Annotated in this window: 49 protein-coding genes and 1 riboswitch (2 of these 50 only partly in view); of the genes, 26 read left to right on the top strand and 23 right to left on the bottom strand. The window is 72.6% G+C overall.

Translation table 11 applies throughout. The annotated features are described in order from the left end of the window. A protein-coding gene (locus tag PYR72_RS16280; RefSeq protein ID WP_275456016.1) for an ABC transporter ATP-binding protein crosses the window boundary here: on the bottom strand, positions 1 to 2,048 show its 5' portion. It extends 112 nt beyond the left edge of the window; 2,048 of the gene's 2,160 nt are visible here — the first part of the coding sequence; the start codon lies at positions 2,046 to 2,048; the stop codon falls past the left edge of the window. 205 nt (positions 2,049 to 2,253) lie between these two features. Between PYR72_RS16280 and PYR72_RS16275 the strand changes: the two genes are divergently transcribed. Genes PYR72_RS16275 through PYR72_RS16260 form a run of 4 tightly spaced genes read left to right on the top strand, consistent with a single transcriptional unit; the run spans position 2,254 to position 5,986 of the window. Then, positions 2,254 to 3,249: an ABC transporter ATP-binding protein gene (locus tag PYR72_RS16275; protein ID WP_275456015.1), complete on the top strand. Its 996-nt coding sequence runs from the start codon at positions 2,254 to 2,256 to the stop codon at positions 3,247 to 3,249. After that, on the top strand, positions 3,246 to 3,995 hold the full coding sequence (locus PYR72_RS16270) for an ABC transporter permease (RefSeq protein WP_275456014.1): 750 nt from the start codon (positions 3,246 to 3,248) through the stop codon (positions 3,993 to 3,995). Before PYR72_RS16275 ends, PYR72_RS16270 begins: the two co-directional genes overlap by 4 nt. Before the next feature lie 25 nt (positions 3,996 to 4,020). Next, positions 4,021 to 5,283, top strand: a complete 1,263-nt coding sequence (locus PYR72_RS16265) for a sensor histidine kinase (protein ID WP_275456013.1) — start codon at positions 4,021 to 4,023, stop codon at positions 5,281 to 5,283. Next, entirely contained in the window at positions 5,276 to 5,986 is a 711-nt protein-coding gene (locus tag PYR72_RS16260) for a response regulator transcription factor (protein WP_275456012.1), read from the top strand. Before PYR72_RS16265 ends, PYR72_RS16260 begins: the two co-directional genes overlap by 8 nt. A gap of 18 nt (positions 5,987 to 6,004) precedes the next feature. On the opposite strand, the gene glgX is transcribed toward PYR72_RS16260, so the two are convergent. Next, positions 6,005 to 8,269: a glycogen debranching protein GlgX gene (gene glgX / locus PYR72_RS16255; protein WP_275456011.1), complete on the bottom strand. Its 2,265-nt coding sequence runs from the start codon at positions 8,267 to 8,269 to the stop codon at positions 6,005 to 6,007. A 149-nt stretch (positions 8,270 to 8,418) separates the two neighbouring features. Here glgX and PYR72_RS16250 point away from each other — a divergent pair, with 149 nt between their 5' ends. The 6 genes from PYR72_RS16250 to PYR72_RS16225 all read left to right on the top strand — a co-directional run bounded on the left by PYR72_RS16250 (position 8,419) and on the right by PYR72_RS16225 (position 14,877). Next, positions 8,419 to 9,645: an Ig-like domain-containing protein gene (locus PYR72_RS16250; protein ID WP_275456010.1), complete on the top strand. Its 1,227-nt coding sequence runs from the start codon at positions 8,419 to 8,421 to the stop codon at positions 9,643 to 9,645. Between the two features lie 172 nt (positions 9,646 to 9,817). Continuing rightward, positions 9,818 to 11,077, top strand: a complete 1,260-nt coding sequence (locus PYR72_RS16245; RefSeq protein WP_275456009.1) for an Ig-like domain-containing protein — start codon at positions 9,818 to 9,820, stop codon at positions 11,075 to 11,077. Between the two features lie 92 nt (positions 11,078 to 11,169). Then, positions 11,170 to 11,937 (top strand): enoyl-CoA hydratase-related protein, encoded by a 768-nt coding sequence (locus PYR72_RS16240; RefSeq protein ID WP_275456008.1) that lies wholly within the window; start codon positions 11,170 to 11,172, stop codon positions 11,935 to 11,937. 402 nt (positions 11,938 to 12,339) lie between these two features. Then, complete coding sequence (locus PYR72_RS16235; RefSeq protein WP_275456007.1) at positions 12,340 to 12,843, top strand: ATP-binding protein; 504 nt, start codon at positions 12,340 to 12,342, stop codon at positions 12,841 to 12,843. A gap of 129 nt (positions 12,844 to 12,972) precedes the next feature. Further along, positions 12,973 to 14,181, top strand: coding sequence for a YncE family protein (locus PYR72_RS16230; protein WP_275460426.1), 1,209 nt, complete (start codon positions 12,973 to 12,975; stop codon positions 14,179 to 14,181). A 75-nt stretch (positions 14,182 to 14,256) separates the two neighbouring features. Next, entirely contained in the window at positions 14,257 to 14,877 is a 621-nt protein-coding gene (locus PYR72_RS16225) for a DNA-targeting ADP-ribosyltransferase toxin scabin (RefSeq protein WP_275456006.1), read from the top strand. A gap of 12 nt (positions 14,878 to 14,889) precedes the next feature. Here the strand turns inward: PYR72_RS16225 and PYR72_RS16220 are convergent, their stop codons facing one another. Then, complete coding sequence (locus PYR72_RS16220; RefSeq protein WP_275456005.1) at positions 14,890 to 15,522, bottom strand: GNAT family N-acetyltransferase; 633 nt, start codon at positions 15,520 to 15,522, stop codon at positions 14,890 to 14,892. A gap of 52 nt (positions 15,523 to 15,574) precedes the next feature. Between PYR72_RS16220 and PYR72_RS16215 the strand changes: the two genes are divergently transcribed. The 3 genes from PYR72_RS16215 (at position 15,575) to PYR72_RS16205 (ending at position 17,625) form a co-directional block, all read left to right on the top strand. After that, on the top strand, positions 15,575 to 16,489 hold the full coding sequence (locus tag PYR72_RS16215; RefSeq protein ID WP_275456004.1) for a MerR family transcriptional regulator: 915 nt from the start codon (positions 15,575 to 15,577) through the stop codon (positions 16,487 to 16,489). Between the two features lie 71 nt (positions 16,490 to 16,560). Beyond that, positions 16,561 to 16,773: an EF-hand domain-containing protein gene (locus PYR72_RS16210; protein WP_013000557.1), complete on the top strand. Its 213-nt coding sequence runs from the start codon at positions 16,561 to 16,563 to the stop codon at positions 16,771 to 16,773. 189 nt (positions 16,774 to 16,962) lie between these two features. Next, on the top strand, positions 16,963 to 17,625 hold the full coding sequence (locus PYR72_RS16205; protein ID WP_275456003.1) for an NAD(P)-binding domain-containing protein: 663 nt from the start codon (positions 16,963 to 16,965) through the stop codon (positions 17,623 to 17,625). 28 nt (positions 17,626 to 17,653) lie between these two features. Here the strand turns inward: PYR72_RS16205 and PYR72_RS16200 are convergent, their stop codons facing one another. The 13 genes from PYR72_RS16200 to PYR72_RS16140 form a co-directional block, all read right to left on the bottom strand. Next, positions 17,654 to 18,208, bottom strand: coding sequence for a glycoside hydrolase family 25 protein (locus PYR72_RS16200; RefSeq protein WP_275460425.1), 555 nt, complete (start codon positions 18,206 to 18,208; stop codon positions 17,654 to 17,656). A 152-nt stretch (positions 18,209 to 18,360) separates the two neighbouring features. Further along, on the bottom strand, positions 18,361 to 19,839 hold the full coding sequence (locus PYR72_RS16195) for a zinc ribbon domain-containing protein (protein ID WP_275456002.1): 1,479 nt from the start codon (positions 19,837 to 19,839) through the stop codon (positions 18,361 to 18,363). Continuing rightward, positions 19,836 to 20,393: a phage tail protein gene (locus PYR72_RS16190; RefSeq protein ID WP_275456001.1), complete on the bottom strand. Its 558-nt coding sequence runs from the start codon at positions 20,391 to 20,393 to the stop codon at positions 19,836 to 19,838. Before PYR72_RS16190 ends, PYR72_RS16195 begins: the two co-directional genes overlap by 4 nt. A 34-nt stretch (positions 20,394 to 20,427) precedes the next feature. Next, complete coding sequence (locus tag PYR72_RS16185; RefSeq protein WP_275456000.1) at positions 20,428 to 22,386, bottom strand: putative baseplate assembly protein; 1,959 nt, start codon at positions 22,384 to 22,386, stop codon at positions 20,428 to 20,430. Beyond that, positions 22,386 to 22,829 (bottom strand): GPW/gp25 family protein, encoded by a 444-nt coding sequence (locus PYR72_RS16180; protein WP_275455999.1) that lies wholly within the window; start codon positions 22,827 to 22,829, stop codon positions 22,386 to 22,388. Before PYR72_RS16180 ends, PYR72_RS16185 begins: the two co-directional genes overlap by 1 nt. A 121-nt stretch (positions 22,830 to 22,950) precedes the next feature. After that, complete coding sequence (locus PYR72_RS16175; RefSeq protein ID WP_275455998.1) at positions 22,951 to 24,852, bottom strand: VgrG-related protein; 1,902 nt, start codon at positions 24,850 to 24,852, stop codon at positions 22,951 to 22,953. After that, entirely contained in the window at positions 24,852 to 25,580 is a 729-nt protein-coding gene (locus PYR72_RS16170) for a LysM peptidoglycan-binding domain-containing protein (protein ID WP_275455997.1), read from the bottom strand. The genes PYR72_RS16175 and PYR72_RS16170 overlap by 1 nt, the downstream gene beginning before the upstream one ends. A 15-nt stretch (positions 25,581 to 25,595) precedes the next feature. Continuing rightward, positions 25,596 to 26,021, bottom strand: a complete 426-nt coding sequence (locus PYR72_RS16165; RefSeq protein ID WP_013000548.1) for a phage tail protein — start codon at positions 26,019 to 26,021, stop codon at positions 25,596 to 25,598. Positions 26,022 to 26,075: 54 nt separating this feature from the next. Then, positions 26,076 to 29,348 carry a hypothetical protein gene (locus PYR72_RS16160; RefSeq protein ID WP_275455996.1) on the bottom strand — a complete coding sequence of 1,091 codons (3,273 nt, stop codon included), beginning with the start codon at positions 29,346 to 29,348 and terminating at the stop codon, positions 26,076 to 26,078. A 270-nt stretch (positions 29,349 to 29,618) separates the two neighbouring features. After that, a complete protein-coding gene (locus PYR72_RS16155; RefSeq protein WP_013000546.1) occupies positions 29,619 to 29,777 on the bottom strand; it encodes a DUF6760 family protein in 159 nt (52 codons plus the stop codon). Further along, positions 29,774 to 30,349 carry a hypothetical protein gene (locus PYR72_RS16150; RefSeq protein WP_275455995.1) on the bottom strand — a complete coding sequence of 192 codons (576 nt, stop codon included), beginning with the start codon at positions 30,347 to 30,349 and terminating at the stop codon, positions 29,774 to 29,776. The genes PYR72_RS16155 and PYR72_RS16150 overlap by 4 nt, the downstream gene beginning before the upstream one ends. After that, positions 30,349 to 30,792, bottom strand: a complete 444-nt coding sequence (locus tag PYR72_RS16145) for a phage tail protein (protein WP_005480063.1) — start codon at positions 30,790 to 30,792, stop codon at positions 30,349 to 30,351. Before PYR72_RS16145 ends, PYR72_RS16150 begins: the two co-directional genes overlap by 1 nt. Before the next feature lie 91 nt (positions 30,793 to 30,883). Next, complete coding sequence (locus tag PYR72_RS16140; RefSeq protein ID WP_275455994.1) at positions 30,884 to 32,461, bottom strand: phage tail sheath subtilisin-like domain-containing protein; 1,578 nt, start codon at positions 32,459 to 32,461, stop codon at positions 30,884 to 30,886. Positions 32,462 to 32,741: 280 nt separating this feature from the next. Between PYR72_RS16140 and PYR72_RS16135 the strand changes: the two genes are divergently transcribed. The 3 genes from PYR72_RS16135 to PYR72_RS16125 all read left to right on the top strand — a co-directional run bounded on the left by PYR72_RS16135 (position 32,742) and on the right by PYR72_RS16125 (position 37,145). Continuing rightward, entirely contained in the window at positions 32,742 to 34,202 is a 1,461-nt protein-coding gene (locus PYR72_RS16135) for a hydrolase (protein ID WP_275455993.1), read from the top strand. 95 nt (positions 34,203 to 34,297) lie between these two features. Continuing rightward, on the top strand, positions 34,298 to 35,737 hold the full coding sequence (locus tag PYR72_RS16130) for an RICIN domain-containing protein (RefSeq protein WP_275455992.1): 1,440 nt from the start codon (positions 34,298 to 34,300) through the stop codon (positions 35,735 to 35,737). A 1-nt stretch (position 35,738) separates the two neighbouring features. Continuing rightward, positions 35,739 to 37,145, top strand: a complete 1,407-nt coding sequence (locus PYR72_RS16125) for an RICIN domain-containing protein (protein WP_275455991.1) — start codon at positions 35,739 to 35,741, stop codon at positions 37,143 to 37,145. A 49-nt stretch (positions 37,146 to 37,194) separates the two neighbouring features. Here PYR72_RS16125 and PYR72_RS16120 read toward each other — a convergent pair whose 3' ends face one another. The 3 genes from PYR72_RS16120 to PYR72_RS16110 form a co-directional block, all read right to left on the bottom strand. Continuing rightward, positions 37,195 to 39,345, bottom strand: a complete 2,151-nt coding sequence (locus tag PYR72_RS16120) for an ATP-binding protein (protein WP_275455990.1) — start codon at positions 39,343 to 39,345, stop codon at positions 37,195 to 37,197. Next, positions 39,342 to 39,998 (bottom strand): DUF4255 domain-containing protein, encoded by a 657-nt coding sequence (locus tag PYR72_RS16115; RefSeq protein WP_013000540.1) that lies wholly within the window; start codon positions 39,996 to 39,998, stop codon positions 39,342 to 39,344. The genes PYR72_RS16120 and PYR72_RS16115 overlap by 4 nt, the downstream gene beginning before the upstream one ends. Before the next feature lie 134 nt (positions 39,999 to 40,132). Beyond that, positions 40,133 to 40,858 (bottom strand): response regulator transcription factor, encoded by a 726-nt coding sequence (locus tag PYR72_RS16110; RefSeq protein ID WP_275455989.1) that lies wholly within the window; start codon positions 40,856 to 40,858, stop codon positions 40,133 to 40,135. 293 nt (positions 40,859 to 41,151) lie between these two features. Here PYR72_RS16110 and PYR72_RS16105 point away from each other — a divergent pair, with 293 nt between their 5' ends. The 3 genes from PYR72_RS16105 to PYR72_RS16095 all read left to right on the top strand — a co-directional run bounded on the left by PYR72_RS16105 (position 41,152) and on the right by PYR72_RS16095 (position 45,506). Continuing rightward, positions 41,152 to 44,223, top strand: coding sequence for an AAA family ATPase (locus PYR72_RS16105; protein ID WP_275455988.1), 3,072 nt, complete (start codon positions 41,152 to 41,154; stop codon positions 44,221 to 44,223). A gap of 100 nt (positions 44,224 to 44,323) precedes the next feature. Next, the gene (locus PYR72_RS16100; protein WP_275455987.1) at positions 44,324 to 44,776 is read left to right on the top strand and encodes a DoxX family protein; all 453 of its coding nucleotides are present in this window, start codon (positions 44,324 to 44,326) and stop codon (positions 44,774 to 44,776) included. 22 nt (positions 44,777 to 44,798) lie between these two features. Next, positions 44,799 to 45,506 carry a hypothetical protein gene (locus tag PYR72_RS16095; RefSeq protein ID WP_275455986.1) on the top strand — a complete coding sequence of 236 codons (708 nt, stop codon included), beginning with the start codon at positions 44,799 to 44,801 and terminating at the stop codon, positions 45,504 to 45,506. A gap of 22 nt (positions 45,507 to 45,528) precedes the next feature. Here the strand turns inward: PYR72_RS16095 and PYR72_RS16090 are convergent, their stop codons facing one another. From PYR72_RS16090 to gcvT, 4 genes are all read right to left on the bottom strand, one after another. Then, positions 45,529 to 46,896 carry an L-serine ammonia-lyase gene (locus tag PYR72_RS16090; protein ID WP_275455985.1) on the bottom strand — a complete coding sequence of 456 codons (1,368 nt, stop codon included), beginning with the start codon at positions 46,894 to 46,896 and terminating at the stop codon, positions 45,529 to 45,531. Between the two features lie 111 nt (positions 46,897 to 47,007). Next, positions 47,008 to 48,273: a serine hydroxymethyltransferase gene (glyA, locus tag PYR72_RS16085; RefSeq protein ID WP_275455984.1), complete on the bottom strand. Its 1,266-nt coding sequence runs from the start codon at positions 48,271 to 48,273 to the stop codon at positions 47,008 to 47,010. 18 nt (positions 48,274 to 48,291) lie between these two features. Further along, complete coding sequence (gene gcvH / locus PYR72_RS16080; protein ID WP_013000532.1) at positions 48,292 to 48,669, bottom strand: glycine cleavage system protein GcvH; 378 nt, start codon at positions 48,667 to 48,669, stop codon at positions 48,292 to 48,294. Positions 48,670 to 48,854: 185 nt separating this feature from the next. Then, the gene (gcvT, locus tag PYR72_RS16075; RefSeq protein ID WP_275455983.1) at positions 48,855 to 49,982 is read right to left on the bottom strand and encodes a glycine cleavage system aminomethyltransferase GcvT; all 1,128 of its coding nucleotides are present in this window, start codon (positions 49,980 to 49,982) and stop codon (positions 48,855 to 48,857) included. 175 nt (positions 49,983 to 50,157) lie between these two features. After that, positions 50,158 to 50,254: riboswitch (glycine riboswitch) on the bottom strand. 214 nt (positions 50,255 to 50,468) lie between these two features. Here gcvT and PYR72_RS16070 point away from each other — a divergent pair. The 7 genes from PYR72_RS16070 to PYR72_RS16040 all read left to right on the top strand — a co-directional run. Next, positions 50,469 to 51,140, top strand: coding sequence for an AAA family ATPase (locus PYR72_RS16070; RefSeq protein WP_275455982.1), 672 nt, complete (start codon positions 50,469 to 50,471; stop codon positions 51,138 to 51,140). Between the two features lie 88 nt (positions 51,141 to 51,228). Continuing rightward, on the top strand, positions 51,229 to 52,005 hold the full coding sequence (locus PYR72_RS16065) for an enhanced serine sensitivity protein SseB (RefSeq protein WP_275455981.1): 777 nt from the start codon (positions 51,229 to 51,231) through the stop codon (positions 52,003 to 52,005). Between the two features lie 215 nt (positions 52,006 to 52,220). Further along, positions 52,221 to 52,970, top strand: coding sequence for an enhanced serine sensitivity protein SseB C-terminal domain-containing protein (locus PYR72_RS16060; RefSeq protein WP_275460424.1), 750 nt, complete (start codon positions 52,221 to 52,223; stop codon positions 52,968 to 52,970). A 326-nt stretch (positions 52,971 to 53,296) separates the two neighbouring features. After that, positions 53,297 to 54,295 carry an ABC transporter permease gene (locus PYR72_RS16055; protein ID WP_275455980.1) on the top strand — a complete coding sequence of 333 codons (999 nt, stop codon included), beginning with the start codon at positions 53,297 to 53,299 and terminating at the stop codon, positions 54,293 to 54,295. A 74-nt stretch (positions 54,296 to 54,369) separates the two neighbouring features. After that, positions 54,370 to 56,127 (top strand): ABC transporter substrate-binding protein, encoded by a 1,758-nt coding sequence (locus PYR72_RS16050; protein ID WP_275455979.1) that lies wholly within the window; start codon positions 54,370 to 54,372, stop codon positions 56,125 to 56,127. Positions 56,128 to 56,196: 69 nt separating this feature from the next. Then, positions 56,197 to 57,204 carry an ABC transporter permease gene (locus PYR72_RS16045; protein WP_275455978.1) on the top strand — a complete coding sequence of 336 codons (1,008 nt, stop codon included), beginning with the start codon at positions 56,197 to 56,199 and terminating at the stop codon, positions 57,202 to 57,204. Further along, positions 57,201 to 57,671, top strand: partial view of an ABC transporter ATP-binding protein gene (locus PYR72_RS16040; protein ID WP_275455977.1) — the beginning only. The gene runs 624 nt beyond the window's last position; only the first 471 of its 1,095 coding nucleotides appear in the window; the start codon lies at positions 57,201 to 57,203; its stop codon lies beyond the right edge, outside the window. The genes PYR72_RS16045 and PYR72_RS16040 overlap by 4 nt, the downstream gene beginning before the upstream one ends.

The following is a 57,671-nucleotide window of genomic DNA, read 5'->3' as shown; positions in this document are numbered from 1 at the left end:
ACGCGGTCGGCGAGCAGCACCGTCGACGGGCGGTGCGCCACGATCAGGGCGGTCGTCTCCGCGAGCACGCGGCGCAGCGCGGCCTCCACCGCGGCCTCCGTGTGCACGTCGAGCGCCGACAGCGGGTCGTCCAGCACCAGGAAGCGGGGGCGGCCGACCACGGCCCGCGCCAGCGCGAGGCGCTGCCGCTGGCCGCCCGAGAGGCTCAGGCCCTGCTCGCCGACCTGGGTGGCGGTGCCCTGGGGGAGCGCGTGCGCGAACTCCGCCTGGGCGATGGCCAGGGCGCGGTCCAGCTCGGCCTCGCCCGCGCCCGGGCGGGCGCCCATCAGGACGTTCTCACCGACGGTCGCCGAGAAGAGGGTGGGCTCCTCGAAGGCGACGGCCACCTTCGCGCGCAGTTCCTCGCGGGACATCGCGGTGATGTCCTCGCCGTCCAGCGTGATGCGGCCGGAGGTGACCTCGTGGAGGCGGGGGACGAGCGCGGTCAGGGTGGTCTTCCCGGAGCCGGTGGCCCCGACCAGGGCCATCGACTCGCCGGGGCGGATGTGGAGGTCGACACGGTCGAGGGTCGGCGCGGTGCCGGGACCGGCGTCGGGGTACCGGAAGGTGACGCGGTGGAACCGCAGCCCGCCGCCCGGGGCCCCGGCGGACCCGTCCGCCGAAGTCGCCGAACGCACCCGCCCGTCGGACCGTGCGGACCGCCGGCCATCGGAAGCGGAAGCGGAAGCGGGAGCGGGGTCGGGGACGGAGGCGGGGGCGGCCGAGGCGGCCGCCGCGCCGACGGTGGCAGCGGCGTCCGCTGGGGCGGGGGCGCCCGCCGTGGTGCCGGTGCCGGAAGCGGCGGTCGGCCTCGCGACGTCGGCAGTACCGCGGCCGGTAGTCGCGACGTCGGCCGCCCCGACACCCGCAGCCGCGCCCGCCATGACAGCGATGTCGGCGTCCGTGGAAGCCGGGGGCCCCGACTCCGCCGTCGACTCCGGCTTCTCGTCCATCACCTCGAAATACCGTTCCGTCGCCGTCGCCGCCTCCTGGCTCATCGCCAGCAGGAAGCCGATCGAGTCGACGGGCCAGCGCAGCGCGAGGGCCGTGGACAGGAACGCCACCAGCGTGCCCGCCGACAGGACGCCGTCCGCGACCTGGACGACACCGAGGACGAGGGCCGCCCCGATCGCCAACTCGGGAAGCGTGATGATGACGCCCCAGATCACCGACAGCAGACGGGCCTTGCGCAGCTCGGTGCCGCGCAGGGTCCGGGACAGCTCCCGGAAGGCGCGGGCCTGGCTGCGATGACGCCCGAACCCCTTGATGATGCGGATCCCGAGGACGCTCTCCTCGACGACCGTGGTGAGGTCGCCCACCTGGTCCTGGGCCAGACGCGCGACCTCGGAGTACTTCCGCTCGAAGATCACGCAGGTGACCATCACGGGAATCGCCGGACCCAGGATGACCAGCCCGAGCGTCCAGTCCTGAACCAGCATGATGATCACGCCGACCACGATGGTCACCGCGTTGACCAGCAGGAACGTCAGCGGGAAGGCGAGGAACATCCGCAGCAGCATCAGGTCCGTCGTGCCGCGCGAGAGCAGCTGCCCGGAGGCCCAGCGGTCGTGGAAGGCGACCGGCAGGCGCTGCAGATGACGGTAGAGGTCCGCCCGCATCGACGCCTCGACCCCGGCGAGGGGCCGCGCCACCAGCCAGCGCCGCAACCCGAACAGCAGCGCCTCGGCCAGACCGAGCAGCAGCAGGTACAGCGCCCCGAGCCACACACCCGCCGGGTCCCGGTCCGCGACCGGCCCGTCGACCATCCACTTCAGCACCAGCGGGATGACCAGGCCCACGCAGGAGGCGACTATCGCGACGAGCGCGGCCACCGACAGCCGCGCCCGCACCGGCCGCACGTACGGCCACAGCCGCAGCAGCGTGCGTACGACGGACCGGCCCTCGGCCTTCTCGGGCGCCTTCGCCCTCTCGAAGTCCTCGGGTTCGGGAACCGTCTCGGGTTCCAGGGGCTGGTCGGGTTCCTCGGCGGTTGCACGTGTCGTGGCCATCAGCAGCGAGCCTACGGATCGCCACTGACAACGCCCACCGAGTTTTGGCCGGACCGCCCTCGGCCGTGCGACCTACGACCCACGCGGTCCCGGAGGCGAAAGGCGGGACCAGCGGGGTCGTAGCGGCCCATCGACCGATCGGTTGATGCCCGTTCGAGCGCGATGGCCGATGCGCGCACCCGCGCGCGGCCGGGATTCTCGACACATGCCACACACGTCGTCCACATCCGTCATCGAGGTCACCGGCCTGCGCAAGGCATACGGCGGCCGCAACGTCGTCGACGGGGTCTCCTTCAGCGTCGCGGAGGGCGAGATCTTCGGGATCCTCGGCCCCAACGGCGCCGGCAAGACCACCACCGTCGAGTGTGTCGAGGGCCTGCGGGTGCCCGACGCGGGCCGGGTCCGGATCGCCGGCCTCGACCCCGTCGCCGAGCACGAGGCCACCCGCCGGGTGCTCGGCGCGCAGCTCCAGGAGAGCGAGCTGCAGGCCAAGCTCACCGTCCGCGAGGCGCTGGAGCTGTACGCCTCCTTCTATCCCGACCCGGCGGACTGGCGGACCCTGGCCGAACGCCTCGGCCTGACCGCCCGGCTCGGCACCCGGTTCGCCAAGCTCTCCGGCGGGCAGAAGCAGCGGCTGTTCATCGCGCTCGCGCTCATCGGCAACCCCCGGATCGTCGTCCTGGACGAGCTGACCACCGGCCTGGACCCGCGCGCCCGCCGGGACACCTGGGAGCTGATCGAGGACATCCGCGCGGGCGGGATGACGGTCCTGCTCGTCACCCACTTCATGGAGGAGGCACAGCGGCTGTGCGACCGGATCGCCGTGATCGACCAGGGGCGGATCGCCGCCCTGGACACCCCGGCCGGACTCGTCCGGCGCTCGGCGGGCGCCACCGTCATCAGCTTCACGCCCTCCGCCCCGCTGGACGACCGTGACCTGAACGCGCTCCCCGCGCTCTCGGCGATCGCGCACAAGGACGGCCGGCTCACCCTCTCCGGCACCGACGAGACGGTGAACGCCGTGCTCACCCTCCTCGCCCGCACGCACATCACCGCCCACCAGCTCCGGGTCGCCGACGCCACCCTGGACGACGCCTTCCTCGACCTGACGACGGCGGACACGAAGGGCGCCCCGCCTCCCGCCCCGACGACCGGCGCCGAGGCCGACACGGGCACCGGCACCCAGGAGGCCGCCGTATGAGCACCACCCTCGTCAACACCGCCGTCCTGCGGAGCGAGACCCGCCTCCTGCGCCGGGAACCCGGCAGCCTCTTCTGGATGCTGGGATTCCCCACCCTCCTGCTGGTGATCCTCGGCTCGATCCCGTCCCTGCGCGAGGCCGACCCGGACTTCGGCGGACTGCGCCCGGTCGACGGCTACGTCCCCGTGGCCGTGCTGCTCGGCCTGATCGTCGGCGGGCTGCAGGCCATGCCGCAGACCCTGACCGGCTACCGCGAACGCGGTGTGCTGCGCCGGATGTCCACGACCCCGGTCCGGCCCGCCTCCCTGCTGTCCGCCCAGATGCTCCTGTACGGGGGCGGAGCGCTGCTCTCGGCGCTGCTCGTCCTCGCCGTCGGCAGGCTCGCCTTCGACGTGCGGCTGCCCGAACAGCCCCTCGGCTACGCGCTCGCCCTGCTCCTGGCCGTCCTCGCGGCCCTCGCGCTGGGCGCCGTGATCTCCGCGCTGTCCCGCACCGCGAAGATCTCGGCGGCGATCGGCTCCGCCGTGTTCTTCCCGGCGATGTTCTGCGCGGGCGTGTGGATGCCGGTGCAGACCATGCCCGACGTCCTGGCCCGGTGCGTCGGCTACACCCCGTTCGGCGCCGCCGCGCAGGCCCTGAACGAGGCGGCGGCCGGTCACTGGCCCGGCTGGGACCACCTCGGCGTCCTCGCCCTGTGGACGGCGCTGCTCACCTTCGCCGCCTCGCGCTGGTTCCGGTGGGAGTAGGCGCGCGGCCGTGCAGACTGGGCGGATGAACGCGGCGGACCGGCAGATCGAGCGGCGATGGGACCAGTTCCACACCTGGGGGCCCTACGGGCTGCTCGGCGTCGGCACCGTCCTCGCTGCCGCCACCGGCGAACTCATCACCGGCGCCACCGAGTGGTACGCCGCCGGGGCCCTGGTCGTGGCCGCCGTGGCGCTCCAGCTGTGGTGGCACGGCACTCCCCCTCGCCAGACCGCCCGCGGACGGCGGACCCCGTCCCCGGCCGGGACGGTCTACTACGTCGTCCGCTGGGCCCTCGCCTTCGCCCTGACCTGGATCAACCCGTTCTTCGCGTTCTACGCCGCCACCGGCTACATGGACGCCGACGAGCTGATCCCGGCCAGGTGGCGACGGCTCGGGCTGTTCGCCAGCGCGGTCACCGTGGCGGGCGCGCAGTCCAGCGGGCTGCCGGCCGGCCCCGTCCACTGGATCGCCTTCGCCGCTCTCCTGGCCGCCAACTCCGTCCTGCAGATGGTCGTCGCCCATCTCACCGAACAGGAGGACGAGCGGGCCCGCGAGCGCACCGCGACCATCGCCGAACTCGAACGCACCAACACCGCCCTGCAGCAGGCCCTCGACGAGAACGCCGCCCTGCACGCCCAGCTCCTCGTCCAGGCACGGGAGGCCGGGGTCGCCGACGAGCGCCGGCGGCTGGCCGCCGAGATCCACGACACCATCGCCCAGGGCCTGACCGGCATCATCGCCCAGCTCCAGGTCGTCGCGAACGCCCCCGACCCGGAGACCGCCCGCGTCCACCTCGCCCGCGCCGGCGACCTGGCCCGCCACAGCCTCGGCGAGGCCCGCCGCTCCGTGCACAACCTCGCCCCCGTCGCCCTGGAGCACGACGGCCTGCCCGAGGCCCTGAAGAAGACGGTCGCCGAGTGGGCCGAACGGACAGGCACCCGCGCCGAGTTCACGGCCACCGGGCGGGTCGAGCCCCTCCACGAGGAGGTCTCGGCGACCCTCCTGCGCATCGCCCAGGAAGCCCTGTCGAACACGGCCCGGCACGCCCGCGCCCGTCGCGTCGGCGTCACCCTCACCTTCCTCGGCGAGGAGGTCATCCTCGACATCCGCGACGACGGCCGCGGCTTCGACCCGCTCGCCGTCCCCGCCCGCACCCGGGCCGGCGGCTTCGGTCTCGACGGCATGCGGATCCGCGCCGAACGCATCGCCGGCACCCTCACCGTCGAGTCCGAACCGGGTCACGGCACGGCCCTGTCGGCTCGCGTACCGTTGGTCCGCCATGACTGACGAGGCGTATCCGCACCCGCACCCGCATCCACAGCCGCACCCGCACCCGCACCCGCACCCGCATCCACAGCAGCCCATCTCCCTGCTGATCGTCGACGACCATCCCGTCGTACGGGACGGTCTGCGCGGCATGTTCGAGTCCGCGCCCGGCTTCCGCGTCCTCGGCGAGGCGGCGAACGGGACGGAGGCGGTCGACCTGACCGCCGCCCTGGACCCGGACGTCGTCCTGATGGACCTGCGGATGCCGGGCGGCGGGGGAGTGGACGCCATCCGCGAACTGACCCGCCGCGCCGCCCGTGCGAAGATCCTCGTCCTCACCACCTACGACACCGACTCCGACACCCTCCCGGCCATCGAGGCGGGCGCGACGGGCTATCTGCTGAAGGACGCCCCGCGCGAGGAGCTGTTCACCGCGGTCCGCGCGGCGGCCGAGGGCCGCACCGTGCTCTCCCCGGCCGTCGCCTCCCGGCTGGTGACGGCGGTCCGCACCCCGCGCACCCCCGGCAGCGAACCCCTCTCCGCCCGCGAGCGCGAGGTGCTGGCCCTGGTGGCCAGGGGCACCGCCAACCGGGAGATCGCCCGTGAACTCTTCATCAGCGAGGCGACCGTCAAGACCCATCTCACCCATCTCTACGCCAAGCTGGGCGTCAAGGACCGGGCCGCCGCGGTGGCCACGGCCTACGAACGGGGCATCCTCGGCTGACGCCGGGCACCGGACCACTCACCCCAGCACCCGCAGCAGCAGCACGCACCGCCCCGGCACGGCCACCTCCGCCCCCGCCTCGTGCACCTCGCCCACCGGCTCCCCCTGTTCCTCCCGCGAGGTGTCGACCACCACCTCGTACCGCTGCGCCCAGGGCGCGCCCGGCAGGACGAAGCCGGCCGGGCGGTCGCCGGCGTGCAGGACGATGAGGAAACTGTCGTCGAGGATCGGGGTGCCCCGGGCGTCGCGGCCGGGGATGTCCCGGCCGGAGAGGTACATCCCGAGGGTCGCGGCCGGCGCGTACCAGTCCCGTTCGGTCATCTCGTTGCCGCGTGCCGTGAACCAGGCCAGGTCCCGCAGTCCGTCCGCCGAGTGGGCCCGGCCGGAGAAGAACGCCCGGCGGCGCAGCACCGGATGCGCCTGGCGCAGCGCGATCAGGCGGGAGGTGAGGTCGAAGAGGGCCTTCCAGGCGGGGTCCTCCAGCAGGCTCCAGTCGATCCAGCTGATCTCGTTGTCCTGGCAGTAGGCGTTGTTGTTGCCCCCCTGCGTGCGGCCCAGCTCGTCGCCGGCGACCAGCATCGGCACGCCCGTGGACAGCAGCAGCGTCGTCAGCAGGTTCCGCAACTGCCGTCGCCGCAGGGCCCGTACGCCCTCGTCGTCCGTCTCGCCCTCGGCTCCGCAGTTCCAGGACCGGTTGTCGTCCGAGCCGTCCCGGTTCCCCTCCCCGTTCGCCTCGTTGTGCTTGCGCTCGTACGACACCAGGTCGCGGAGCGTGAAACCGTCGTGCGCGGTGATGAAGTTGACCGAGGCGTACGGCCGGCGGCCGCCCCAGGCGTACAGGTCGCTCGACCCCGACAGCCGGTAGCCGAGGTCCCGTACGTCCGGCAGGGCGCCCCGCCAGAAGTCCCGGACCGCGCCCCGGTAGCGGTCGTTCCACTCCGTCCACAGGGGCGGGAAGGCACCCACCTGGTAGCCGCCCGAGCCCACGTCCCACGGCTCGGCGATCAGCTTCACCCGCCGCAGCACCGGGTCCTGGGCGATGACGGCGAGGAACGGGGAGAGCATGTCGACGTCGTGCATGGAACGGGCGAGGGCCGCCGCCAGATCGAAACGGAAGCCGTCCACCCCCATCTCCGTCACCCAGTACCGCAGCGAGTCGGTGATCAGCCGCAGCACGTGCGGCTGGACCACGTGCAGCGTGTTCCCGCAGCCCGTGTAGTCCGCGTAGCGCCGCGCGTCGCTCTGCAGGCGGTAGTAGCCCCGGTTGTCGATGCCGCGCAGCGACAGGCTCGGACCGCGTTCGTCGGCCTCGGCCGTGTGGTTGTAGACCACGTCGAGGACGACCTCGATGCCGGCCGCGTGCAGCGCCCGCACCATCCGCCGGAACTCTCCGACCTGCTGCCCGGCCGTGCCCGAGGAGGAGTACGCCGCGTGCGGGGCGAAGTAGCCCACCGAGTTGTAGCCCCAGTAGTTGCGCATGCCCCGGCGCAGCAGATGGTCCTCGTGGGCGAACTGGTGGACGGGCAGCAGCTCCACCGCCGTCACCCCCAGCTTCACCAGGTGCTCGATCGCGGCGGGGTGCGCGAGACCGGCGTACGTGCCGCGCAGCTCCTCGGGGACGCCGGGATGGGTCATGGTGAAGCCGCGTACGTGCAGTTCGTAGATGACCGAGTCCGCCCAGGGCGTCTTCGGGCGGCGGTCGTCGCTCCATTCGTCGTCGGGGGTGTCGTCGTGCACGACCACGCCCTTCGGGACGTGCGGCGCCGAGTCCCGCTCGTCGCGCACGGTGTCGGCGACATGCTGCTCGGGCCAGTCCCGCACGTGCGCGTACACCTCCGGCGGCAGACCGAACTCCCCGTCCACGGCACGCGCGTACGGGTCCAGGAGGAGCTTCGCCGGGTTCCAGCGGGCGCCGGTCCACGGGTCCCAGCGGCCGTGCACGCGGTAGCCGTACCGCTGACCGGGCAGGACACCGGGCACGAAGCCGTGCCAGATCTCGTGCGTCAGCTCCGTCAGCCGCAGGCGGGTCTCCTCGCCCGCCGCGGAGAACAGACACAGCTCGACGGCCTCCGCCCCGCCGGCCCACAGCGCGAAGTTGGTGCCCGCGACCCCGTCGGGGCCCACCCGGAACCGCGCGCCGAGCGGCGTCGGCGCCCCCGGCCACACGGGCCTGGTCCCCGGTGACGGCTCCTCGCGACGGCCCCCGTTCAGCACGACGGCACCCCGCGCGGCCGGCACCCCGCGCGTCCCCGTCACTTCCTCCTGCTCGGCTGCGCTCGACACCTCTGGCCTCCCGCGGCTCGGTGGGCGACGGGCAGGGGGAGCCGGCCGTCCCCGCGCCGCTCCCCGTCTCGTCGTCCTCCCAAGTGTTCTGCCCAGAGCACGCCTCGCACTCACGTTTCCCGGGGGCGTGCGCCGTCGTTGGGCCGCACGTGAACCACGCACAGACGCACGCGCGCCGCGCCGTGGCCGCCCTGGCCGCCGCGCTCACCTGGGCGGCCCTGCTGGCCGGGGCCGCCGGATGCACCACCGGGCCGCCGCTGACCAGCGGAAAGGCGCCCGGCGACACGATCAGGGTCACTCCGGAGGACGGCAGCAAGGGCGTGCGCCCGGAGCAACGTCTCGAAGTGCGGGTGCCCAGCGGGCGCCTGGAGTCCGTCAAGGTGGTGAAGTCGCAGGACGCGCAGGAGTCGCCCGTGCCGGGCCGGATGTCCGCCGACGGGCTGACCTGGCGCCCCACCGGCTCACCGAAGCTCGCGCTGGCCGCCCGGTACACCGTCGACGCGGTCGCCCTCGACGGCCACGGCCGCCGCTCGGCCCGGCACGTCACCTTCACGACCCACGTCCCCGACGAGCGCTTCATCGCCTACGTCACGCCCGAGAACCGGGCCACCGTCGGCACCGGGATGATCGTCTCCCTGGAGTTCAACCGGGAGATCGAGGACCGCGCGGCCGTCGAACGCGCCGTGGACGTGACCGCCGAACCCGCCGTCGAGGTCCGCCCGCACTGGTTCGGCCGGGGGCGCCTGGACTTCCGTCCCGAGACGTACTGGAGGCCCGGCACCCGCGTCACCGTCGGCCTGCGGCTGCGGGACGTCGAGGGCGCGCCCGGCGTCTACGGCCAGCAGGACCGGACGTTCTCCTTCACCGTCGGCCGGCACCAGGTCAGCGTGGTCGACGCGGCACGGCACACCATGCGCGTGGAACGCGCCGACGGTGTGCTCGCCACGCTGCCCGTCACGGCCGGGGCGCCGAGGACGACGACGTACAACGGGAAGATGGTCGTCACCGAGATGCTGGAGGTGACCCGGATGAACGGCGCCACCGTCGGCTTCCGCAAGGCCGACGGCAAGGGCGAGTACGACATCCCGGACGTCCCGCACGCCATGCGCCTCACCACCTCGGGCACCTTCCTGCACGGCAACTACTGGGCCCCGGACGCCTTCGGCCGGGCCAACGTCAGCCACGGCTGCGTCGGCCTGCGCGATGTGAAGGGCGGCGATTCCGGCACGCCCGCGGGCTGGTTCTTCGACCGCAGTCTCGTCGGGGACGTCGTCGAGGTCGTCAACAGTACGGACAAACAGGTCGCTCCGGACAATGGTCTCGGAGGGTGGAACATGGGGTGGAAGGAATGGAAAGCGGGTGCCGCGGTGAAGTAGACGGACAAAGCCCGGACTTGGGGGGTGCGCGCGTGATCATTGAAGTTGGGACTGAACGGTGACATACACCGAGGCCAAATCGTCCCGATCATCTGGTTAATGTACGAGCGTACGCGCGCTCTGCGCGTAGGGGTGCGGGCCTGATCAGGCCGTGCGAGGGGAGAACAGAGAGTTGAACGGGCGACCGATATCGGGGGCGTCGGTTGGCGCGCGGACGCGGCGGCGCAAGGGGGCCCTGGCGGTGCTGCCGGTCCTGATGCTGCTCGCGGTCACCGCGTGCGGCGGGGGCGGGGGTTCGGACACCGGCTCCGACGGCGACAAGGGGAAGGGCTCCGACAGGACCGCCTCCGACAAGGCGGCGGCCACCGGCGCCTCGGAGGCCGTGGTCTCCATCGCGCCGAAGAACGGCGCCGACTCCGTGGCCACCAGCGGTGCCCTCAAGGTGAGCGCCACCAAGGGCAAGCTGTCCGAGGTCACGGTCGAGAACGACAAGGGCGAGAAGATCGCCGGCGAGATATCCGGCGACGGCGCCAGCTGGACGCCGTCGATCCACCTCAACTCGGCCACCGAGTACAAGGTGCACGCCGTCGCGAAGGACTCCGAGGGGCGCGAGGCGGCCGAGGACTCGTCCTTCACCACGCTGACCCCGAAGAACACCTTCGTGGGCATCTTCACCCCCGAGGACGGCTCGAAGGTCGGCGTCGGCATGCCGTTCTCGATCCGCTTCACCCGGGGCATCACGGCCCCCGAGGACGTCGAGAAGGCCATCACCATCAAGACCGAGCCGCCCGTCGACGTCGAGGGCCACTGGTTCGGCAACGACCGCCTCGACTTCCGCCCGGAGAAGTACTGGAAGGCCGGCACGAAGGTAACCGTCGACCTCAACCTCGACGGCGTCGAGGGCCGTGACGGCGTCTACGGCGAGCAGAGCAAGAAGGTCTCCTTCACCATCGGCCGCAGCCAGGTCTCCGTGGTCGACGTCAAGAAGCTCACCATGAAGGTGAAGCGCGACGGCAAGGTCATCAAGACCATCCCGGTCACCACCGGCAAGCCCGGCATGGAGACCTGGAACGGTCAGATGGTCATCAGCGAGCGCCTGCGCGTGACCCGGATGAACGGTGAGACGGTCGGCTACGGCGGCGAGTACGACATCAAGGACGTGCCGGACGCGATGCGCCTGACCAACTCGGGCACCTTCATCCACGGCAACTACTGGGGCGGCGACGCCTTCGGCAACTACAACGCCAGCCACGGCTGCATCGGTCTGCGCGACACCCGCGGCGGCTACGACCGCAAGGCGCCCGGCGGCTGGTTCTTCGACCACTCCATGGTCGGCGACGTCGTGGTCGTGAAGAACTCCAACGACCGGACCGTGGACCCCGACAACGGCTACAACGGCTGGAACATGGCCTGGGACAAGTGGAAGGCGTAGGCGCCCGCGCCTGACGGCCCCTCCCGACGCACGGCCCCGGTGTGATGTACGGCACCGGGGCCGTTGCCGTTAGTCGCCGTTAACCTGCCCTCATGACTGTGCATCTCGAAGTCGCCGAGGGCGTCGGCACCATCCGCCTCGACCGGCCGCCCATGAACGCCCTGGACATCGCCACCCAGGACCGCCTCAAGGAACTCGCCGAGGAGGCCACGCGCCGCGACGACGTCCGCGCGGTGGTGATCTACGGCGGCGAGAAGGTCTTCGCGGCCGGCGCCGACATCAAGGAGATGCAGGACATGGACCACGCGGCGATGGTCGCGAGGTCCCGCGCCCTGCAGGACTCCTTCAGCGCCGTGGCCCGGATCCCCAAGCCGGTCGTCGCGGCCGTCACCGGCTACGCCCTGGGCGGCGGCTGCGAGCTGGCGCTGTGCGCGGACTACCGGATCGCCGGGGAGAACGCGAAGCTCGGCCAGCCGGAGATCCTGCTCGGCGTGATCCCGGGCGCGGGCGGCACCCAGCGGCTGGCCCGCCTCGTCGGCCCCTCCAAGGCCAAGGACCTCATCTTCACCGGCCGGATGGTCAAGGCGGACGAGGCCCTCACCCTCGGCCTGGTCGACCGGGTCGTCCCGGCGGACGAGGTGTACACCGCCGCGCACGCGTGGGCCGCCCGGCTGGCGAAGGGGCCGGCCATCGCGCTGCGGGCCGCCAAGGAGTCGATCGACGCGGGTCTGGAGACCGACCTGGAGACCGGACTCGCCATCGAGCGGAACTGGTTCGCGGGGCTGTTCGCCACGGAGGACCGCGAGCGCGGGATGCGCAGCTTCGTGGAGGAGGGCCCGGGCAAGGCCAAGTTCGTCTGATCACGAGAGCGAAGGCGAGGGCGAAGGCGAGGGCGAAAGCCAGGGCGAAGGCCAGCGCGAAAGCGAGGGCGAAAGCCAGGGTGAGGGCGAGCGGGCCGGGGTCCGGGGCTTCCGGAATTCGGCCCGCGCATTCCGTCGACGGGCTTGCAGGTGACGCCATGTCCGACCCGTGTCCCCCGAAGGGGCGGTGTCTCCGAGCCTTAAGGCAGCCTTAAGAGAACCTTGCCCAACGCTCGCGCCGTTGACCGAAGTTCAGGGTGTTCACGCAGGTCGGACAGGCTTTCTCGGGCAGTTGACTGCCTCTGGCATATGTCATCCGAAAGTCCCGGAATGGTTGGTTCCGGGGGTTGTATTCCTGTGGAACGGCCCCGAAAGGGGCCCGGGACGGCCATGATGGAGGGCATGGCGGGGCTGGAGGGTATCGAACAGCCGCGGCGGCACGGGAGTGCGACCGCGGCGCGTTGGTCACCTGCGATCGAGGACGAACGGGCGCAGAAGGCACTGGAGTTGTTCGGCAACCCGACCGAGGCGGAGGTCCCGCTGCCGTCCCGTCCCGAGTCCGCCGCCACGGCCCGGCGGCTCGCCCAGGTCGTCGTGCTCCGCCAGTGGCGGCTGTCGCCGAAGATGACCGAGGACGCGGTCCTGCTCGTCTCCGAACTCGTCGGCAACGCCGTACGGCACACCGGCGCCCGTGTCTTCGGACTCCGCATGCGCCGCCGCCCCGGCTGGATCCGGATCGAGGTCCGCGACCCCTCGCGCGGACTGCCCTGTCTGATGCCGGTGCAGGAGCTGGACACCAGCGGGCGCGGCCTGTTCCTGGTGGACAAGCTCGCCGACCGCTGGGGGGTCGACCTGCTGCCGCGGGGCAAGACGACCTGGTTCGAGATGCGGGTCGCCGACCGCTGACACCTGTCGCCGGCCGGTGACGGGGCCCGACGGCCGTCGCCACGCGCACCTCCGTCGATCGGGCCAATCGCCGGAATTCATGGTGAAACTCCCTATAAAGGTCGCGTGACCACGCCCCGCAGCTCCCTCATGCAGCGCACCCTCGTGCAGCGCGCCCTTCTCGCGGCCACCGTGCTCGCCGCCGTCGCCGCGTGCGGCGCCGGGGCCGGGGCCGGGACCACGGAGCACGAGCAGCGGATCCGGGCCGACCGGGCCGCCGCCGAGGCCGAGGCCGCCGAGCGGAAGAAGAGACAGCGGACGGCCGTGCGGGGTCTGCACGGCATGCCGCCCCTGCTGGACCCCGAGGACGTCTACGCCGCCGACCGCCCGGGCCGGCTCTCCCCGGTCGTCAAGGACTTCCCGTCCCGGGTGTACGTCCCCAACAGCGAGTCCGACACCGTCTCCGTGATCGACCCGGAGACGTACGAGGTCGTCGAGACGATCCCGGTGGGCCGCCAGCCCCAGCACGTGGTGCCCTCCTGGGACCTGAAGACCCTGTGGGTCAACAACAACCGGGGCCACACCCTCACCCCCATCGACCCGGCGACGGGGAAGGCGGGCGAGCCGGTCGAGGTGCACGACCCCTACAACCTGTACTTCACCCCGAACGGCGAGTACGCCGTCGTCATGGCCTCGCTCGACCGCGAACTCGTCTTCCGCGACCCGCACACCATGAAGCGGGTCAAGACCGAACCGGTGAGCTGCTACGGCGTCAACCACGCCGACTTCTCCGCCGACGGCACGTACTTCATCGTCTCGTGCGAGTTCAGCGGCGAACTGCTCAAGGTCGACACCGCGAGGATGAAGGTGATCGGACAGCGCAAACTGCCGTTCGAGGGGGCCATGCCGCAGGACGTGAAGATCTCCCCGGACGGCGAGCGGTTCTACATCGCCGACATGATGGCCGACGGCATGTGGGTCCTCGACGGCGACACCTTCGACGAACCGAAGCTGCTGCCCACCGGCAAGGGCACCCACGGGCTGTACGTCGGCCGCGACTCCCGCGAGATGTACGTCTCCAACCGGGGCGAGGGCACGGTCTCCGTCTTCGACTTCAGCGAGAACAGGCTCACGAGGAAATGGCACCTGCCCGACGGAGGCAGCCCCGACATGGGCGGCGTCTCCGCCGACGGCAAGGTCCTGTGGCTCTCTGGCCGCTACGACGCCGAGGTGTACGCCCTCGACACCCGCACCGGGAAGCAGCTCGCCCGCATCCTCGTCGGCAGCGGCCCGCACGGCCTCGCGGTGTACCCGCAGCCGGGCCGCTACTCCCTCGGACACACGGGCATCTTCCGGTGACCCCGGACAACCGGGCGGACTGACACGCCTCCGTACGAGTGACGGTCCCCGGCCCGGTGCCCTACAGCCGAGATCGTGCTGAGCATGATCACTTCTCGTGCGCGGCGCCGGGCCGCCGCCGTCGTCCTGTCCCTCTCCGCCGTCCTCGCGACCTCCGCCGCGACCGCTCCGGCCCAGACCCCCACCGCGACGCCCGCCCAGGCCGCCGCCCCCGCCTGTCCCCGGTTCGACGACCCCGTGCACGCCGCCGCCGACCCCCGCGTGGACGTCGAGCGCATCACCCCCGACCCGGTCTGGCGCACGACCTGCGGCACGCTGTACCGCAGCGACAGCCGGGGCCCGGCGGTCGTCTTCGAGCAGGGCTTCCTCCCCCGGGACGTCATCGACGGGCAGTACGACATCGAGAGCTACGTCCTGGTCAACCAGCCCTCGCCGTACGTCTCCACGACCTACGACCACGACCTGTACAAGACCTGGTACAAGTCCGGCTACAACTACTACATCGACGCGCCCGGCGGGGTGGACGTCAACAAGACCATCGGTGATCAGCACAAGTGGGCCGACCAGGTCGAGGTCGCCTTCCCCGGCGGCATCAGGACGGAGTTCGTCATCGGTGTCTGCCCGGTCGACAAGAAGACCAGGACGGAGAAGATGAGCGAGTGCGTGAGCAATCCGCACTACGAGCCCTGGCACTGACGCCCGACGCGCTCACCGGGCCGTGAGCAGGATCTCCGAGCCCACCGGCCGGTAGCCCGCCGACTGGAACGCCCGCACACTGCGGGCGTTCCCCGGCGCGACCTGCGCCCACAGCGGCTCGTCGGCGAGATGCCGTGCGGCGGTCACCAGCGCCCGGCCCAGCCCTCGGTGCCGGGCGTCCTCGTCCACCTCCACCGACACCTCCAGCCGGCCGGCGATCCCGCGGCCCGTCGTCAGCACACCGCCGTCCGCCGTGAAGACCCGGACACCGTCCCGGCGCCGCCGCGCGTACGCGACGCGGGGGTGGCCGGGGTCCTCGATCTCCTCCAGCGCCAGCGGCGGCCGGCCCGGCAGGGGCGAGGCGACCAGCATCGCGTCGACGGTCTCGCACACGCGGCCCGTCCGCGCCATGAGGGCCGCCAGGAACCCCGGGTTCATGCTCGCGGACAGCGGATCGCACTCCGCGGCCGCCAGCGTCTCGTACACCCACCGGGGGTCCTCGTCCGTGAAGACGACGGAGTGGGCCGTGAAGCACAGCACACCCGCGTCGCGGTGCGCGTGCTGGGCGACGACGGTCGTCCGGCCGTCCGCAGGCGGGAAGACTCCCCCGGCAGCCGCGTCCACCACGTCCCGCAAGCTCGCCATCGCCGCCGTGCTCCTTGAGTCTCCACCCGCTGGAAGGCCCACACTCGCAGACATGACCGAGAACGGCACCGGCCTTTTCACCATCGGGCAGCTCGCCCGCCGCTCCGGCCTGTCCGTCCGTACGATCCGCTACTGGTCGGACGAGGGCGTCCTGCACCCGGTCACCCGCAGCGCGGGAGGGTACCGGCTGTACGACGCCGCGTCCGTGGCCCGGCTCGAACTCGTCCGCACGCTGCGGGAGCTGGGCCTCGGCCTGGACGATGTACGGCGGGTGCTCACGGGCGAGGCGACCGTCGCGGAGGTGGCGGCCACGCATGTGGTCGCGCTGGACGCGCAGATCAGGGCCCTGAAGATGACCCGGGCGGTGCTGTCGACCGTGGCGCGGCGCGGCTCGACCGCGGAGGAGATGACCCTGATGAACAGACTGGCCCGGCTGTCCGCCGCCGAACGCGGGCGGATCATCGACGACTTCATGGAGGAGACCTTCGGCGGACTCGACACCGCCGACCCCGACATCCGTACGCGGCTGCGGTTCAGCCTTGCCGACCTGCCGGAGGATCCGACGCCCGAGCAGGTCGACGCCTGGGTGGAGCTGGCCGAGATGCTGCGGGATCCGGGGTTCCGGGCGCGGATGCGGCAGACGGTCGTGTTCAACGCGGCCGACCGGGGGCCGGAGGTGCCGCCCGGCACCTCCCTGTGGTTCATGAGCCGCCTGGTGCAGCTCGCGGGGGAGGCGCTGCGTGACGGCGTCGCCCCCGCCTCGCCCGCCGCCGACGAGGTGCTGGCCGGGCTCGTCGGCGACACCGACCGGGCCGGACTGCTGGCGCGGATCACGTCGGCCGCCCATGCCGACCTGGCCCGGTTCCGGGAGCTGGCGGCGCTGGTACGGGGCGTCGAGCCGCTGTCGGCGCACACGGAGGAGTTCGCGTGGGTGGTCGCCGCACTCCGGGCTCGTACGGCCGGTTAATCTGACCTGCGTCAGTAGGACCGTAGGCAGGACTGTCCGGAACGGGCAGGGCACCAAGAAGGGGCGGATCGGTGGCGGACATCGAGGCAGCGCGCAAGGAGTTCCAGCGGATCGACGCGGACGGGGACGGGTTCATCACCGCCGCCGAGTTCAAGACCGCCCTGGCCCAGGAGGGCGACTGGAACGTCACCGAGTCCGTGGCGGAGGTCATCATCCGCACCCGTGACCTCAACGGCGACAAGCTCCTGTCGTTCGACGAGTTCTGGGCCCACCTGGACAAGTGAGACCAGGGGCAGAGGGGCGCCTTCCGTCGTGCACGACGGGGGCGCCCTTCGTCGTGAGGGGACCGGAATAGCTCGGGGCACTCCGGGGTTGTCGCGTACTGCATGCGCGTGCATGTATATGTGGGACTCCCCGGGACCACTCGGATCTCCCGACCCCCGGAACACCCCGAACACGAAGGGCGGCCTGACATGAAGATCGGCATCATCGGCGCGGGCAACATCGGCGGCAACCTCACCCGGCGGCTCACCGCCCTCGGCCACGAGGTCTCCGTCGCCAACTCCCGCGGCCCGCAGACCCTCACCGCACTGGCCGAGGAGACGGGCGCGACCGCGGTCCCGGTGGGGGAAGCGGCCCACGGCGCCGAGATCGTGGTGGTCACGATCCCGCTGAAGGCGGTGCCCGATCTGCCCGCCGGCCTCCTCGACGGCGCGGCGGACGGCGTCGCCGTCGTCGACACCGGCAACTACTATCCCCGGCAGCGCGACGGCAGGATCGCCGCGATCGAGGACGACGGCCTCACCGAGAGCCGCTGGACCGAACAGCACATCGGCCACCCCGTGATCAAGGCATTCAACGGCACCTACGCCCAGGACATCCTCGACCGCCCCCGCCCCGCCGGTGACCCCGACCGCATCGCCCTCCCCGTCGCCGGCGACGACGGGGCGGCCAAGGCGAAGGTCCGCGCCCTCATCGACGAACTCGGCTTCGACACCGTCGACGCCGGCGGCCTCGACGACTCCTGGCGCCAGCAGCCCGACACCCCCGTCTACGGCCTCCGGGGCGACACCGAGGCCGTCACCAAGGCACTGGCCGAGGCGTCACCGGAACGCAAGCCGGAGTTCCGGGGCTGATCCCGGCGACCTGCCGCGCCCGCGACGCTCAGCCGCCGGCCCACTCGCGCAGCGCGGCCTTGCTCGGGAAGTCGGCCACGTTCTTGTCGACCGGGTGGTCCGTGTACTGGTGGAAGCGCCACCGGGCCTTGACGCGCGGTCTGCCGGCGGTGACGTAGTCGGCGATCCAGAGGCCGTCGCCGGCGTAGGACGTCGTGTCGACGGTCAGCCAGTAGTCGCGATTGCAGTAGAGGACCACCCGGTGCTCCGGGCGGAGTTCCTTCACCTTCCGAAGGAAGCGGTCCTTCTCGGCGTTGCTCGCGCGAGTACCCTCGCCCGTCGTCTCCCAGTCGACGGCGAGGATGTCGCCCGTCCGCTCCGGGGCCCTGCCGACGAAGTACTCGGCCTGGGCAGTCAGGTTGCCCGGCCACAGGAAGTGGTAGAAGCCGACGACCAGGCCCGCCTCGCGAGCGGTTCTGGTCTGGGCGGCGAGTCTGGGGTTGGTGTAGGTGCGTCCCTCGGTGGCCTTGACGAAGACGAAGGACAGGCCGGTGGTGTCGTACTCGGAGGGCTGGTGGGAGCTGACGTCGATACCGCGCAGCATGAGGTCTCCGGAGGTGGGGGGGCCGGGCCGGTGACCGGCCTGTGGGGGGCCGGTCACCGAACCAGGCTCGCAGATCCGGAGCGGCGTCGTCCGCCTTTCCCGGAACCAGCCCCCGGCGCTCTGTCCCGGCCCCCGTGGGTGCCCTTCCCGCGCTAGCTGTTGCTGTTCGAGCGGCCGAAGAACTCGATCTCCGCGATGGCCACCTGCTTCTTGTCGTCCGCGCCGTAGGAGGAGCGGATGGTGAAGCGGACGGACTTGGCGTCCCCGACGCGGAACTTGCGGCTCTGGCCGCCGGCGGCCTGGTCCAGGGTGAGCATCCTGGTGGACTTGGAGCCGTCGGCGGCGGTGACGGTCGCCTCGATGCGGTGCGGGCGGGCCGACTCCGAGCGCTGGTCCGCCTGCTTGGAGACGCCCGGTGTGATGACCACGTCCAGCAGCCGGATCGGCTCCTCGAAGTGGGCCTCCAGCCATTCGCCCTCGCCGGACTGCGTGACACCCGGACCCCACCACGTGTTGCTGTACGTGTCGAAGGCCAGGTCCGGCTTGTGGCCGGGGAAGGAGCGGGACGCCTTGAAGCTGTCCGGGACGACCGACGCGCGCTTGGCGAAGTGGTCGCGGGCCGCCTGGTAGCCGTCGTCCGCCTTGAAGACGAGGGTGACGACCAGGGTGAGGACGACGGCGGCGACCACCCAGGTGAGGATCGCGCCGAAGCCCCGCCGCAGCCGTGGGCGGTCGCCCGCCCACGGGGTCTGCGTGTCGCGGCCGATCAGCAGCCTGCGCCACCACGGCAGCCGTCCCGGTGTCTCCGCACGGCCGGCCATCGGCATCGCGCAGCGGGCGCAGAAGTGACGGTCCGGCCGGGTGGGGGTCCCGCACCACGGGCAGGGCACACCGCCGTCCGTGCCGAACTCCGGGCCGGGGGTGCGCACCTGGGGCCGCTGCACGTCCGGGCGGCCCGGCAGCACGGGCGCGACGGCCGGCTCCGCCGGGGCACGGGGTTCGGGGTCGGCGACCGGGACGAGCAGGGACCTGGCCCGGTCGGCGTCGGAGGGCGAGGGCGCGGCGGGTGTCGGGAGGGGGGTGGTGGGGGCCTCGTCGTCGTCCCGGGGGCGGGGCGCGGGGGCCGGCTCGGGGGAGGCCGCCGGGGACGGGGTCCGGGGCTCGGCCGGGGGAGCCGTAGCCGCCGTAGGAGTCGCCCCCGCTGCCGCCGTCGTCGTCACGCCGGCGGCGGCGGGTTCGGCGGCGGGGGGTGCGTCCGTGCGGACCGCCGGGGCGGTCTCGGGGGCGCGGGCGGGGGCCGCCACCGTGCCCGGCCGGCCGGTGTCCTGGGCGCCGTCGTGGCCGGTACGGGCCGTACCGGTGCCCGCGCCCGGGAGCGCGAAGGCGTCCCAGCCGGGCTCGCCGGCGGCCGCCGGACGACCGGTGGGCGCGCCCGCGGGGGCGGCGGCCGGGGCCGGGTCGTCCGTGCGGTCGGCGGCCGCCGGGGCCTCGCCCGTGGTCGCGCGGGCCGGGGTTCCGGTCCAGCCGAGCACCGCGCCGCAGGCGTCGCAGAAGGACTGGCCGGGCTCCCCGCGGGTTCCGCACTCGGCGCAGCTCCGGGCCTGGCCGGTGCCGGGGGTCGGGCTGGTCATCTCTCGGGGATCCTTTCGGCGGCGGTCACCTGGACCGTGTAGGGCATGTGGGCGGGACGGGCGGCGGCGACGAGGCTGTCCAGCCGGTGCTCGTCCGCGGAGGTGGGGTCGGGCAGGCGCAGGGTCACGTGCAGACGCGGGCGGGCCTCGCCGGGGACCGGGCCGAGGGGGCGGGCGTCCCAGGAGGCGGCGCCGCTCTCGGTGATCTCCGGGACCACGCCGAACACCAGCCGCACCGCCTCGGACAGACCGCGCCGGGTCCCGCGGACGCGGTGCAGATACGCGGCGGCGGCGACCGCGGCGCGCAGCCGGTCCTCCGGTTCCGTGCCGTCGGTCTCGGCGCCCACCCAGCCGGCGAGCCACTGGGTGAAGTCCACCGGGGCCAGGGACGGCGTGAAGTAGGAGTCCAGGCAGTCGAGGACGGACAGGATCGGGGCGATGACGTCGTCCAGACCGCCGACGAAACGCTGCGCGAGGTCGTCGTCGGCGAACACGGCGGGGAGCATCGCGCCGATGGGGTGCGAGGAGCCCAGACCGTCGATGGAGCCTCTCACCTGCGCCCACCTCCCCCGCCCGGGAACCCGGCGCTCACTGCTTGTCCCCGATCACGCGGACCCGGTGGTCGAAGGAGAACACCAGCGACGGGGCCGAGAGGTCGATACGGTCGGTGGCCTCGCCCCGCTTGCCGGTCAGCGGGTCGGCCGGGTGCAGCTGGACGTCGTCGACGAGTTCCACGCCGGGCACCCGCTGGAGGACGGCGAAGACCTCGCCGGACTGGACGGGGCGCCCGAAGGGCCAGCCGCGGCCGTCGGCGCCGCCGGTCAGCGGGTCGAGGTGGCGGTAGAGCGCGTCGTGCGCCTGACGGCGGACGCGGTCGGTGTCCACGCCCCGGAAGGCGTGCAGCGTCGCGACGACCGTGACGCCCTGGTAGAACGGCGGGCCGACGGCCAGCCGCGTGCCGATCAGCCGGCGTTCGTCCAGGTGGCGGGTGATACGGCGCAACAGGGCGTCGCCGGGCACCAGTTGCTCGAAGCGCAGCCGGCCGCCCGGGTCCGGCACCGCCTGGGGGACCACCAGCACCCGGACCGCGTACGCCCCGTGCTCGCCCTCCTCGCCCTCCAGACAGGTGATGCGGGCGGTCTCGGGGGCCGCGCGGCGGGCCAGTTCCTCGTAGTCGCGCAGGGTCACCGCGCGTTCCTGGGCGCGCAGGGTGATCGGCGCCCGGACCTTCGCCTCCTCCACGGTCTCCGCGTCCACACCACCGCGCGCCGCCTCCCGGTTGACGACCTCGGAGACGTACGGGACGGAGGTGCGCAGCACCCGGATGGCGCCCCGGGCCACGTTCCCGGCCCGGCCGCCGCCGGTGCGGTAACGCACGGCCCGGATGACGGCGCCCTTGGGCGCGACGGCCCCGTACGCGCGCAGGGTGCCGTCGGGCTCCCGTACGGCCGGGCCGAAGGCGATCTCCCCGGTGGCGCAGTCCAGGGTGATGTGACGGTCGTGGGGGGTGGACGCGGCGAAGGACGGGACCACGTCCCAGTCGGTCCAGCCGTCGTGCTCGGCGGTCTGCAGCAGCACGGGCGGGCTGTCGCCCACCACCGGGAAGTGGGCGAGGCGCAGCCGCTGGCCGGGCAGGCCGGTGGACTCGCCGAGCGCCTCGTCGTACACGGTCTCGGCGTGCACGGCGGTCGTGGTGCCGCCGATGGTGAAGGCCTCGGCGGCGCGGACGGTCGGCGAGGTGGTGTAGAAGGGCTGGCCGGGCAGCGGTTCGGTGACCCGGCAGCGCAGCCAGCCGGCCTCCTGTCCGCCGGTGCGGGACAGGGTGTGCCCGCCGGGCATGTGCAGCACCACCTCGCCCGGCCGGTTCAGGCCGCCCGTGCCGTCGCGGTCGACCTCGCACGCGATCCAGCCGTCCTCGGTCCACGCCTCCCAGACCAGCGGCGGCTGCCGCGGGTCCACGCCGACGCCGTCGACCACGCTGTCCAGTTCCAGCACGACCGCGCAGTGCGGCACGGCGGCGGTCAGCCCGAACAGCATGCAGTCGCCGGGTCGCGGGGACTCGGCGAAGCACATCAGGTCCTTGCCCTCGGCGAGGTCGGCCGTCCGGTCGGCGACCGGCTCACCGGGCCGCTGGGTGACCAGGTACCGCAACGCGCAGGGCACGACGGACAGTTCACGCTCGGTGGCGAAGACGACCGCCTCCTCCCGCTCGGTGCGCAGGGTGGCGACCTCGGTGCCCACCGGCAGCGGCACCGGCTCCTCCTGCGGAGCCGACAGCCAGAACGTCACGTCCGTACGCGCGGCCGACGGCGGGAACAGCGTGATGCCCACCAGGTCCAGGAAGGCCAGATGGTTCTTCTCCGGCACCCGGTTGAGCCGGTAGACGATCTGGTCGGCCATGTGGGCGACCGTCTCCACCAGGGTGACCCCGGGGTCGGAGACGTTGTGGTCGGTCCACTCCGGCGCCCGCTGCTGGATGTAACGCTTGGCGTCGTCGACGAACTGCTGGAAGCGGCGGTCGTCGAGGTTCGGGGAGGGCAGGGCCATCAGCGGTCGCTTTCGGGACGGTCGGAGCCTTCGTCAGCGAGGTCCGGCTCGTCGTGGGAGGGGATGACGTAGAACGGGAAGACCAGGCTGCGCGGGTTGTTGGTGCCGCGGATCGCGTAGCGGACGTCGATGAACAGGACGCCCTGGTCGGGGCCCGCCGTCACCTCGACGTCGGTCACCTCGATCCGCGGCTCCCAGCGGTCGAGGCTCGCGTACACCTCGTGCTGGATCCGGCCGGCGGTGGCCTCGTTGACCGGCGCGAACACCAGGTCGTGGATGGCGCAGCCGAACTCGGGGCGCATCGGCCGCTCACCCGGCGCGGTGGCGAGGACCAGCCGGATGGCCTCCTCGACCTCGCGTTCCCCGCTGACCAGGGCGATGCCCCCGGTGGGCCCGATGCGCAGCGGGAACGCCCAGCCGGATCCGACGAACTGCTCGGCCATCAGCGGGCCACCCCTCTCTTGGGACGTAGGACTTCTCGGCGGACGTGCGGATCTGCGGACGCGCGGACGTTCGGACGCGCGGACGCGCGGGCTCCCGGCGTCACGGGATCGGGTACGGGCGTCACGGGATCGGGTACGGCTTCTTGTTGACCAGCACGATGCCCGTGATGTCGATGTTGGCCGCCCGCAGCGCCGCCTGGCCGACGGCGCTGATCTGCACGGTTCCGGCCGCGCTGATCGTCGCGGCCCCGGCCGCGCTCAGGGTGAGGGCGCCCACGGCGTTCACGTTGACCGCGCCGCCGAGCGACCGCAGGCCGACGAGGCCCTGGCCCTGGAGGTTGAGGGGGCCGCCGCTGCGGATCGTCACCGACCGCCGCGCGCTCAGCGTCAGATCGGTCCCGGCCTTCACCGACACCGAGGTGCCGCCGGTGATGGAGACGGCACCCTTGCTGTCCACGGTGATCTCGGTCTTCGTCCGGTCGAGGTTGATGATCAGCCGGTCGTTGCCGGTGGCGAGCCGCACGCCCTGCTTGCGCAGGCCGGTCTGCTGGCTGAGCAGGTCCACCCGGTTGCCCTCCCGGTCGGACAGGGTGTGCCGGATCGCCTTCTTCTTGACCGGGTCGTGCAGCCACACGTCCTTCACCGGGGTCGGCTTGTCCACGCCGTTGTAGAGGCCGCCGATGACGAACGGGTGGTCGAGCGCGCCCCGGTCGAAGGCGACCAGCACCTCGTCGCCGACGTCCAGCGGGAAGATCCCGCCGCCGGCCTTGCCGCCCAGCTGCACGGTCCGCGTCCAGTCACTGACGTACGCGTCGTCCAGCCACGGGAACTGCAGCTTCACCCTGCCCTGCTTCAGCGGATCCTGTACGTCGGTGACCAGGGCGTTGGCGACACTGGGCAGCCGCGGGGCCGCCGTACCGCCGCCCGAGGTCAGCCCGAACAGCGAGCGCCACTGCCGGCCGCTGACGGTCACCCAGGTCTCGTAGTGGCTGCCGTCGCCGAAGGTGTGCCGCACGGAGGTGCAGGTGTACTTGCCCTCGAACGGGGCGCCCACGTCGGAGAGCGTGATCGGCACACCGGGGCGCAGCAGCGGATTGCCGCGCACCATGATCTCCAGCTCGGCGAAGGCGGAGGTGATGTCGTCGGCGAGGGAACCGGCGGCGTGCGTGACCTCGCTCTGCAGGTCGTACGGGGTGTCCGTCTCCACCAGTCTGGCGGCCCTGAACGGGTTCGCCGCCTTCTGGGGGGTGGTGCCGATGGCGATACCGGGGTTGGCGTCCGCCTTCGTCGTCGCGGTGAGCTTCTTCTTCGTGGTGACGTTCCAGCCGCGGGCCTCGACCTTGTCGACCTGGTCGGCGGCGGTGACGGCGGCCCGGCAGCGCAGGATGTCCACCCCGGCCTTCAGCTCGTAGGGGCTCTTCTGCCCGGGAGGGCTGGGCGCGGCCGCGCCGGACGCCGGCTTCGGCTTCACGAACTGGAACTTCCCCTTGGCGTCGAGCGACATCACCATCTCGTTCTCGTCGGCGAGCCGCGCCAGGAAGTCCCAGTCCGTCACGTTGGACTGGCTGATGAAGTCGTAGACGGTCTTGGTGGACTGCACCTCACCGACCGGCACGCCGTTCGTCGCGGCCAGCTTGCGGGCGATGTCGGCGGCCGTCTGGTTGCGGTACGCCGCCACCCGGCGCACCCGCATCAGCCGGTGGCCGGCGTCGTAGCCGCGGACGACGGTGAAGGTGCCGGTGCCGTCGTAGTCGGTCTCCATCCCGGTGACCTCGCCGGTGAACACCGGGTTCCCCGCGCCCTGCCCGCCTGCCACGGGCGAGATGACCACCAGTGAGCCGAACCTGATGTTCAGTTTGCCCAGCACCAGCCCGTGCGGGTCCCGGAAGGTGAGCCGGAAGGCGCCGGGCACCCCGGCCCCGAGGTCGACCCAGCCGCCGACCAGCAGATCGGCGTAGTCGGTGGGCAGCTCCCTGCCGTCGATCGTGACCCTGATGATGTTGGAGAAGGACGGCTTGACCATCAGAGGGCCACCTCCCCGGCCGCCGGGAGGACCAGTTCGGTGCCGGTGGGCAGATACGTGGGGTCGTCGATGCCGTTGGCCTCCGCGATGGCCCGCCAGGCGGAGGCGTTGCCGTACTCCCGCCACGCCAGCGACTGCAGCGAGTCGCCCGCCACGACCCGGTGCACGCTCCGCGCGGTGAGCGCGCCCGAGGTCGGGTTCTGCCCCTCGGTCCGGCTGGGGATCTCGTGCAGCGTCATCCGGCAGGCGGCCCGGATCGGCACACCGGTCGTCCCGAACAGGGAGTACGTGACGTCGACGGAGCTGACGTACGCGGTGAAACGCGCCGTCGAGAACGACCCCCACTGGAAGACCACCCAGGGCGGCGACGGCTGCTTCGCGGCGAGGCTCTTCGCCGTCACCTCGCAGCAGGACAGCAGCGATTCCACCTTCTTCAGCACCGTGGTGCCGCTCGGCTTGTCGGAGGAGTCGAGGAAGATCTCGACGTTCATCTCCCGGGGGTCGGGCCCCATGAACTCCGGCAGCGCGCCGTCGCGCACCGCCGCGCTCGTCGTCCGCTTCCACTGGGCGCCCTGCCGCAGGGTCAGTTCGGACGGGTTGAACTCAAACTCGAACTCTTTCTTCACCCCTCCGGGGGTGGTGCTGGTGCCTACCGGGGGTTCGTGGATGGCCAGGGTGGCGCGCACGAGGCTCTTGCCCGCGCCGCCGCCCTTGCTGCCCTTCGCCATGATCTGTCCCGCCCCTCAGTCCGTGAACCCGTGGTGCGCGATCTCCAGCACCTCGGTCGCCACGCTCGGATTGGACGGGTCCAGGGACGGCCCCTGCCAGCTCACCGGCAGGACGTCGATCAGCCCCCAGTGCGCGACCTCCGAGCCGTCCGCGCGCAGCGCCGCGATCTGCGCCGTCGGCCGCTTCACACCCGTCGCGACGGACGAGATCCAGGCCGCGACCTTGGCCGTGTCGGGGGTCAGCGGCCTCGTCAGCCGGATGTTGGAGAAGGTCACCCGCGACGGGAACTGCCAGACGAACCCGTTGTTGCCGCCCTCCTGGCGCTGCTCGATCTCCACGGTCGAGGACAGCCCTTCGCACCCGTTGAAGTAACCGAGGCTCTCGCCGTCGATCGTCAGCGTGAAGAAGATGGTGGAGCCCGGGTCGAGATCGCGGGACATCGGAGAAGGGCCTTTCTGGTGGTGCGGGGCGGCGCCGGTGCGGGTGCCCGGGGGTCAGTGGCGGGGGTCGCGGAGTCGGCCGATGCGTTCGCGGTCGAGGCGGAGTTCGGTGCGGACGAGGCGGGTGATGCGGCCGATGAGCTTGTGCGTCAGCTCGTCGAGCTGGAAGTCGGTGAGCGTGCGGGGGTCGAACGGCGCGTCGGGGGGTGTGGTGGAGGTGCGGCCGGTCTTGGCCGGGGTGGTGGACGAGGCGGCTGCGGAGGCTGTGGACGTTGCGGACGTTGCGGATGCTGTGACGGGTGAGACGGCTGAGGTCGTGGTGGCGGGGGTGGGGCGGAGGGGGATCTCCGGGGCCCGCTGGACCTGCGTGAGTGCGGGTGCGGGTGCGGGTGTGGCTGGGGGCGCGGGCGCGGGTGGGGGCGTGGGTGCGACGGCGCGTACGCGGGGGACGACGGGCGGGGTGGTGGGCTGGGCCGGCCGGGCGGCGGGCCGGGGCTTCGCGGGCTGGTTGGCCGTGAGGCGTTGTACGGCGGGGGCGGCGGCCGGGGCCGTGCGGTGGTCGTGCGCGGGGGCGGGGCGGCGGAGGGGGACGGCGGGGCGGGCGGCCTGACGCTGGAGCACGGGGGGTGCCGTGGCCGTGGGCAGGGCCGAGGTGAGGGCGCGGGTGGGCGTGAGGGGGCGCACGGGGGCGGATGCGGGCGTTGCAGCGGGCGCGGGCGCTGGAGTACCGGGCCGTTCCAGGGGATGCCGGGTGGGGACGGCGGGCGACTGCGGGGCGGGGGCGGGGGCGGCCGGTCGCACGCCGGGTCGCGCCTCGCCGGGGCGCTGTCCCTGGCCGGTGGACTTCAGGGGGGCGGCCGGGGGGTGGTTCGCCTGCGGCTGCCGTGCCGCTGTCGCCCGCTGCAGGGGAGGAGGCGAGCCGTGGCCGCCCGCGGCGGGGGAGGGCTTGCGGGGGGAGAGGGGCTGGGCGTCCTGGGGCGGGGTGGTGAGGGGGGCGCCCAGGAGGGGGCGTTGACGGGGGGTGGGTGCGGGGGAGGGTGAGGGTGCGGGAGCCGTCTGGACGGACGGGGCCGGCACGGGGCCGGAGGTGGGGGCGCCGAGCCCTACGCGCCTGGCTCCGCGGGCGGGGGAGACGGTGGGTGCGATGCCGCCACCGCCGGCCGCTCTTTGGACGTGGGTGCCGGAGGGTGCGCCGAGGGTGAGGGGCGGGACCGAGGCGTCGGTGGGTGCGGGTGCGGGTGCGGGTGCGGGGGCGGCCGTACGGCTGGGGCTGGGCGCCGGGGTGGCCGCGCTCCCGGGCGTGGGGCGGTGGTCCGGTGTCGTACCGGACGACTTGGCCGGTGCGCTGCCGAGATCCGCCCTGGGCTGCGGGGCACTGTTCGCGGTCGCGCCCGCGATGGCGCGCGGGGCGGTCGGCGCCGTGGCCGGGGCGGTCTCCGCCGCGAGGGGCTGCGGAGCCTTCGCCCGCTGGACGGTGGCTTCGACCGGGCCGGGGGCGGCGGTGGCGCTCTGCGGGGCGGGGCCGCCGGCCACCGGCATGCCCGAGTCCGCCGCCGTACGACCTGTACGGGCGCCGCGCTGGACGGCGGCCTCTGCCGGTCCGGGGGTGGCAGGGGTGTGCTGGGTGGTGGGGACAGCTCTGTCGATGCCGCTCGCTGTCGTGGCGGGGGTCGTGCCGGGGGAGTTCGCCGCCGTACGGACGGGGTGGTGTGCCGCCCGCTGGACGGTGACGTCAGGCGGTCCGGGGGTGGCGGGGTGGCTCTGGTGATTGGGGCGGTCGCTGTCGGGGTGTGTCGGTGTCGCCTGGGCTGCTGCCGGTGTCGCCGGGGTTGCCGAGGCGGCGGGATTCGTTGCCGTACGGGCCGCGTCGGGTGCCGTCCGCTGGACGGTGACCTCGGCCGGTCCTGAGGCGGCCGGGGTGCGGTGAGCACCGGTTGCCTTCGGAGCGGCTGTAGTGGGGCCGGTCGTCGTCGGCGTCCGGCGTGAGGGGGACGGTGTCGGCCGGGTGGTGCCCTCGGTGTGTCCGGGCGTGGCGGCGGCGCTCCGCGAGCCGGGGCTCGGCGCGGAGGGGCCAGGACTCGCCGCCGTACGGGCCGCGTCGGGCGCCGCCCGCTGGACGGTGACCTCGGCGGGGCTGGAGGTGGTGGGGGTGCTCTGGGGGTTGGGGTGGGGCCCGCCGGGGCGTATAGGCGCCGCCGAGGGGACGGGGTTCGCTGCCGTACGGGCGGAGTCAGGCGCCGTCCGCTGGACGCTGACCCCGGCCGGTCCGGAGGCGGCAGGCGTGCCCGGACGGGTGCTTGCGCCAGCGGCGGCTGCCGTGGGGCCGATGGCCGTCGGCGCAGACCCCGGCGTGGCGTCACCCGACACCGAACGCTGCACCGCGACCCGGCCGGAGGCCGCCCGGGGCCCGGACGGCGCGGCACCGGGGCTCGTGGGGCGGGACGGGGCCACGTGGACACCCGCGCGGCCGGACGGATCGCCACCGGCGACCGCGCCCTTCGACGGAGTCCCACCGAGGATGGCGGGCCCGGACGGAGTCCCACCGACGGCGGCGGGCCCGGACGGTGCTCCACCCTCGACCGTGTGGCTCGGCGGTGTTTCCGCCACGACCGTGTGGCTCGGCGGTGCTCCACCCTCGACCGAGTGGACCGACGGTGTATCCGCCACGACCGTGTGGGCCGGCGGTGCCTCCCCCATGGCCGCGTGGCCGGGCGAGGCGGCACTCCCAGGCGTACGGCCGGACGCGGAGCCGCCGGACACCGTCGGGCGGCCCCCCGGCGTCGCGTCCACCGCTGCCGTACGGCCCTCGGGCGACGGGGCCGGGGCGCTGCCCGTCGCCGTCGGTCCGAGCGAAGCGTCGCCCGGGGTCCCGCCCGCCATCGCCGCACCCTCGGAGCCCGTGCTTCGAGGCGGCGCCTGGGACGGCCGTGCCGCGGGCAGGGTGCGGCGCTGGACGGCCGGGAGCGCGGCGTTGGTCAACGGGGCCGGGCGGGAGGTCCGGGGCGGTGGTACGGGGGTCACCCGGGGGCCGGCCGGGCGGGACGGCGTGACCTCGTACGGCGCACGCTGCACCGGGCGTGCGTCGCCGGGCGCGTCGGCGCGGGGTACCGGTTCCTCGCTCGCCACCGGCAGGGTCCGCGAGGGCAGTTCGAGACCGGCGACCGGTGTGGCCGAGGTGGTGAGCACGTTCCTGACCAGCCCGCCCGGCGCTCCGGGCAGCACGGCGTGGGTCAGGGTTCCGGTGAAGGAAGGGTTCTGCCAGGTGCTCAACCGTCCACTGAACCCGGTGTCCGCGACGGTGGCCCGCCCCTCGGCGGTCCGCCGCATCGGAGCGAGTCCTTCCCAGCCACGCCCCGGGGCGCCCCGGCCCCCCGGAGCCGCGGGCACGGCAGGCGCCGAGGCCGGGCCGTCGCCCGCACCGGAAGCCGGTCGCGGAGCACCCTCCGCCACCGCACGCCCGGCAGCGGACGTCACCTCGCCGCCCGAGCGGACCTCGCCCGCGCGGACCCCGCCCGAACGAACCCCGCCGGAGCCGACCGCGTCAGCCCCGGCCCCCCGTCCCGTGCCACCCCGTAGCCGATCCAGGAACCCCACGTGTCAGCCCTCCGCCCCGCCCCGTGTCACGAGGGACGCGATCTGTTCGGTGTAGCGGCGGCGGTCATGGTGTTCGAGGTCGAGGATCTCCTCGAAGCCCCAGTGGAAGTGGTAGGCGACGTACGCGATCTCCTCGTGCAGCCGGTCGGTCGCGTACGTCACGATTCCCCCAGGCGGCTCCCGCCGAGTTCGACCTCGAAGGGCTCGGAGCAGTGGGGGCACTCCACGGCCGCGCGGGTGTGACCCTCGGCGTTGACCTGCCGGTAGAAGTCCTGCAGGAACGCGAGGTCGGACGCGAACATGTTCTCCACGATCCCGTCGTGGACCATCGGCAGATTGCCGAGCCGGGTGATGACCCGGCCCAGCAGCACGACCGACAGATACGCCGGGTTCTCCTGGACGCGGACGTCCCGCAGCGGGATCAGCTCGTCCCGGGCCGTGGCGAGACGCATCACGCCCTCCCGGTGCACGTTCCCCGCCTCGTCGACGTATCCGCGCGGCAGCTCGAACGGGAACTCCGTCCGCAGCCGCTGCGCCACCGGCGCGACGGCCGGCGCGGCGGCGGGAGGGGCGGCGGTGGTGGGGAAGGGGGACGCGACCGAAGCCGCCTCGCCCCCGGCACCCGCCACCGCTCCCGGACCGGCGACCACACCGGCGCCCGGCGCCGGCCCCGCTCCGGGTACGTCCACGATCGAGCCGGCGCCCGCGCCCGCCCTGCCAGCCGTGCGCCGCATTACTCGATGACCAGTTCTTCGAAGACGATGGTCACGGTCTCGGTGAGCGCGGACGCCTCGCCGGCCTTCAGGGTGCTCGCGTCGATCTTGCTGCACCAGGCGTTGCGCATGTTGTACCGCTTCACCGGGTTGTTCTGATAATCCATCATGATGATCGACGCGTTCTTGCGCGCCGAGCTCATCTGGCCGTTGATGGAATCGTTGATCCACGTGTTGAACGCGGCCGACTGGGTCATACCGCGGACCACGGTGCACTGCCCGTTCTTCTGCACACCGGGCAGCAGGTTGACCTCGGGCCGGCCCTGCGCGGAGTTCTGCTGGTACGTGATGACGTCCTGTTCGAGGGTGAGGCCGCTGACCTCCGCGAGGTACTCGACCATCACCCCGTCGATCTGCAGGCCGAAATTGTGTGAGGTAAGGGCGTCACCCGGCGCGAGACTCATCTGTTCTGTGTCCTTCTAGGGGAGCGGGCAGGGGCTGGGGCGTGGGAAAGGGCTGGTGCGCGAACGCTGGTGGGCGCGGGCCGTCGACGGCCTACTCCTCCAGCTCCCCGCTGCCGCTGGAGAACTGCGCCAGCCGGAAGATCACGAACTCGGCGGGCTTGACCGGCGCGATGCCGATCTCGCAGATGACCCGGCCGAGGTCGACCGACTCCGGCGGGTTGGTCTCCTCGTCGCACTTGACGTAGTACGCGTCCTCGGGCCGCTGGCCGAAGAGGGCGCCCTGACGCCATTCGTTGACCAGGAACGCGGAGACGTTGCGCCGGATCCGGGCCCAGAGCGCGTGGTCGTTCGGCTCGAACACCACCCACTGGGTGCCGATCAGGATCGACTCCTCCAGGTAGTTGAAGTACCGGCGGATGTTGAGGTAGCGCCAGGCCGGGTCGGAGGACATGGTGCGTGCGCCCCAGACGCGGATGCCGCGGCCGGGGAAGGCGCGGATGCAGTTGACGCCGATGGGGTTGAGCAGGTCCTGCTCACCACGGGTGATCTGGAGTTCGAGATCCACCGCGCCGCGGACGACCTCGTTGGCGGGAGCCTTGTGGACACCGCGCTCGAAGTCGTTGCGGGCCCAGACACCGGCGACGTGACCGCTCGGCGGGATGACCCGGGACTGGCCGCTGGCCGGGTCGAAGACCTTGATCCAGGGGTAGTACAGGGCCGCGTACTTGGAGTCGTACCCGGCGGTCTCCTGGCGCCAGACGCGGATCTGACGGGCGTTGAGGCCGGGCGGCGGGTCGATGACGGCGACCCGGTCGCCCATCAGCTCGCAGTGCGCGATCAGACCGAGCTGGACCGCCTTGACGGCCTCCAGGTCGATCGCGCCGCGCTGGTAGGCGGCCATCAGGTCGGGCACGGCGACCATGGAGATCTCGTCCACGGCCTCCAGTCCGCCGAAGCCGGTGCGGTCGGACGAGTCGCCGAGGTACTGGGCCGGGCCGGGGTGGCCCTCGTCCGCCGCGGCCGGGGCGACGGGCGCGGGGGCGGCCGGGGCCGCCAGCGCCACGGTCTGGTTGTCGGGGCGCGCGAGCTGCGCGGCCGGTGCCGTCTCCTGGACCGTGATGAGCTTGGAGCGCTCCTTGACCTGCGTGACGACGTAGTTGCGGCCGCCCTTCTTGGCGGTCACGTCGAAGGTCTCGACCGGCTTGTCACCGTCCTTGACGATCAGCCGGAACCGCTCGGCCGGACCCTCGCCCTCGGGGTCGGCGACCTCGACGCTCAGCGAACCGCCCGCGATGGCGGTCACACTGAAGGTGCCCAGCTGCTTCGGCTCGCCCGGCGGCAGCGCGGCCGGCGCGGCGGTACCCGTCACCGCGGCCGGACCGGCGGCGGACGCGGCGCCCTGCTCGGTGCCCCCGACCCGGACGACGTACGCGGCGCTGCCGCCGTTGTTGAAGAACCCGTACACCGAGTGCGCGAGGTAGTAGCCGTCGGTGAACTCGCCGAAGGCGGCGACGTACTGGGACCAGTTGGTCACCAGCGTCGGCTCGTTCAGCGGACCGGTCGGGGCCAGACCGACGAAGGCGGCGACCGAGGTGCCCACACCCTCGATGGGACGCGAGCCGCTGGCCACCTCCTCGACGTAGACGCCCGGCGACAGGTAGGACGGCATGCTCTGCTCTCCTTGGGGTACGAGACAGGTCGCCTCTCACCCTCACGCGCGAAGCGCGTCCGTCGAAACGTCCTCCGGTACCTGATCGGGGGCACGCCCGTTGCCCCGAGGGGCAGTCGGGCCGGCCGGCGCGGCCGCCCCGCGGGCCGCACCCTCGCACCGGTCCGGCGGCGGCGCCCCGGTGGGCGCCCCCGGTCCCGCGCGCCCTGCCCTTTCGGGCACCGCGACCCTGCACCTTCTCCTGCTGACCCGGCTCCCGCGCTCTCGGTAGCGTCCTGACGTGAGCCTGTGGACTTCCCTCGAACCCGCCTCCGCGACCGTGGACCCCGGGAGTAGTACGTCGGTGCGGCTGCGGTTGCGCAACACCGGTGACGTGGTGGACGAGTACCGTTTCGAGCCGGTCGGTGACATCGCGCCGTGGACGACGGTGGAGCCGCAGACGCTGCGGCTGTATCCGGGGACGACGGGGTCGGTGGAGCTGACGTTCGCCCCGCCCCGTACCCCCGACGCGACGGCCGGCCCGAACGCCTACGCGGTGCGGATCACGCCGACCGAGCACCCGGAGGCGACGACGGTTCCGGAGGGGAACCTGACGATCACGCCGTTCACGGAGGTGCGGGCGGAACTCGTCCCGCCGACGGTGAAGGGGCGTCTGCGGGGACGGCCGAAGCTGGCCATCGACAACCTGGGCAACACCAAGGTCACGGCGTCGGTCAGTGGCAGCGACAACGGTGACCAGTTGTCGTACGACCTGCATCCGAGCAATGTGCAGATCGAGCCCGGCCGTGCCGCGTTCGTGAAGGCCACGCTCAAGCCGCGGCAGATCACCTGGTTCGGGTCGAAGGAGGAGCGGCCCTACACCCTCGCGGTGAAGCGGTCGGGCGTGACACCCCTGGACGTCGAGGGCACGTATGTCCAGCGGAGTTTCCTGCCCGGCTGGCTCGCCACCTGCCTCGCGATCTGCCTCGCCCTCGCGATCACCTTCGTGACCCTGTGGCTCGCCTACCGGCCCAGGGTCGTCAGCGCGGCCACCGAACTGCAGAAGACCGGCGTCAGCACGCTGCCGCCCAGCCCCTCGGCGCCGGTGTCGACCCCGCCGCCGCCCACGCCCTCCGACCCGCCCGCCTCCTCGCCGCCCCCGCAGGTCACGGAGACGGAGGCCGCGGCCGCCGGTGCTGGAGGCGGCAGCGGCGACGGCAGTGGCGGCGGGTCCGGCGGCGGATCGCAGGAGAAGAAGAAGCGCGCGCCCACGGCCGCGACCGCCGTACGCCAGCTGGCCGCGTCGGACCCGGGCGGCCGGCACATCTGCTACCGCGCCTTCGTGACCGGCAAGGGCTGGACCGCTCCGGAGTGCGACGGCGACACGGCCGGCACGGTGGGCCAGGGCCGGTCGCTCAAGGCCCTCAACATCGCGGTGTCCGGCGTCAACGGCACGGCCAGTGCCGCGTTCGTCCACAACCCCGACTCCACCAACGGCCAGGGCCACTACCCGAAGCCCTGGTCGAGCGCGAAGGACGGCTTCGACAACTACTTCGGCAGCTCCAAGGCGGGCGCCCCGGACCTGCTGGGCTTCACCATCAACGTCGACGAGGGCGGCAAGGGGGTCTGCCAGGCGGTCCACCAGAAGGACCGGGGCTGGCAGAACCTGGCCTGCGACAAGCCGAACGAGGGAGAGCACTACATCTTCGGCGGCACCCTCGACAACGGCGTCTGGCTCGAAGCCGTCAAGTTCACCGTGTGACAAGGCCGTCGGGACGGGATCCGGTGGCCGCCGGGGCACCCGGGCCTGCCCCGACGGCTCCTGACCGGACGCCGTGAGCCGCGTAGCGTCCTGACGTGAGCCTGTGGACTTCCCTCGAACCCGCCTCCGCGACCGTGGACCCGGGGAGTAGTACGTCGGTGCGGCTGCGGTTGCGCAACACCGGTGACGTGGTGGACGAGTACCGTTTCGAGCCGGTCGGTGACATCGCGCCGTGGACGACGGTGGAGCCGCAGACGCTGCGGCTGTATCCGGGGACGACGGGGTCGGTGGAGCTGACGTTCGCTCCGCCCCGCACCCCCGACGCGACGGCCGGCCCGAACCCGTACGCGGTGCGGATCACGCCGACCCAGCATCCGGAGGCGACGACGGTTCCGGAGGGGAACCTGACGATCACGCCGTTCACGGAGGTGCGGGCGGAACTCGTCCCGCCGACGGTGAAGGGGCGTCTGCGGGGACGGCCGAAGCTGGCCATCGACAACCTGGGCAACACCAAGGTCACCGCCGCCGTCAGCGGCAGCGACAACGGTGACCAGCTGTCGTACGACATCCACCCGAGCAATGTGCAGATCGAGCCCGGCCGTGCCGCGTTCGTGAAGGCCACGCTGAAGCCGCGGCAGATCACGTGGTTCGGGTCGAAGGAGGAGCGGCCGTACACCCTCGCGGTGAAGCGGTCGGGGGTCACACCGCTCGACGTCGAGGGCACCTATGTCCAGCGGAGTTTCCTGCCCGGCTGGCTCGCCACCTGCCTCGCGATCTGCCTCGCCCTCGCCATCACCTTCCTGACGATGTGGCTGGCGTTCCAGCCGAAGGTGACCAGTGGTGCCGGCGAGTTCCGGGAGGCCGGGGTCAGCACCCTGCCGCCCTCGGCCTCGCCGCAGCCACTGGAATCGGCGAAACCCGAGCCGACGGCCGAAGAAGAGCCGGAGAAGGACGCGGCCCCGTCCCGGGAGGCGGACGACAGCGGTGGGGAGGGCGGGGGCGGCGCGCCGACGGCGTCGGGCGAGCCGGCCGAGGAGAAGGACGAGAGCGTGCTGCCCGCGCGCAACATCCTGCTGCGCAACCTCGCCACCGAGCTGTGCGCCGACGTCCCCGGCGACGGCGACGGTCAGAGAGACGGCAGGGTCCAGCAGTTCACCTGCGACGACAGCCCGGCCGACAACCAGCTCTGGCATCTGGAGGTGAAGGTCGAGAAGCAGGGGCCGGGCGGCACGGACCTCTTCCAGATCCGCAACGCCAAGGACCTGCTCTGCATGGACCTGCCGAACTACGGAGCGAACCCGATCCATACGAAGATCACGGAGTTCACCTGTGACGGCACGACCGGCGACAACCAGTTGTGGTGGCTCGACCCGCAGCAGAGCGGTGGCTACTGGATCCGCAATGCCGCGAGCGACAACAAGTGTCTCGACGTCGCGGGCAACGAGGACCCACGCGGCGAGGTGCCCCTGATGCTCTTCGACTGCACCGTCACCGACGACCAGGAATGGCAGATCGTTCCGTCCGGGAGGGACTGAGATGAGCCTGTGGACTTCCCTCGAACCCGCCTCCGCGACCGTGGACCCCGGGAGTAGTACGACGGTGCGGCTGCGGCTGCGCAACACCGGTGACGTGGTCGACGAGTACCGTTTCGAGCCGGTCGGTGACATCGCGCCATGGACCAGGGTGGAGCCGCAGACGCTGCGGCTGTATCCGGGGACGACGGGGTCGGTGGAGCTGACGTTCGCCCCGCCCCGCACCCCCGACGCGACGGCCGGCCCGAACCCGTACGCGGTGCGGATCATGCCGACCCAGCACCCGGAGGCGACGACGGTTCCGGAGGGGAACCTGACGATCACGCCGTTCACGGAGGTGCGGGCGGAACTCGTCCCGCCGACCGTGAAGGGGCGTCTGCGCGGACGCCCGAAGCTGGCCATCGACAACCTGGGCAACACCAGGGTCACCGCCGCCGTCAGCGGCAGCGACAACGGTGACCAGCTGTCGTACGACATCCGTCCGAGCAATGTGCAGATCGAGCCGGGGCGTGCCGCGTTCGTCAAGGCCACCCTGAAGCCCAGACAGATCATCTGGTTCGGGTCCAAGGAGGAGCGGCCGTACGCGCTGGCCGTCCAGCGGGCCGGGGTCGCACCGCATCCGGTCGACGGCACCTATGTCCAGCGGGGGTTCCTGCCGGGCTGGCTCGCCACCTGCCTCGGGGTGGCCGTGGCCCTGGCGATCGCCTTCGTGACGCTGTGGTTCGCCTACCAGCCCAGGGTCACCAGCGCCGCGACCGATCTCCAGCAGGCCGGCACGACGGCCCTGCCGAGCGGCAGCCCGTCCGCCATGGCACTGGCGCCGAGCATCTCGGCTGCGCCGCTCCCGTCACAGACCCCCGAGGCTCCGCCCGAGGAGAAGCAGGAGGAGCAGCCCGAGAACCCTGGGTCGGGCTCCGGTTCGGGCTCGGGCGGTTCCGGCTCCGGCTCCGGCGGCTCCGGCTCCGGGTCGCAGCAGGAACCGGACACGAAGCCCACGACGAAGAAGCCCGCAGCCGCCAAGGGCTTCGCCATCATCGGCAAGGGCTCGGACCGCTGCGTCGACGTCACGGACGCCAAGAACGGCAAGGGCAAGGACGGCACCCCGCTCCAGATCTGGGACTGCGCCGGCACCGCCAACCAGAAGTGGGACTTCCGGGGCGACGGCACCGTGCGCTCCCTCGGCCTGTGCATGGACGTGGCCTGGGGCTCCCGCGACGACGGCGCCGTCATCCAGCTGGCCCGGTGCAGCGGCAACCCCGCCCAGCAGTTCGTGCTCAGCACCGCCGGGGACCTGGTCAACCCGCAGGCCGACAAGTGCGTCGACGTGAAGGACAACGCCACCGGCGACGGCGCCAGGCTCCAGCTGTGGACCTGCTCGGGCACGCCCAACCAGAAGTGGCGCGTGAAGTAGTCCCGGCCGGCGGGGCCGTCCCATCCGGGCGCCCCCGCCGCCGGGTCCGCTACCAGGTGCCCTCGCCCGGCACCAGCCGCCCGGCCTTGCGGTACTCGCGCTCGGCGCCCTCCCGTAGGTCGGCCGTGGTCACCGGACCGCCGCGCCCGGCGGCGGCGTAGGCGGCGGTGACGACCGCGCTGCGGATGGAACCGCCGGCCAGCTCGAAGTCACGGGCGACCGCCGCCGGGTCGGTGTCGTCCGCGCCGGGCACCGCGGCGAGACTGTGCCGCCACAGGGCCAGCCGCTGGGCGGTGTCCGGGAACGGGAAGTCGACCACCAGGTCCAGCCGCCGGGTGAACGCCTCGTCGATGTTGGCCCGCAGATTGGTGGTCAGCAGGGCGATGCCGTCGAACGACTCCAGACGCTGGAGCAGATAGGCGCTCTCCATGTTGGCGTACTTGTCGTGGGAGTCCTTGACCTCCGAGCGCTTGCCGAACACGGCGTCCGCCTCGTCGAAGAGCAGCACGGCGTCCGTGCGGTCCGCCTCGGTGAAGATCCGTTCGAGGTTCTTCTCGGTCTCGCCCACGAACTTGTCCACGATCGAGGAGAGCTGCACGACGTAGAGGTCCAGGCCGAGTTCGGCGGCCACGACCTCCGCCGACAGCGTCTTGCCGGTGCCCGACTCGCCCGCGAAGAGCCCCAGGACCCCACGGCCCCGCCCGCCGCCGGCGCTCAGCCGCCAGTCGCCGAGCACCCGGTCGCGGTGACGGGCGCGCAGGGCCAGTTCCCGCAGCTCGGCCAGGGGCTTGTCGGGCAGGACGAGGTCGTCCCAGCCGACGTCCGGGCGGATCCGGCGGGCGTGCCGTTCCAGACCGGAGGCCGACTGCAGCCGTGCGGCCAGCCGCAGATGGTCCGCGGTCACCTCGGTGCCGTCGAACGCCGCGAGACCGGCGGCCGCGCGGGCCGCCCGCGCGATCCGGTCACCGCCGAGCCGGTACGGGGCGACCGTGGCCGCCAGGTCGAACCCCGGCCCGTCCGCCCCCGCGCCGAGCGCCGCCGCCCAGGCGTCCACGGCACCCGAGGGCGGCCGGGGCACGTCGAGGACCAGCGGATCACGGTCGCACCACTGCGGGTCGTACGGCTGCGGCCCCGTGAACAGCACGGACACATCGGGCGCGGTCAGCCCCCGGAACAACGGCCCCGGGTTCTCCGGGAGCGGCGCCACCACGACCGCGCACCCGCGCAGCCGGGCCTCGCGCAGCAGCGGGGGCAGGAGCCGGGCCGCCTCGTCGTCGGCCGCCGGGGGCGTGAAGTGCAGCGCCGCCACTCCGGCCGCGGCCAGGGCGGCCGTGGCCCGTACCAGACCGTCGCCCTCCCGCCGCTCCCGCAGATGCGCGGTGACCGGGGCGGCGGCCAGCCGTCCGGCCAGCCGCCCGGTGAACCCGCCGTCCTCCCCGAACGCGGACGCGGCTGCCGACCCCCCGGCACCCGCCGACGACGCCGACGGCGGGAGCGGACGCACATGGCCCACCAGCGCCGCGTCCATCGTGTCGTCGCCGAGGAGATGGGCGGCCAGCCGGTCCGGCACCCGCAGTTCCCGCCCGAGGAAGGGCCGTTCGGGCTCCTCGACGGTCAGCAGCCCGAGCGCGCACAGCGGCGCCGAGGGCAGGAACCGGGCCCGCGCCCGGGCGAGATGCACGGGCAGCCCGCACAGATCGAGCGCGAGCCCGACGGTGGCCCGGCGCCTGCTGACGTCGTCGTTCAGATACCCGTACAGCTGCTCGTAGGAGCGGTCCAGATCGGGTGCCAGGGCGATCAGCAGGATGCGTGTGTCCAGCTCCGTCAGCCCGAGCCGCCCCGCGAGCCGCTCCAGCGGACCGCCCGGGGCCGTCCGGGCTCCCGCGCCGTCCTCGTCACCCTCGCCGCCCTGCCCGTCCTCGAACACAGGGGCGTCCGGCCCCGCCGACGGCTCCAGCAGACGCCGTACGCCCTCCTCGGACACGTACAGCCCGCGCAGCGGATCGCCGGCCGTCGGGTCACCGGCACCGCGCCGGGCCACCAGCTCGGCCACCCGCTCGCGCAGCCGGGCGAGCCGGAGGAGGAGCGCGTCGGTGGGGGCCGAGTCGAGCGCCGCGCCGGACGTGGGGGAGACGGGAGTGACCGGAGTGACGGAAGTGACGGGGGAGGCGGAAGTGACGGGGGAGGCGGAAGTGGTCAACGCCGTCCCTCCCCGGTGTCCGGTACGGACGCGAGCCGGTCCGGCCGGTGCGCGCGCTCCTCCGAGCCCTCCAGGGAGCCGTCCATGCCGCGCACGCGGATCGCCGCGCCCTCGGTGACCGGGGGACCGGCGTCGTACTCGGGGAAGGCCGGGAAGGGCACGGTGACGACGAGGTCCAGGGAGGGCTTCAGCTCGCCGCCCAGCGCGGACCAGATCTCGGCGAGGGACCGCGACTCGGTGTGCAGCCCCGCCACGGACAGCGGCACGGTCAGGCCCAGCGCCCCGAGCGCGCCCGGGAGCCGGTCGGCGGGCAGCAGCTCGTGCGGCAGCAGCGTGGCCAGCACCGCCGAGAGCAGCCGGTGCTCGTCCTGGGGCTGTTTGGTCCAGGCGGTGACCAGGTACGACAGCCGGAACCAGCGGGGCGGCTGCCGACGGCGCACCACGATGTCCCGCTCGTCACGGACCGGCATGTGGCCCCGCTGGCGACGGGAGACGTCCTCCCGGATGTCGTACAGATAGGCGTTGACGGCGGGCGCGTTGCGCCGGGCCGCCCAGTCGCGGGTCGGGGCCTCGAAGGAGACGTCGATGCCGGAGCCGGCCAGGGCACCACCGCCGATCAGTCCCTTGAGGACCTCGTCCACCTCGTGGATCACGGTCGTGCTCCTGCTGTGTGTCGTGTGCCTGTCCGTCGATCCTGTCCGCCGGGGCGTCCCCCTTCCAGACATGCCGGGGACGACGAGGGGGCACGGTGGGCTGCCCAACGGGCCCGGTCCGACTGCCCGTTCGATCAGATGTAGCCTTCCCGGAGGGCATAGGCCACCGCGTGCGCCCGGTTGCGCAGATGCAGCCGGGTGGTGAGTCCGTGCATCACGTTCTTGACGGTGCGTTCGGAGTAGGAGAGCTTGCTCGCGATCTCGCCGGTGTCCATCCCCTCGGCGACGAGCCGGAGGACGTCGATCTCACGCGGCACCAGGCCGGACAGCGGCGCCCCGGTGCGGCCGGCCACGGAACGCTGCAACGTCCCCACCTGGTTGATCAGCCGGCCGAGCAGATCGGCGGGCAGGTCGCCGTCCCCGCGCGAGGCCGCGAGCACGGCCTGCGCCAGCCGGTGCGGGGTGGCCTCGTGACGCCACACGATGGCCCCGACCCCGCACTCGATGACCTCCAGCAGCTCGGTCTCGCGGATCAGGCTCACCACGAGGACGGCCCGCGCCCTCTCGCTGCGCACCATCCGGCGCAGCGTCGACAGCAGCGGCTCGTCCGGGGTCTCCCCGACCAGCACGGCCACGGTGCCCGGCCGTACCGCGGCGTCGTCCCTGAGGTCGATCACCGGATGCCCGCGCAGCTGGCTGATCACCCCGGCGCGGGAGAGCGGGTCGAGGGTGTGGACGACGACGGGGACACGGCGCCGGGGCTCCTGGTGCTCAGCCGCGACGCTGACCGGGGTCGCGCCCGTGCCGGTGGCCGCGGCCGTGGCCGCCGCCGTGTCCGCGGTCCGGAATGTGCTGCGCAACCGTTTCTCCCGTATGCACGAAATCGCCGCTCCTGTGAGGGGAGTGGCCGAGGGGCTCGATTCACCCTTCTGTGTGGTGTGTGCGCCGGGCAATCGTGGAGGACCACGAGACACACCACGAGATTCACCACGAGATTCACCACAGGCCCGGCCACGGCACTTTCCCGCCTACCTTCCGCGAGCAGTGCACCCGGACCGTCCGCACACCGTCCACCCAAGCGGAGAACGACGGTCCACGACCGCCCCCACGACAGCCACAGCCACGACAGCCACAGCCACGACAGGAGACAGCGATGTGCGTGCCGGAACCGCTTCTCGAACGCCGTGAACCCCTGGAGCTGCTGACCGCCGAGGCCGCCCGCGCCCGGACCGGCTCCGGCCGCCTGGTCCTGCTGCGGGGCGCCACCGGCACCGGCCGCACCGCACTCCTGGAGGCGGCGGCCGGCCACGCGGCGGCGAACGGCATGCGCGTCCTGCGGGCCCGCTGCTCACCCGAGCACCGCTCCATCCCCTTCGACACCGTCTTCCAACTTCTCGCCCACGGGCCGGAGTTCGACCAGGCCGCGGGCGAGGCGCCGGACCCGCCGGGCACCCAGCCGCACCGGGGCAGACCCGCGCGGCTGTGGCGGCTGCTGCGCTCCTACGCGGCCGAGTACCCGCTGCTCGTGGCCGTGGACGACGCGCACCTCGCCGACCCCCCGTCCCGCCGCTGGCTCGTCGAGGCCGTCCGCCGCATCGACCGTCTGCCCGTGCTCCTGGTGGTCACCGAACGCAGCCAGTACGACATCGACCCCCCGGCGGACGGCTTCGCACACGCCCTCTCCCCCGCCCTCGTGCACACCCGCACCCTGGCCCCGCTGAGCCCGGACGCCGGTGCGCGGCTGGTCCGTTCGGTCCACGGGGACGCCCCGCCGGACTGGGTCGACGCCTGCTTACGGGCGGGTGCCGGCAGCCCCCTGCTGCTGCGCGCCCTGCTGTCCGACCTCCGTGACTCCGCCCCCGGGGCCCTCCCGGCTGCCCTTCCGGACACCTGCGCCGCGCTCTATCCGGGCACCTACGCCGCCGCCGTGTCCTGGTGGCTGGACAGCGCCGGGCCCGCGACCACGGGCGTCGCCCGCGCGCTCGCCGCCCTCGACGACGAGGGCACCCCGGCCGACGCGGACCTGCTCGCCCGTACGGCCGACGCGGACCCCGCCCGCGTACCCGGCTGGCTCACCGCGATGACCCGCCTCGGCCTGCTCCGCCCCGACGCCGAGGGACGCCCCCGGTACGCCCACCCGCTGTTGCGGGACGCCGTGCTCGGCGGCTGGGCCGGCGCCGACCGCCAGGCCGCGCACCGCCGCGCGGCCGAGGCGATGCTGCACCGCGGCGACCCGGCCGAGTCCGTCGCCGGACAACTGCTGCGCTCCGGACCCGTCGGCGAGGCATGGGCGACCGGCGCCCTGCTGGACGCCGCCGACCTCGCCGTCCGCGCCGACCGCAGCGCCGACGCCCTGGCCCACCTCCGCCGCGCTCTCGACGAACCCATGCCGGCCGCCCGCCGCACCGTGGTCCTCACCGAACTGGGCTCCCTGGAGTACGCCACCGTGCGGTCCTCCGCCGGCATCCCCCGGCTCGCGGAGGCGATGCGGCTGCCCGGACCGCCCCGGGAGCGCGTCCACGCGGCGGTCGCCCTCGGCACGGCCCTGGCCCGGCGCGGGGAGGCCCGTGCCGCCGTCGACGTGCTGCGCGGGCTGCGCGACGAGCACCTGACGGGCCATCCGGACCTGATCCGCACCGTCCAGACCGCCTCCGCCCTGCTCGCCGACCACGACCAGGGCGTACGGCAGGAGGTGTACCGCTGGCTGCGCGAGACCGCCGAGCGCTCGCCCCACCTGGTCGGCACCGCCGGACAGGCCCTCCTCGTGCGCTACGAGGCCACCGCCGGACTGATCTCGGCGGCCTCGGCGATGCACCGCGTCCGGGCCCTGCTCGCCCGGCCGGCCGAACCACTGTCCGAGGTCTTCCTGCTGGGCACCGCCGCCGCCGTCGCCCAGTGGGCCGACCAGCTGGAGGAGGCCGAACGTCTCGTCGACCGCGGCCTCAGCGGCCAGCGCACCTCCCTGCTGCACCCCATGCACCTGGCCCTGCTCAACGTCCGGATCGACATCGCCGCCGCCCGGGGCGCCCACGCGGAGGTCCTCGCCGATCCCGAGGTCGCCCGCGCGGTCGCGGGCGGCCCCGAGTCCGCCAACGCGCTGGCCCACGCGGTCGTCGCCCTCGTGGAGACCGGACGTACGCGGGAGGCCGCCCGTCTCGCCGACGGCTTCGACGTCCGGCACGCCCACGATTCCTGGGAGGTGAACCGCTTCCTGCACGCCCGCGGCCGTCTCCGCGCCGCCGTCGGCGACCCGGCCGCGGCCCTCGACGACTTCCTGGAGTGCGGCCGCCGCCAGTCGGCCCGGGACGTCGTCAGCCCCGTCGTCACCCCGTGGCGTTCGGCCGCCGCCGCGTGCCAGCTCGCCCTCGGCCGCCCCCAGGAGGCCCTCGCCCTCGCCGAACAGGAACTGCGTCTCGCCGGTGTCTGGAACACCCCCCGCGTCCTCGGCAGGGCCCTGTCCGCGCTCGGCACGGCGACGGGCGGTCGCCGGGGCCTGGAGCTGGCGGACCGGGCGGTACGGGCGCTGCGGCAGGGCGTCGACGGAGTACCGGAGGAGGCCGCGGGGACCGGCGCGGCCTCCGTGGTCGCGCTGGGCGGCATCGCCTCGGCGGGCGGGGGCCGGCTGTCGGCCAGGGGGCCCGCGACGGCCAAGGGCGGCTGGAAGCAGGGCGGCACCCGCGTGACGGCGGCCTCCGCGCGCGGCTGGACGCCGGGCGGAGCCGCGGCGCGGCGGGCGGTCGGCGGGGTCTCCGCGGTGCCGTCCGGCGGAGCCTGGGCGGCGCTCGCCGCCCCGGACACCGCAGGGACCGGGGGGCCGAGCGGCTCCCCGGTGACCTCGGAGCTGATCCCGGCCCTCGTGGCACAGGGGAGGGCGCTCGCCGCCGCCGGGGAGCGGGTGCGGGCCCGCGACACCTTCCGGGAGGCGGCCGGACACGCCGAACGCCTCGGCGCGCTCCGCCTGCGCGCCCTCGCGGAGGAAGCCCTGCGCGAGGGCGGTGCCCGCCGCCCGGCGACGCCCCTGACGGGCCCGTCCGCGCTCACGGCGGCCGAGCGCCGGATCGCCGAACTCGCCGCGCAGAGCCACACGAACACCGAGATAGCCCAGCTCCTCCACCTGGCCCGTCGCACGGTGGAAACCCATCTGACCAGCACCTACCGCAAGCTCGGCATCCGCCGCAGGGCGGAACTGGGCGCGGCCCTCGCGACCTCCGCCGAGACCCGGTGACCGGCCACGCACCGACTGCACCGACTGAACCGAAGGGCGGGCGCCTGCGTAGGGAGAACCGGGACCATCCCCGCACGGCCACCGCACCCGAGGAGCACCCATGAGCAGCACCCCGCCCCTGCACGACTGGCTCGACTCGCGCCGGCCGCTCGTGCTGGGCCTGTTCCGCATCGTCCTCGGGCTGCTGTTCGCCAGTGAGGGAGCCGCCACGGTCTTCGGCGTCCTGGACCGCAAGGCGAGCCCGGTCGGCGACTGGCCCTTCTGGTACGCCGGAGTCATCGAGCTGACCTGCGGCGTCCTGGTTCTCCTCGGCGTCGCCACCCGCGGTGCCGCGTTCCTCAGCTCGGGCATCATGGCGTTCGCCTACTTCACAGAGCACCAGAAGGACGGCCTCTTCCCCCTCCAGAACGGCGGCCTCGCCCCCGTCCTGTTCTGCTGGGGCTTCCTCCTGCTGGTCTTCGCCGGCCCCGGCGCCCTGTCCCTGGCGGGCCCGACCCGCCGCGGGACCGGCTCCCGCACCGGCTCCGACCGGCTCACCGAGCCGTCCCGCTGACCCCGGCCCGAGGAGGCACCCGATGGGCGCTCGTTCCTTCATGCTCGCGACCCGCGTACCGATGGCGCGCGACGGCTTCGAGGAGTGGCTCCGCACACCCCTGCCGGGCCTCGGCGTCATCGAGAACCCGGCCGCGATGTACACGGGGTGGGCCGCCGACGGCGCCCGCCCGGACTGGGACCTCACCGCGATCGCCGCTCACCTTCCGGAGGCGGCGGCCGCTGTCCGCGCCGAACGGGAGAAGACGCCGGCGCACCTGCTCGCGCCCCGCGCCGCCCAGGGCCTCACCCTGCTCCGCCACCGCGACGACGCGCTGGAGGCGTACCTGTACGACTACCACGGCGACGAGAGCGCCACCCACACCGCGCTGCTGATGCTGGCCGGCGCGGGCCGCTTCGCCCACCCCGGCACCGAGACCCCGGTCCTGTACTGGGGCGGCGACGTCCACCCCGGCCTGCCCCTGCGCGGCGACCCGCCCCTCGCGGTCCTGCTCGTCGGCCCAGCCCGGTCCCGGTTCGTCGCCACGCACCCGCTCGACACCCTGATCGCGGATCTGACACCCGTCGAGACGGACTTCCTCACGGCGGCCGAGCACATGGACGAGGCCGGGGCCGAATCCGAGGACGGCCGGCCCGGCCACGCACCGGACCTCCTCGACCCGGACCTCCTCGACCCGGACCTCCTCGACCCGGCGCTCCGCCCGGCTCTGCGCCCGGACAGCCGCCCGTAGGCCGAGCAGCCGGGCGGCCCGCTCAGCACTCGATGATGTTCACCGCCAGCCCGCCCCGCGCCGTCTCCTTGTACTTGACGCTCATGTCGGCGCCGGTGTCCTTCATGGTCTTGATGACCTTGTCCAGGGACACCTTGTGGGTGCCGTCGCCGCGCATGGCCATGCGGGCGGCGGTGACGGCCTTCACCGCCGCCATGCCGTTGCGTTCGATGCACGGGATCTGGACGAGGCCGCCGACGGGGTCGCAGGTGAGGCCGAGGTTGTGCTCCATGCCGATCTCGGCCGCGTTCTCCACCTGTTCGGGGGAGCCGCCCAGCACCTCCGCCAGCGCTCCGGCCGCCATGGAGCAGGCGGAGCCGACCTCGCCCTGGCAGCCGACCTCGGCGCCGGAGATGGAGGCGTTCTCCTTGAAGAGCAGACCGATCGCGCCGGCGGCCAGCAGGAACCGCACCACGCCGTCCTCGTCGGCGCCCGGCACGAAGTTGATGTAGTAGTGCAGGACGGCGGGGATGATGCCGGCCGCGCCGTTCGTCGGGGCCGTCACGACCCGGCCGCCGGCCGCGTTCTCCTCGTTCACGGCCATCGCGTAGAGCGTGATCCACTCCATGGAGCGGGCCAGCGGGTCGCCCTCCGCCCGGAGCTGACGGGCCGACATGGACGCGCGGCGGCGCACCTTCAGACCGCCGGGCAGGATGCCCTCGCGGGACATGCCGCGCGAGACGCACGCCTGCATGACCCCCCAGATGTCGAGGAGTCCGGAGCGGATCTCGTCCTCGGTGCGCCAGGCCCGCTCGTTCTCCAGCATCAGCGCGGAGATCGACAGACCCGTCTCCTTCGCCACCCGGAGCAGCTCGTCGCCCGTGCGGAAGGGGTACTTGAGAGGGGTGTCGTCGAGCTTGATGCGGTCCGCGCCGACGGCGTCCTCGTCGACCACGAAGCCGCCGCCGACGGAGTAGTACGTCTTCGACAGCACCTCCGCGCCCGCGGCGTCACGGGCCCATATGGTCATGCCGTTGGCGTGGTACGGCAGTGCCTTGCGACGGTGCAGGACCAGGTCCTTGTCGAAGGAGAAGGGGATCTCGTGGTCGTCGAGGAGGCGGATGCGCCCCGACGTCCTGATCGCCTCCACGCGGTCGTCGGCCGACTCCACGTCGACGGTCCGCGGGGAGGCGCCCTCCAGGCCGAGCAGCACCGCCTTGGGGGTGCCGTGGCCGTGGCCGGTCGCGCCCAGCGAGCCGTACAGCTCGACGCGGACCGAGGCCACGTCGGAGAGCAGCTCCTCGTTGCGCAGCCGGCGGGCGAACATCCGGGCTGCGCGCATCGGGCCGACCGTGTGGGAGCTGGACGGGCCGATGCCGATCGAGAACAGGTCGAAGACCGAGATGGCCACGGTGACTCCTCAGAACGGGGGAGGGCGGTGCGGGGAACGGGGTACCGCGCTCACTCCCCAGTGTGCGCGGTACCCCGGAAACTGCGGGGTGTGGTCCGGTGAAGCCCGGGGTCACTCACCCAGCGTCGGGTACAGCGGGTGCTTGTCGGCGAGGGCCTTGACCCGGGCCTTGAGGGCTTCGGTGTCGTAGGAGGGCTTGAGGGCCTCGGCGATGACGTCGGCGACCTCGGTGAAGTCCTCGGCGGTGAAGCCGCGGGTGGCCAGGGCCGGGGTGCCGATCCGCAGGCCGGAGGTCACCATCGGCGGACGCGGGTCGTTGGGAACCGCGTTGCGGTTGACGGTGATGCCGACCTCGTGGAGACGGTCCTCGGCCTGCTGCCCGTCCAGCTCGGAGTGGCGCAGGTCGACCAGGATCAGGTGCACGTCCGTGCCCCCGGACAGCACGTCGACACCGGCTGCGCGGGCGTCGGGGGCCGTCAGCCGCGCGGCGAGGATCTGCGCGCCCTCGACCGTGCGCCGCTGGCGCTCCTTGAACTCCTCGCTCGCGGCGACCTTGAAGGAGACCGCCTTGGCCGCGATCACGTGCTCCAGCGGACCGCCCTGGAAGCCGGGGAAGACGGAGGAGTTGAGCTTCTTGGCGAACTCCTTGCTGCGGGCGAGGATGATGCCGCCGCGCGGGCCGCCGAGCGTCTTGTGGGTCGTGGAGGTGACCACGTCGGCGTACTCGACCGGGTTGGGGTGCAGCCCGGCCGCCACCAGACCCGCGAAGTGCGCCATGTCCACCCACAGCAGCGCGCCGGTCTCGTCCGCGATCCGGCGGAACGCGGCGAAGTCCAGCTGCCGCGGATACGCCGACCACCCCGCGATGATCACCTTCGGGCGGTGCTCCTTGGCCAGCCGCTCGACCTCGTCCATGTCGACCAGGCCCGAGTCGTCCACGTGGTAGGCGACCACGTTGAACTGCTTGCCGGAGAAGTTCAGGCGCATGCCGTGGGTGAGGTGGCCGCCGTGGGCCAGGTCCAGGCCGAGGATGGTGTCGCCGGGCTGGGCGAGCGCGAACAGGGCGGCCTGGTTGGCGGAGGCACCCGAGTGCGGCTGGACGTTGGCGTACTCGGCGCCGAACAGCTCCTTCAGCCGGTCGATCGCGATCTGCTCGGTGACGTCGACGTGCTCGCAGCCGCCGTAGTAGCGGCGGCCCGGGTAGCCCTCGGCGTACTTGTTGGTCAGGACCGTGCCCTGCGCCTCCATGACCGCGAGGGGGGCGAAGTTCTCGGAGGCGATCATCTCCAGGGTGGACTGCTGGCGGTGCAGCTCGGCGTCGACGGCGGCCGCGACCTCGGGGTCCAGCTCGTGCAGGGGGGTGTTCAGAAGCGACATACGGGGGACCTCGTCTTCTCAGCCGGCGGTGTGGGCGGCGTACTCGTCGGCGGAGAGCAGGTCGTCCGGCTCGCCCGCGACGCGTACCTTGAACAGCCATCCGCCCTCGAACGGGGCGGTGTTCACCAGCGACGGGTCGTTGACGACGTCCTCGTTGATCTCGGTGATCTCACCGGAGACCGGCGAGTACAGGTCGCTCACCGACTTCGTGGACTCCAGTTCGCCGCAGGTCTCGCCCGCTTCGACCGTGGAGCCCACGTCGGGGAGCTGGGCGTAGACGACATCGCCGAGCGCGTTCGCCGCGAACTCCGTGATGCCGACCGTCGAGACGCCGTCCTCGGCGACCGACAGCCACTCGTGCTCCTTGCTGTAACGCAGCTGCTGGGGGTTGCTCATGGCCTGAATTCTCCTGTACGCGGGGGAGTGATGGTGAAGGGGGGACTGCTGAAACCGCTGTTGAACAGCGCGGATGTGCCCAGGGTCACGCTCGGGGTCCGCACGACGCCGCTTCCGAACGACTCCGTATCCGACCACGCGAACCGCCCCGGCCGCACGACCACGGCCGCGCGGCTACGAAGGTGTCACTTCCGCCGCGAGTAGAACGGCAGGGCCACGACCTCGTACGGCTCGTGGCTGCCGCGGATGTCCACGGCGACCCCGGTGGTGCCCGGGGCGGCGTACACGGCGTCGACGTACGCCATCGCGATCGGCTTGCCCAGCGTGGGGGAGGGGGCGCCGGAGGTGACCTCGCCGATCACCTTGCCCCCCTCGGCGACGACGGGGTATCCGGCGCGGGGGACCCGGCGGCCCTCGGCGATCAGGCCGACGAGGACCGGCGGCTCGTGGTGGGCGTGCTCGGCGGCCTCGCGCAGGGCCGCGCGGCCCACGAAGTCGCCCTCCTTGCCGAACTTCACGACCCGGCCGAGCCCGGCGTCGAACGGCGTCAGTTCGGTGGACAGCTCGTGCCCGTACAGCGGCATGCCCGCCTCCAGGCGGAGCGTGTCCCGGCAGGACAGGCCGCAGGGGACCAGGCCGGCGCCCTCGCCCGCCTTGGTCAGCGCCTGCCACAGCTCGACGGCGTGCTCGGGCTTCACGAACAGCTCGAAGCCGTCCTCGCCGGTGTACCCGGTGCGCGCGATCAGCGCCGGGACACCTGCGACCGTGCCCGGCAGTCCCGCGTAGTACTTCAGACCGTCGAGGTCGGCGTCGGTGAGGGCGGCCAGGATGCCGGGCGACTCGGGGCCCTGGACGGCGAGCAGCGCGTACGCGTCCCGGTCGTCCCGCACCTCGGCGTCGAAACCGGCGGCGCGCTCGACGAGCGCGTCCAGCACCACCTGGGCGTTGGAGGCGTTCGCGACGACGAGGTACTCCGTGTCCGCGAGCCGGTAGACGATCAGGTCGTCGAGGATGCCGCCGTCCTCGCGGCAGATCATGGTGTAGCGGGCGCGGCCGGGCTTCACCCCGCCGATGTCGCCGACCAGCGCGTGGTCGAGCAGCGCGGCGGCCCCCGGCCCGAGGACGGTGATCTCGCCCATGTGGGAGAGGTCGAAGAGGCCGGCCCTCGTGCGGACGGCGAGGTGCTCGTCACGCTCGGAGCCGTAACGCAGGGGCATGTCCCAGCCTGCGAAGTCGGTCATCGTCGCACCGAGCGAGCGATGCAGGGCATCGAGCGCGGTACGGCGCGATCCAGCGGTGGGGCTACTGCTCATCGGATTGCTCCCGGGGCATGACAGGCGAGGACGATCCTCCCCATCTGTCATCGGAACCTGAGAGGTTCACCGCGACCGTACGTACCGGTGATCGTGACGTACCGGTGATCGTGGTTTGCACCTTGGGTGGAGCCGTCCTCCTCGGAGGGAGGCGCGGCCCGCTTTTCAGATGTGCCTCGCCCGCGCGGTATCTGGGCCTGAGAGATTCAAGGGAGGGACTTGCTCCTTCGGCGCCCCAGCGAGACTGCTGGGAGCTCTCCCGCGCGGATTCAAGCGGCCGGTATGCAGTTGGCGCGCACATCATTGCACGCATCGACGCGGCGCGGCAGGGGGACCTTCACTGGTGAGGGCGGCGAGCGGGAGCGGACACACCGGTTCGTAGCACTCTTGTGGCAGGACGAGGACTGAACCAGGAGGGATCGGGCATTACCTTCTCTTTACAGTCTGTGGGGATGGGACTCCATACCCCTGGGGAGGACGATCACGGTGAACAGGACCACGGCGTACGCGACGACCTCGGGCATCGCCGCCATGCCCGAGCAGCCCGTCGCACCGGCCGGTGAGGCGTGCGGCCCGTTCCCGAGGGCGGTCGTCCGCGACCTCAGGGAGCGTGCCGGGCGCAGCCCGCACGGACTGTCCTTCGGACCGCACGACCTGGTGGTGGTGACCGGGCTCCCGGGCAGCGGCAAGTCGACGCTGATGCGGCGGAGCGTGCCGGGCGTGCGGATCGACTCCCAGGACACCCGCGACCGCTTCGACGCGCGCCTGGCCCGCCACCTGCCGTACGCGGCCTACCGGCCCTTCGTGCGCCTCGCGCACTACGCGGGACTGCGGCGCGCCCTCCGCTCGGGGGAGGGCGTCGTCGTGCACGACTGCGGGGCCCAGGCGTGGGTGCGCAGCTGGCTCGCGCGGGAGGCCGTACGGCGGGGCGGCACCCTGCATCTGCTGCTGCTCGACGTGACCGCGGACGAGGCGCGGGACGGGCAGCGGGAGCGGGGCCGGGGGGTCTCGCGGTACGCGTTCGCCCGGCACCGCGGCGCCATGACCAGACTGCTGCGGGCGGTGGAGAAGGGACGGCTGCCGCAGGGGTGCGGGGCGGCGGTGCTGATCGACCGGGCGGCGGCGGACGTGCTGAAGCGGATCGACTTCACCGGGTAGCGGGGGGTTCCCGAAGGGCGCGCCCGCGGCCCGGAAGCAATTAAGGTGCAGGGACAACAGCATCACGGAGCAAAGCGGTAGGCAGCAGATGGACTTCCCGGCGGACTTTCCGGCACAGGCGCATCCCCACGGGCACGGCGGGTGGCCCGGCAACGAGCTGGAGGAGGTGCTGTCCGCGTCGCTCGGCGTGCCCCAGGCCGGGGCGCGGATCGTGGAGGTGCTGGCCCGCAGTTTCGTCTGGGTGCCGCTCCCGGAGGGCGGCGGCCCGAGCAGCGGTCAGCTCGACCTGCCCACGATGGAGTTCGACGGCCAGGCGTACGTGCCGGTCTTCACGTCCGAGGAGCAGTTCCGCCAGGTCGTCGGGAACCACATGTCGTTCACGATCGCCCCGGCGGTCGAGTTCGCGCGCGGCCTGCCTCCGCAGATCGGCCTCGCCCTCAACCCGGACGGTGTCGTGGGCATGCCGTTGCCGCCGCCCGCGGTGGCCGAGCTGTGCCGGGCCGGACGGACCCCGCTGGACGGCTCGGCGAACGGGGCCCGCGTCCGGCTGTTCGAGCCGGACTGGCAGGACGACCCCGTGGACTTCCTCGCGGCCGCCTCGGCGGAGTTCGCCACGACCGGGGTGGTCCTCTCCGCCCGCCGCTGCCTCGCCACCATCGAGACCGCCGACCCCGTCATGTTCATCGGCGTCGAACTGACCTCCTGGGAGGCCGACCGGGGTCTCCCGCTCGCCGCCCTCGGCCGGGTCCTCGCCAAGGCCCCCGTCCCCTGGCCGGTCAACATGGTCTTCCTGGACGTCGCCCAGGACCCGGTGGGCGACTGGCTCCGCGAGAAGGTACGGCCCTTCTACCAACAGGGGTACTGACCGACGCGCCCCGGAAGGGCGTGGGGCTGTTCCGATCCGCGGCTCCGCCGCGGGGCCCGACCAGCCACGACGCGCCCGCGCCCCGCGAGGTACGGCAACGCCCGAGCCCTGACCGGCTCAACCGGCGCACCACCTAAGCTGTCTCCTATAACCAGGGTCCAACACGAAGGACGGCCAACGTGAGCGGCAGCATCGCCACCGGGCAGGTCGAGCACATGCTGCGGCAGGTGACGCCCGGGCGTTACGACGCCTACGAGGCGCTGCTGCGTGCCCTCGCCACCCCGTCCTCCGGCCAGATCTGGATGCTGCTCTGGCACGGCCAGGGCGGCTCCCCGGACGCCCAGTACGGGAACATGGAGGTCGACGGGTTCAACTACGCCCCGTGCGTGACCTCCGCCCAGGAGCTCTCCGCCAGTGGCTGGAACCGCAGTTACGAGGTCGTCGACGGCCTCGACGTGGCCCGCACGCTCTACCCCGACCACTACGGCCTCTGGCTGAACCCGCACGCGCCGGGCGGCGGCGTCGGCATCCCCTGGCTCGATCTGCGCCGGATCGCCACCGGCCTGGAGCGGCAGCCCGCCGGCCCGCTCCGGCTGTCCGAGCCGGCCATCGAGATCCCCCAGTTCTACGGCCTGCTGACCCAGAACGCGCACCGCACCCCCGCCGTGCGCTCGCTGCGCCGCGCCTGGGTGCAGCCGGCGCTCGGCGCGCCGTACCTGGCCATCGGCCTCGACGTGTACGACACCTCGCCGCCGGCCGTGGACTCGGTGCGCGCGATGATGCAGCAGTCCATCGGCGCCGTCCCGGACGGGCTGCCCGTCTCCACGGTCGCGATGTCCGACGAGTACGACCCGGTCGCCATGTGGCTGCGGGCCGGCGCCCGGCCGTTCTACGACCGCGAGGCCCACGCGGCCCCGGCGCAGGCCCCGGCGGCGGGCGGGTACGGGTACCCGAGCCGGTACTGAGCCGCCCCGCCGGCGTCCTCCCCGCCCCCACCGCTCAACAGAGCGTCACGTCCGGATAGCGGAACCGCGCTGGCCACATCACGGTTGCGCATACTTTCGCCGTCGGGTCTGGTGCCTGATCGCGCGGCCGTTGAAGACTCCCCCAGAGCGATGGGGGGATGCGGCGAACGCGCTGTTCATACGGTGAAGTTCTCCGCCCGCCCCTCCCTCGTACTCAGCAGTAGTCACAGAGCAGGCGAGACAGCAGTGGTGACGGACCGCACCGCAGACCCGGGCGGCCGCCAGGCACAGTCGGCAACCACCGGCACGGGCAAGCACGAGGGACGATGACCGCACCCATTGAGACGACCGGATCGCAGGCCGAGGCGCAGCCCGAAGCCGTGCTGGAAGGTGTCGAGGCCAAGAAGATCGAGGGCCGTTCGCTCGGCCAGATCGCCTGGACCCGCTTCAAGCGCGACAAGGTGGCCGTCGCCGGCGGTCTCATCGTCGTCCTGCTGATCCTGATCGCGGCCCTCTCCCGGCCGCTGCAGTCGATGCTGGGGCTCGACCCCAACACCTTCAACCAGGATCTCATCGACGCCAACACCTCCCTGCCCAAGGGCGACTTCGGCGGGATGAGCTGGGACCACCCTCTCGGGGTCGATCCCAAGTTCGGCCGGGACATCCTCGCCCGCATCCTGGAGGGCTCCTGGGTCTCCCTGGTCGTGGCCTTCGGCGCGACGATCCTGTCCAACGCCATCGGCGTGGTGCTGGGCCTGGTCGCCGGCTACTACGGCGGCCGGGTCGACACGATCGTCAGCCGGCTGATGGACACCTTCCTGGCGTTCCCGCTGCTGCTCTTCGCGATCGCCATCTCCGCGACGCTCCAGGGCGGCGCCTTCGGCCTCAAGGGCCTGCCGCTGCACATCTCGGTGCTGATCTTCGTGATCGGTTTCTTCAACTGGCCGTACATGGGACGCATCGTGCGCGGTCAGACCCTGGCGCTGCGGGAGCGCGAGTTCATCGACGCCTCGCGCGGGATGGGCGCCGGCGGCCCGTACGTCCTGTTCAAGGAGCTGCTGCCCAACCTCGTCGCGCCGATCATCGTCTACTCGACGCTGCTCATCCCGACCAACATCATCTTCGAGGCGTCGCTCAGCTTCCTCGGTGTCGGGATCCAGCCGCCGCAGGCCTCCTGGGGCGGAATGCTCAACGACGCGGTCGACTACTTCCAGGTCGACCCGCAGTACATGATCGTTCCCGGCCTCGCGATCTTCATCACGGTGCTGGCCTTCAACCTCCTCGGTGACGGCCTCCGGGACGCCCTCGACCCCCGCAGCCGCTGACGTCTGCGCCCGCGGCCCGGTTGTGGCCCGAAGTCCCACACAACTGTCCAACTACGAAGGAGAAACCGACCATCATGCGAAGGTCAGCAATGGCCGCGGTCGCGGTTGCGAGCGCCGCCGGACTGCTTCTGTCCGCGTGCAGCAAGGCGGACGACGGCACGGATGACGCCCCCAAGGGAGCCGGCGCCAACGCCGCGACCAAGGGTGTCGTGAACGAGTCCACGGCGAAGGGCGGCACGCTCACCTACGCCAGCTCCGACGCCCCCGAGTCCCTCGACCCGGGCAACATGTACTACGCGTACGGCTTCAACTTCAGCCGCCTCTACGCGCGTCCGCTGATGACGTTCAAGCCCGGCGCGGGCGAGGCGGGCAACGAGCTGGTCCCGGACCTGGCCGAGAGCGCGGGCACGCCGAGCGACGGCGGCAAGACCTGGACGTACAAGATCCGCCAGGGCGTCAAGTTCGAGGACGGCACCCCGGTCACCTCCAAGGACGTCAAGTACGCGGTGGAGCGCTCGAACTTCGCGCGTGACGTGCTCTCCTCGGGCCCCAACTACTTCCAGCAGCTGCTGGCCGGCGGGGACAAGTACAAGGGCCCGTACAAGGACAAGAAGGCGGCGGGCATCTCGTCCCTGGAGACGCCGGACGACAACACCATCGTCTTCAAGCTCAACAAGCCCTTCGCCGACTTCGACTACCTGGCGAGCATGCCGCAGACGGCTCCGGTGCCGAGGGCCAAGGACACCGGCGTCGACTACACCAAGAAGGTCGTCTCCACCGGCTCGTACAAGTTCGAGAAGTACGACGAGGGCAAGCAGATCGTCCTGGTCCGCAACCCCGAGTGGGACGCCAAGACGGACCCGCTGCGCAAGCAGTACCCGGAAAAGATCGTGGTGAACCTGAAGGTCAACAAGGCCACCATCGACAAGGACGTCATGTCCGGCGACACCATGATCGACATCCAGGGCACCGGTGTCGACGCCCAGACCCAGGCCCAGATCCTCAAGGACAAGGACCAGCTGGCCAACACGGACAACGCGCTCGGCGGCCGTCTCGTCTACACGGCGATCAACACCAAGGTGGCGCCGTTCGACAACGTCGAGTGCCGCAAGGCCGTCGAGTACGCGATCGACAAGACCGCCGTGCAGACCGCCATGGGCGGCCCGATCCGCGGTGACATCGCCACCACCGTCCTGCCCACCGACGTCTCGGGCTACGAGAAGGCCGACACGTACGCCACCCCGGACAACAAGGGTGACGTCGCCAAGGCCAAGGAGCACCTGAAGGCCTGCGGCAAGGAGGGCGGCTTCAAGACCTCCATCTCGGCCCGTACCGACCGTCAGGGCGAGGTCGACGCGGCCACCGCGATCGTCGAGGCGCTGAAGAAGGTCGGCATCGAGGCCGACATCAAGCAGTACCCGTCGGGCAAGTACTTCTCGGACTACGCGGGTGTGCCGAAGTTCAACAAGAAGAACAACATCGGCCTCATCATGATGCAGTGGGGCGCCGACTGGCCCACCGGCTACGGCTTCCTGCAGCAGATCGTGCACGGCAAGGCCATCGGCCAGGCCGGTAACACCAACCTGTCCGAGCTGGACGACCCCAAGGTCAACAAGCTGCTGGACGACGCGATCGGCAACACCGACGAGGCCGCCCGCACCGCCGCGTACACCGAGGTCGACAAGCTGGTCATGGAGCAGGCCGCCATCGTGCCGCTGACCTACTTCAAGGTCCTGCTGTACCGCTCGCCGTACGCCACCAACCTGGTGTCGTCCTCGGCCTTCAGCGGTCAGTACGACTACCTCAACATCGGTGTCAAGGAAAAGAAGTAGCCCCGGAAGGCAGGTGAAGGCATTGGCGCCCGCGGGTGAGCACACCCGCGGGCGCCGGCGCCGGTCCTCGTGATCTCGTACATCATCCGCCGGACGATCGCGGCGGTGATCCTGCTGCTCGTCGTCACCGCGGTCACCTTCGGCATCTTCTTCATCCTGCCGAAGCTCGCCGGACAGACTGCCGACCAACTGGCACAGCAGTACATCGGCAAGAATCCCTCGCCCTCGGACATCGAGGCGGTCAAGCGGAACCTCGGCCTGGACCAGCCGGTCTACGAGCAGTACTGGAACTTCGTCAAGGGCATTGTCTCCGGTGCCACGTACGACCTGGGGCCCTCCACCGTCCGCTGTGACGCCCCCTGCTTCGGCTACTCCTTCAAGGACCACCTGGAGGTCTGGCCGCAGCTCACCGGCCGGCTGCCGGTGACCATCTCCCTCGCCTCCGGCGCCGCCGTGCTGTGGCTGCTGGGCGGCATCATCGCCGGTGTCATCTCGGCCCTGAAGCCGGGCTCGTTCTTCGACCGCGCCGCCATGGGCGTCGCGCTCGCGGGCGTCTCCCTGCCCATGTTCTTCACCGGCCAGCTCGCCCTGCTGCTGTTCAGCTACCAGCTGGAGATCTTCGGCCGGACGTACGTCCCCTTCACCGAGAACCCCTCGCAGTGGGCCAACACCCTCTTCCTGCCGTGGTGCTCGCTCGCCCTCCTCTATTCGGCCATCTACGCCCGGCTCACCCGCTCGGGCATGCTGGAGACGATGAACGAGGACTACATCCGCACCGCCCGGGCCAAGGGCCTGCGCGAGCGCAACGTGGTCGTGAAGCACGGTCTGCGTGCCGCGCTGACCCCGCTGGTGACGGTCTTCGGCATGGACGTCGGCCTGCTCCTCGGTGGCGCCCTCATCACCGAGACCGTGTTCTCCCTGCACGGCATCGGCGAGTACGCGGTCCAGTCGATCAGCGCCAACGACCTGCCCCCGATCCTCGGGGTGACCCTGCTCGCGGCGTTCTTCGTCGTCTTCATGAACCTTGTGGTGGACCTGCTGTACGCCACGATCGACCCGCGGGTGAGGCTCTCGTGACCGAACTGTCCAAGACCGGGGCCGCCGTCGGCGAGCCCGCACGCGCCGGGGACGCCCCCGAGGCGTTCCTCGAAGTACGCGACCTCAAGGTGCACTTCCCCACCGACGACGGCGTGGTCAAGTCCGTCGACGGCCTCTCCTTCCAGCTGGAGAAGGGCAAGACCCTCGGCATCGTGGGCGAGTCCGGCTCCGGCAAGTCGGTGACCTCACTGGCGATCATGGGCCTGCACCGGCTCGGCGCGCGCGGCAAGAACGTGCGGATGTCCGGCGAGATCTGGCTCGACGGCAAGGAACTCGTCGGGGCGAGCCCCGACGAGGTGCGCCGGCTGCGCGGCCGCGACATGGCGATGATCTTCCAGGACCCGCTGTCCGCGATGCACCCGTACTACAAGGTCGGCAGCCAGATCGTCGAGGCGTACCGGGTCCACCACGACGTCAGCAAGAAGGTCGCCCGCAAGCGCGCGATC

This window comes from Streptomyces sp. VNUA24, assembly GCF_029167005.1.
Taxonomy (GTDB): Bacteria; Actinomycetota; Actinomycetes; order Streptomycetales; family Streptomycetaceae; genus Streptomyces; species Streptomyces scabiei.
This window is presented reverse-complemented; position numbering and strand designations above follow the sequence as displayed.

Coding starts and splice junctions, on each gene's coding strand:
- PYR72_RS16240 (WP_275456008.1), top strand. CDS start 11,170: ATGACTGTGCATCTCGAAGTCGCCGAGGGCGTCGGCACCATCCGCCTC.
- PYR72_RS16200 (WP_275460425.1), bottom strand. CDS start 18,208: ATGCTGCGCGGTATCGACGTCAGCTCCCACCAGCCCTCCGAGTACGAC.
- PYR72_RS16185 (WP_275456000.1), bottom strand. CDS start 22,386: ATGGCCCTGCCCTCCCCGAACCTCGACGACCGCCGCTTCCAGCAGTTC.
- PYR72_RS16230 (WP_275460426.1), top strand. CDS start 12,973: ATGCAGCGCACCCTCGTGCAGCGCGCCCTTCTCGCGGCCACCGTGCTC.
- gcvH (WP_013000532.1), bottom strand. CDS start 48,669: ATGAGCAACCCCCAGCAGCTGCGTTACAGCAAGGAGCACGAGTGGCTG.
- PYR72_RS16175 (WP_275455998.1), bottom strand. CDS start 24,852: ATGGTCAAGCCGTCCTTCTCCAACATCATCAGGGTCACGATCGACGGC.
- PYR72_RS16170 (WP_275455997.1), bottom strand. CDS start 25,580: ATGGCGAAGGGCAGCAAGGGCGGCGGCGCGGGCAAGAGCCTCGTGCGC.
- PYR72_RS16235 (WP_275456007.1), top strand. CDS start 12,340: ATGGCGGGGCTGGAGGGTATCGAACAGCCGCGGCGGCACGGGAGTGCG.
- PYR72_RS16060 (WP_275460424.1), top strand. CDS start 52,221: ATGCTGCGGCAGGTGACGCCCGGGCGTTACGACGCCTACGAGGCGCTG.
- PYR72_RS16275 (WP_275456015.1), top strand. CDS start 2,254: ATGCCACACACGTCGTCCACATCCGTCATCGAGGTCACCGGCCTGCGC.
- PYR72_RS16145 (WP_005480063.1), bottom strand. CDS start 30,792: ATGAGTCTCGCGCCGGGTGACGCCCTTACCTCACACAATTTCGGCCTG.
- PYR72_RS16270 (WP_275456014.1), top strand. CDS start 3,246: ATGAGCACCACCCTCGTCAACACCGCCGTCCTGCGGAGCGAGACCCGC.
- PYR72_RS16220 (WP_275456005.1), bottom strand. CDS start 15,522: ATGGCGAGCTTGCGGGACGTGGTGGACGCGGCTGCCGGGGGAGTCTTC.
- PYR72_RS16160 (WP_275455996.1), bottom strand. CDS start 29,348: ATGCGGCGGACCGCCGAGGGGCGGGCCACCGTCGCGGACACCGGGTTC.
- PYR72_RS16055 (WP_275455980.1), top strand. CDS start 53,297: ATGACCGCACCCATTGAGACGACCGGATCGCAGGCCGAGGCGCAGCCC.
- PYR72_RS16265 (WP_275456013.1), top strand. CDS start 4,021: ATGAACGCGGCGGACCGGCAGATCGAGCGGCGATGGGACCAGTTCCAC.
- PYR72_RS16180 (WP_275455999.1), bottom strand. CDS start 22,829: ATGGCCGAGCAGTTCGTCGGATCCGGCTGGGCGTTCCCGCTGCGCATC.
- PYR72_RS16100 (WP_275455987.1), top strand. CDS start 44,324: ATGAGCAGCACCCCGCCCCTGCACGACTGGCTCGACTCGCGCCGGCCG.
- PYR72_RS16165 (WP_013000548.1), bottom strand. CDS start 26,021: ATGTCCCGCGATCTCGACCCGGGCTCCACCATCTTCTTCACGCTGACG.
- PYR72_RS16105 (WP_275455988.1), top strand. CDS start 41,152: ATGTGCGTGCCGGAACCGCTTCTCGAACGCCGTGAACCCCTGGAGCTG.
- PYR72_RS16140 (WP_275455994.1), bottom strand. CDS start 32,461: ATGCCGTCCTACCTGTCGCCGGGCGTCTACGTCGAGGAGGTGGCCAGC.
- PYR72_RS16195 (WP_275456002.1), bottom strand. CDS start 19,839: ATGACCAGCCCGACCCCCGGCACCGGCCAGGCCCGGAGCTGCGCCGAG.
- PYR72_RS16215 (WP_275456004.1), top strand. CDS start 15,575: ATGACCGAGAACGGCACCGGCCTTTTCACCATCGGGCAGCTCGCCCGC.
- PYR72_RS16065 (WP_275455981.1), top strand. CDS start 51,229: ATGGACTTCCCGGCGGACTTTCCGGCACAGGCGCATCCCCACGGGCAC.
- glyA (WP_275455984.1), bottom strand. CDS start 48,273: ATGTCGCTTCTGAACACCCCCCTGCACGAGCTGGACCCCGAGGTCGCG.
- PYR72_RS16050 (WP_275455979.1), top strand. CDS start 54,370: ATGCGAAGGTCAGCAATGGCCGCGGTCGCGGTTGCGAGCGCCGCCGGA.
- PYR72_RS16095 (WP_275455986.1), top strand. CDS start 44,799: ATGGGCGCTCGTTCCTTCATGCTCGCGACCCGCGTACCGATGGCGCGC.
- PYR72_RS16150 (WP_275455995.1), bottom strand. CDS start 30,349: ATGCGGCGCACGGCTGGCAGGGCGGGCGCGGGCGCCGGCTCGATCGTG.
- PYR72_RS16125 (WP_275455991.1), top strand. CDS start 35,739: ATGAGCCTGTGGACTTCCCTCGAACCCGCCTCCGCGACCGTGGACCCC.
- gcvT (WP_275455983.1), bottom strand. CDS start 49,982: ATGAGCAGTAGCCCCACCGCTGGATCGCGCCGTACCGCGCTCGATGCC.
- PYR72_RS16205 (WP_275456003.1), top strand. CDS start 16,963: ATGAAGATCGGCATCATCGGCGCGGGCAACATCGGCGGCAACCTCACC.
- PYR72_RS16260 (WP_275456012.1), top strand. CDS start 5,276: ATGACTGACGAGGCGTATCCGCACCCGCACCCGCATCCACAGCCGCAC.